Origin of the sequence: Streptomyces phaeochromogenes (genome assembly GCF_001418655.1) — a bacterium.
Classification (GTDB): domain Bacteria; phylum Actinomycetota; class Actinomycetes; order Streptomycetales; family Streptomycetaceae; genus Streptomyces; species Streptomyces phaeochromogenes.
Genome location: NZ_LIQZ01000281.1, coordinates 1 through 42,334 on the forward strand (window position 1 = coordinate 1; position 42,334 = coordinate 42,334).

Below are 42,334 nucleotides of genomic sequence, written 5' to 3' on the forward strand. Positions count from 1 at the left end.
CCGGCCGACTGCTCCCCCTCCGCCCCCAGCAACGCCTGCGGCACAACCAACACGGCCTGTACGCCACCGTAGATATTGGTCTGCAGCCGCACCACGATCCCGTGCCGGCGCGCGAGCTGCGAGACCACGAACAACCCGATGCGGCCGTCCTGCAGCAGACTCGCGACGTTCACCTGATCGGGGTCGGCGAGCAACGCGTTCATCTTGTGCTGCTCGGCGAGCGGCATGCCGAGCCCGCGGTCCTCGACCTCGACGGCGAGCCCGGACGTGACGACGTTGGCCCGCAGCAGCACTTGGGTGTGCGGTGCCGAGAACACCGTTGCGTTCTCGACGAGTTCGGCCAGCAGGTGGATCACGTCGGCGACGGCGTGCCCGCGCACGGTGCCGTCGATCGGCGGGACGAGCTTGACCCGCGAGTACTGCTCGACCTCGGCGATCGCGGAACGCAGCACCTCGGTCATGGAGACCGGGTTGCTCCACTGCCGGCGCGACACGGCCCCGCCGAGCACGGCGAGGTTCTCGGCGTGCCGCCGGATCCGGGTGGCGAGGTGGTCGACGTGGAACAGACCCTTGAGCAGGTCCGGGTCCTCGATCTCGTTCTCCAGCTCGTCGAGGATCGAGATCTCGCGGTGCACCAGGGACTGCAGGCGCCGTGCCAGATTGACGAAGACCTCGACCTTCTGCTCGCTGCCCGCCTGACTGGAGAGCTGGGAGGCCTGGACGACCGCGCTCACGGCGCCGTCGTGGGCGCGCGCCAGGTCGTCCTCCAGCAGGTCGAACTCGTCGGCGTTCGAGGCGGGCCGGCCGACCGGTCGGGGCTCGGGCGGCACCTCGCCCCGGCGCAGCGTCTCGACGAGGGCACGCAGATCGGACTGGCCGCGGGCGCTGGTGCGGCGCAGGGTGCCGACGCGCTCGTGTACGGACCTGGCGGCGCGGTCGGCGGCCACGGCGGCGATCACGATGCCCGCGAGGGCGACCGCGAAGGCTCCGCCGAGCACGATCCACAGGGTGGGGCCGGGCCGTACGGCGGTCGTACGGACGAGGAAGAGCACGGCGGCGCTGGCGCTGAGGGCCACCGCGATGGGCGGCAGGACCGCGAGGCGGAGGAGCTGGGGCCGTATGTGGGTCTCGGGCAGCGTGGGGGCGGTGCGGGCGACCGGTCGCCCGTGCCGCCCGCCCTCGCGGCGGTCTGCGCGTGCGGCCGGTGCGCGAAGGTGAGACATCGACGTCCTCGTACTGGTGTGTCGGGGCCGTGGGGGCTCCCGCGGGTTCTGCGACCGAGGCATGCGCCGACTGGGACACGCGTCATCGCTGCGCCGGTCGAGAGAGTCGAAGAATTCGGCCCTGTGTCGCTCAGCGGCCACTCACAGTAGTCGCCACCGCATCATGTGCGGTGGGCAGTTGACAAAGTCCGGCGGCCTGCGTCCCGCTCTGGTATGAGGGTTCGTACGACAGGCCGATAAACCCCTCGCACGCCCGTTCTCATGTGTCAGTGAACCGATCAGACCTGGTCAGAAGCGGTCAGCGAAAAAAGGGCGAGGGCCGAGGAGCAGGATGCTCCTCGGCCCTCGCCGAATGCCTTCGAATGCCTCCGCGCGCTTCTACGTCACCCCGCGGGGACGGTTTCCGGGTCCCCGGTGTCCTCCTTGGTGTCACGCGGTGTGTCACCGACCGTCTCCTCGGCGGAGGGCCAGCCGCCCTCCGGGACGACGGCCACGCCTCGCCACCAGGGCTCGGACGGGACGGTCTCCGAGGTCGGCTCGAAGGGCTCACCGGGCCGGGGCAGCGCGATCCGGGCGCCGACCGCGCGGGCGGCGGTGACGGTGCCCTCGCCGGGCTCGGCCCAAGGGTGCGCCGCGAGGTTGAACGTCGCCCAGTGGATCGGCATCATCACGCCGCTGGGTCGGCCGCCCTGGAGGTCCAGGTGGGCCCGCATGCCCTCCTCCGGCGTCATGTGGATGTCGGGCCAGAACTCGCTGTACGCGCCGATCTGGATCATCGTGGCGTCGAAGGGGCCGTGCTCGGCGCCGATGTCCGCGAAACCGGCGAAGTAACCCGTGTCCCCGCTGTGGTAGATCCGGTGCTCGTCCCCGGCCACGGCCCAGGAGGCCCACAGGGTGTGCTGCGTGTTGCGCAGACCGCGCCCGCAGAAGTGGCGGGCGGGCGTGGCCGTCAGGGAGATTCCGCCGACCTTCGTCGTCTCGTGCCAGTCGAGCTCGCGCAGCCTGTCCGCCGAGACGCCCCAGCGCTCCAGGTGGGCGCCGACGCCGAGGGGCACCGCGAACACCGTGTCCGTACCGGCCAGGGCCTTGATCGTGGGCAGGTCCAGGTGGTCGTAGTGGTCGTGCGAGATGACGACCACGTCCACCGGGCCGAGCGCCTCCAGCGGGAGGGGCACGGGGTGCAGCCGCTTGGGACCGGCGAAGGCGAACGGGGAGCAGCGCTCACCCCAGACCGGGTCGAAGAGCACCCGGTGCCCGTCGATCTCGGCGAGGACGCTGGAGTGCCCCATCCACGTCAGCCGCAGTCCGTCGGCCGGCGGCCGGGCCAGGTCGGCGAGGGTCGTGGCATGCACCGGCACCGTGCCCACTGGGGCGCGGCGGACACGCTCCTCCTTGCGGAAGAACGACCGCGCGAACTCGAGCATGGCGCCGTCGGGCCGGGGTGCGCCCTCGGGATTCCGGAAGACGCCGTCCGCGTAGTTCGGCGATCTGCGGATGCGCTCCATGCGCTCACCGCTGGGATCCGCGCCGAACGCGGCGGGCCGCAGCGCACGGAGCCCGGAGCTGAGAGAACGGGAACCGGTCACGGCACCTCCAGGTGGAGTCGGTCTGACTTTCCATTATGGTCGCCGCCTCTGACAGCGCCGGGTCGGGCGTATGGCAGGGCGGTTTCCGCGCGGGCCATGGCGGGATCCATCGGGTACGGCATCACGTTCTACTGAAGATCCATTCAGTGTGTTGACAGATACATGCAGCACTTTCGATACTGACCGACCATTCAGTAAAGACAAAGGCGGGCCGGTGCAGCACCGGGGGACGGTGGGCACCCGGCCCCACGCGGGTCAAACGCTCCGAACCTGTCACCTTGTTCCCCTGATTCCCCCTGTTTCCTTCTTTCCCTGCTTGCCAGATCCCCGTTCCCCAGATCCCGTTCCCGAGGAGCCCCATGACCGCCCAGGACAGCAGCCCGTTGATGACGCTCACCTGGACCGACCACGTCACCGGCCGCCAGGGGCACCTGGTCGTGGACCGGCTCGTACGCGGTGTCTCCAGCGGCGGGCTGCGCATGCGGGCGGGCTGCACGCTGGACGAGGTCGCCGGGCTCGCCCGTGGCATGACCATGAAAGAGGCCCTGCACTACAACCCCGAGAGCCGCTACGTGCCGCTGGGCGGCGCCAAGGGCGGCATCGACTGCGATCCCCAGGCCCCGGAGGCGTACGGCCTGCTCGTGCGCTATCTGCGGGCCATGCGCCCGTACATCGAGAGCCTCTGGACCACCGGGGAGGATCTCGGTCTCAGCCAGGACCTCGTCGACCGGGCCGCGGCGGAGGCGGGGCTCGTGTCGTCGATCCAGGCCGTGTATCCGCTGCTCGACGACGAGGCGGCGGCCCGGCGGCGGCTGGCGGACGCGTTCGCGGTCGAGGTGGACGGCATCGGGCTCGACGAGCTGGTCGGCGGCTGCGGGGTGGCCGAGTCGGTCCTCGCCGCCCTGGACCGGGCCGGGGTCCCGTACGAGGGAACCCGGGTCGCCGTGCAGGGGCTGGGCACGATGGGCGGGGCCACCGCCCGCTTCCTCGCGCGCGCGGGGCTCAGAATCGTGGCCGTCGCCGACGTGAAGGGCACGATCGCCAACCCCGGCGGGCTCGACGTCGACGCGCTGCTCGCCGCACGGGACACGTACGGAACGATCGACCGCGCGGCGCTGCGTCCGGGCGACCGCGAACTGCCCGGCGACGCCTGGTTGTCCGCCGACGCCGACGTACTGGTGCCGGCTGCGGTCTCGTACGCGATCGACGCCACCAACCAGGGGCGGATCACGGCCCGTTGGATCGTCGAGGCCGCCAACATGCCCGTCCTGCCGGGCGCTGAGCAGCAGCTCGCCGGCCGCGGTGTCACCGTCCTGCCGGACGTCGTGGTCAACTCCGGGACCAACGCCTGGTGGTGGTGGACGCTGTTCGGCGACATCGGGGCCGACGCGGACGAGGCGTTCGCGTACACGCGGCGTTCGATGCGTGCCCTGATCGACCAGACGCTCGCGCGCGCGGAGGCCGACGGGACGACACCGCGGGCTGCCGCGCACGCGATCGTCGCGGACCGGCTGCCGGTGATCGCGGAGCGGTTCGGCTGGTACCGCTGACACCGTCGGCGGGGCCGGGCGGGAACGGTGACGGCCCGGCCGCGGCCGGTAACCGACCCTCCACCAGCACACTCCGGGGCGACGCAATAGGGTTGCCCGGTGGCAAGAGTGCGGTTGAGCGTGGCGGAGCGGCGTGAGGAACTGCTGCGGGCCGCCATCCAGCAGATCGAGGGGCGGGGTGTGTCCGCGGTGCGGATCGCCGATGTGGCGACCGCGCTCGGGGTGAGCAACGCGCTGGTGCTCTATCACTTCTCGACCAAGGAGAAACTGGTCGCCGCCGCGTTCACGTACGCGGCCGAGGACGACCTCGCCCATCTCCGCAAGCTGCTCGGCCGCCGGACGACCGCGCTGCGGCGGCTGCGCGCGGCGGTCCGCTGGTACGCGCCGACCGGGCAGGCCAAGGGCTGGCGGCTGTGGATCGAGGGCTGGGCGGTGGCTCTGCGCGAGCCCGCGCTGCGGGACGTCACCCGTGACCTGGACCGGCAGTGGAAGGCCGCGATCACCGAGGTCATCGCGGAGGGCGTGGCCGCGGGCGAGTTCCACTGCCCGGACCCCACGAGCACGGCCCTGCGCCTGACCGCCCTGCTGGACGGGCTCGCCGTCCAGATGACGGCGTACCCCGGCGCGGTGTCACGCGCCCGCACCCAGGAGTGGGTGGACGAGGCACTGGCCCGTGAGCTGGGCCTGAACCGCAAGGCGCTGACGACCCCGGGCGCCTGAGACGGCGTACCGACGCACCCCCGATTCACAAACGGGCGGGGCAGCCAGGCCTCGTCGACGTCACCGCCGAGCGACGGCGGGGCTTGCCCGGCATCACCGGTCGCGAGACGGTTCGCGGCCTCACCACAAAGAGTTCGGCCTGACCACAAAGAAGCAGCGGGGCTCCCCGACGTCACCCGTCAGGGAAGCCCCGCTCTGAAGGCCCTCAGGCCCCCGGTCCTTCAAGCCACCGGCTCGATCCGCATCTTGATGTCGTCGGGCGACAGGCTGCCCTTCGCCACCACGCGGTCCCCGGAAGACTCCCCGCGAAGGCGCCGTCCGATCCACGGGACCAGGTACTCGCGCGCCCAGTGGATGTTGTCGCGCCGCATTTCGAGCGTGCCGCGCGGGGGCAGCGGCGGCCACGCCTGGTCGGGGTCCGCGGGCACTTCCAGGCCGAGGACCTGGCCGGCGCGCAGGGCGACCCGCGTGTGCCCCTCGGGCGACAGATGGAGCCGGTCGCCGTCCCAGGCCCGCCGGTCCTGGATGGTCTTGAGGGACCACAGGTCGAGCACGGGACAGCCGTACCGGTCGGCGATGGCCCGGATATGGAGGTTGTACGTGGCGATCTTGCCGCGCATGTGCTTGAGCACGGGTACGCCACGGGTGTCGAAGCCGGTGGTCACGAGGACCGTGCCGACGGCCGAGGTGAGGTCGGCGACGGCACGCTCGAAGCGCTCCGCGACCTCGTCGGGGTCGGTGCCCGGCCGGATGATGTCGTTGCCGCCCGCGCAGAAGGAGACCAGGTCCGGCGCGAGCTCCTTCGCGCGCGTCAACTGGTCCTCGACGATCTGGTCGAGGAGTTTCCCGCGGACGGCGAGGTTGGTGTAGTCGAAGTCGCCCTCGGGCCGGCGGTCCGCGAGAAGCACCGCGAACCGGTCGGCCCAGCCGACGAACGCCCCGTCCGGGCCAAGGTCGCCGACGCCCTCGGTGAAGCTGTCCCCCACCGCCACGTACGACCCGATCACTGATCTGTTGTCATTCTTCGAATCGTCTGCCACATCGGGCCATGATTCACCTTCGGGTGTGAGCTACGCGACCGTAGGAAGGGGTTGACGCGCGGTGAGATAAGCCACTCGTCAAGTGTTGGTCAATCCCGGAATAAGGGGCTCGATCAGGGACGTTGTCGCAGCTCTCGCACCCTGAAGTCCGTGATCCTGAAGTGACTCCAGACCGTCCGGAACGCGAAGTGCCCGCTCGTGTAGGGGTCTTGGTCCACGAAGTCGAAGACGAGCCGCCCGTTGTTCCACCACTGGACCGTCGAGCCGTTCGAGACGATCCGGACGCGGTTGGGTTCGTTCGCCGTGAGCAGGGGCTCGGTGTAGTCGAAGACGAGCGGACGGACGCCCGCCTCACCGACGTAACGGCGCAGTCTGGTCGTGGTGTTGGTGTTGGCTCCGTAACCGGCGTAGTACGTCGTGAGGTGGTCGTACTCGTCGAGCGCGCCGCCCCGGTGCGTGGCGAAGATGTCCTCCGGGGAGCGGACGTCCGTGGCGTTCCAGAAGTTGTTGAGGTCCGAGACCCGGTCGTTGACGCCGCCCTCGGAGACCGGTGTGGCGGTGTACTCCAGGACGTACGGCCCTCGCAGCTTTCGCTTGAACCAGACCGTCGCGCCGCTCGGCACGTCTATCTCCAGGACGCCCCGGGACGCGGTGACGCTGCCGCCGTCCTGCAGCTCCGTCGCCCACTGGCCGAGGCCGTGCCGGAAGTCGTCGCGGGCGATGAGCCGCCCCGGACGGTGCCTTTCCGGACGCTGTCGCGCCGCCGCGCTCGCGGTCTGCGCGGGGACGAGCGCGGCGAGTGCGGCACCTGCGACACCTGTGGCCAGGGCTCCGAACGCTCTGCGTGTGGTCGTCATGAAGACCTCCATGGCATGAAAGGAGCATAGAAAGCGCTTGCGGAGATCACTGTGTCGCGGCTTCCGCACTCCTGTCGACACATCGCCCGGCCATGCCACAGAACCGAAACACCGAAGACCGGACCCCGGGGATCACAGGGTCCGGCCTTCGGAGACGAGCGGAGTGGTACGCCGCGCGGGCGTGCCTGGCGTCGGGTCAGACGGAGACGCCCTTGCCACGCAGGTACGCCAGCGGGTCCACGTCCGAGCCGTAGTCCGGGGTGGTGCGGATCTCGAAGTGCAGGTGCGGGCCGGTGACATTGCCCGTCGCGCCGGAGAGGCCGACCTGCTGGCCCTCGGTCACGGCCTGTCCGGCCGAGACGGAGAGGGAGGAGAGGTGGGCGTACTGGGCGTAGTGGCCGTCGGCGAGCTGGATGACGACCTGGTTGCCGTACGCGCCGCCCCAGCCGGCGGAGACGACCGTGCCCGCGCCGACGGACTTGAGGGACGTGCCGGTCGGAACCACGAAGTCGACACCGGTGTGGTACCCGCTGGACCACATACTGCCCGACATCTTGTACGGGGTGCCGACGCCCGCGCCCGCGACCGGCAGCGTGAAGCCGGCGGCACTGGCCTCGGCGGCGGGCTTGGGAGCGGCGGCGGCCTTCGGGGCCGCGGCCTTCTTCGCGGAGGACTGGGTGGCCTTGGAGGCGCCGGAGTCGGAGCTCGAAGTGGCGGCGGCCTTGCCGATCGACAGCTTCAGGCCCGGGTGGATGAGCGCCGGGTCACCGCCGATCGCCTTGCGGTTGTCCTCGTACAGCTTCTTCCAGCCACCGCTGACGTCCTGCGTGTCGGCGATCTTCGACAGGGAGTCGCCCGCACGCACGGAATAGGTCTTGGCCGCGGCCTTCTTCGCCTCGGCCTTCTTGTCGGCGGCGGCAGGCGCCGATTCGGCGGCCTTGTTCGCGACATTCGAGACGCTCGCCACGGAATCGGCGGCGGACTGCGAAGTCGCGGCGTGCGCTCCGGTCGCACCGAGCAGCGGAAGGGCGAGCGCCGCGCCGCCGGTTCCTGCGACGGCTATGGAGCGGGTGAAACGCTGGGACTTGGGACGGCGGTGCTTACCCTTCGCGGGCATGGCGAATTCCTCTCCGGCGCCTGCGAGGTGAGCTGTCGGGTGCGAGCTGGAGATGCCCGGCCGTGTTTGCGCACGACTTAACCCCTAGCCGTTCCGGAGACCGGAACAGGCGTTCTACCTGTGGGTCCCCCGCTCCTGCCGTGTACGGGTGGGTGAGCGGATTCCGGGCGGCGGCAGGATTGGGCGTCCGTCCGGATTGGTGGCGAACGTAAGCGACATGAAGACGCAGGAACAACCTTTGGGGTTTCCTGTGTGCCCCGTTCTCTTGATCCCTGACCGAAATGACGGTCACGCTGCGTAAATCAGGGATCTTCCCCGTTTGTTAAATCCCTGAAAACGCAACCGAATTACGTGAACATGGCGACAGCGGACCGTCACGAATATGACGCTGCTCACGCAGTGCCGTGCCAGGAGCCTTTATTCCAGAGCGAGTTGGAACCAATGCTCCATTACGGACACAACAGTCACATGCGACGCAGCCGGAAAACTGCCGCATCAAGGTCACCGCGCAGCCCCGTCCGCAACCCGTGGTGCAACAGCACCGCACCTCGGTGGACTTCGCCCGTTTCGAGGCATTCGTATGTCGCTGCCGGGTCGAGTCCGCGCAGTCGCACCGGAGCGACCGGCTCGCCGTAGTGCTGGGCCTGGAGCCAGGCGAGGACGACGATCTCACCGTCACGCGAGTACTGCACGGCACTCAGCCCGCCCTCCGGCGCCCGCAGCCGGTGCAGGTCCCCGCCCTGCACGACGGGCCGGATCTCCTTGTAGAGTTCCACCCACGTCCGCGCCTCGGCCAGCTCCTCGTCGCTCCACCGGGTCAGGTCGCCGCCGACACCGAGCACTCCGGCCATCGAGCTCACGAAGCGGAAGCGCAGCGAGCTGGCGCGACCATTGAGCTGGTTGTTCGGACTGTCGGTGACCCAGGCGGCCATCGCCCGCGCGGGATGCACCTGACTGAAGCCGTGCTGGATCGCGAGCCGGTCGAGCGGGTCGGTGTTGTCCGAGGTCCACACCTGGTCCGTACGCGCCATGATCCCGAGGTCGATACGGCCGCCGCCGCCCGAGCAGGACTCGAAGGCGACGCCCGGATGGGCCGCCCGCAGCCGGTCCAGGAGGCGGTACAGGGCGTGCACATGGTCCACCCAGAGCCGCTGCGGGTAGTCCTCGCCGGGCCACCCCGCGTCGGTGAAGCAGCGGTTGAAGTCCCACTTCACATAGTCGATCGGCGCACTGGAGAGCAGCGTGTCGAGCTGCTCCCACAGGTACTCCTGGACATCCTCGCGGGCGAGGTTCAGTACGAGCTGATTGCGCAGCTCCGTCCTCTTTCGTCCCGGTTGGAACTGCACCCAGTCGGGGTGCGCTCGGTACAGCTCGCTGTCCGGGTTGACCATCTCGGGCTCGACCCAGATCCCGAACTGCATCCCCAGCGCGTGCACCTCGTCCGCGAGGGGCTTGAGGCCGGCCGGGAAGCGGTCGGGGTTGGGCGTCCAGTCGCCGAGCCCGGCCCGGTCGCTGGTGCGCGCCCCGAACCAGCCGTCGTCGACCACGAACAGTTCGACCCCCATGGCGGCGGCCCGCCGCGCGAGCGCCCCCTGCTGCTCCTCGGAGATGTCGAACTCCGTGGCCTCCCAGGAGTTGTAGAGCACCGGCCGGTGCTCGTCCGCGTCCGGGATCACGTACGCGTGCTGGTAGGCGTGCCAGGCACGGCTCGCGCCACCGAATCCGCCGTCGCTCCACAGCCCCGCGAACACGGGTGTGACGAAGCTCTCCCCCGGCTCCAGCCGCAGCAGCCCCGAGTCGTCGTACCCGACGCCGCCGGTGATCTGCACGCGCGCGTCCGGGAGTTGGGCCACGGCGATCCGCCAGGTGCCCGACCAGGCGAGGGCGCATCCGTAGACCTCGCCCCGCTCCTCGGTGGCCGAGCCGTCGGCGTCCAGGGCGACCCAGGGCAGGTGCTGGTGCGAGGTGTGCCCGCGGCGGCTGCCGATGATCTTCTCACCGTAGGTGAGTTCGGAGCGGACGAGCCGGGACTCGGCCGCCCATCGCCCGTGCAGCTGGGACAGCCGCCAGCCGTCGCGGTGCGGCAGCGTCCAGGCCGCGGAGTCGGCGCGCAGCACCTCCAGGGCGGGCCCTTCGTTGGCGAGGGTCACCCACCGCTCGACGACGTCGGTCCCGGCCCGCATCCGGTAGTGCAGCGTGATCCCGAGCCCGGAGTCGGAGAACCGCAGCCGCAGCTCGTCGCCGTCGGCCTCGTACGTCTCGAAACTCCACTCGGTGCCGCGCCGCTCGTCCGTCCGCACGGACAGGGCGGGCCGTACGAACCGGGGGCCGCCCTCCACCGGGTACTCCTCGTGTCCGTCGAGGGTGGCCTCGAAGGCCCAGTACTCCGGTCCCGGGCCGGCGGCGAGTGCCTCGGCGTCGGCGAGCGCGATACGCGGACCCCAGTGCAGATGCAGCAGCGCGTCGTCCTCGCCGAGCCGCAGGGCATAACTGCTCGCCGGGCCCGAAAGAAGCCACGTACGACCGTCTTCGCCGATCTCCAACATCAAACCCTCACAGATCCGAACAGGCACGCTCAATCATCAACATCATTATGGGCCGCGTGCCTCCCCGGCAACGCCTGTGGACAACTCATTGGCCTACGAATCGATGTCGTATCGTCGAGAAACGCACTTCGCCGACGAGCCGCGTCGGCAGCCGAATGGGAGGAGCCCCCGTGACGCAGCAGGTCCCGTCGACCGAGCCCGAGCTGGCCGGCGTGCGCAACTTCCGTGATGTGGGCGGCCTGCCGACGGTGGACGGCCGGCGGGTGGCGTACGGACGGCTGTTCCGCAGCGGCCATCTCGCGCACGCGACGGAGTCGGACGCCGAGTTCCTCGCGTCCCTGGGCCTGCACACGATCTTCGACTTCCGCAACGCCGCCGACCAGAAGCTCGAAGGTCCCGACGTCGAGCTGCCGGGCGTGCGGAACGTGAATCTTCCGCTGACCGACCCGGCGCACGGCGCGGAGTTCTGGACGATGGTCCGCGACGGCGACATCGACCAGTTGCGCTCGATCCTCGGGGACGGCAAGGCGGCGGACCGGATGATCGGTTCCTACCGCGCGATAATCCAGGAGCGCACGGCCGAGCACCGCCAGGTGCTGCACTCGATGGCCGAGGACAGCGTCCCCGCCCTGATGCACTGTGCGGCGGGCAAGGACCGCGCCGGCATCTCCATCGCCATCACCCTGCTCGCCCTCGGCGTCGAGCGCGAGGCCATCGTCGCGGACTACCTGGAGTCGAACGCGACGCACCGCCGCTACAAGGTGCACCGCAGCAAGTCCTCCGCCTCCGCGTACTCACCCGAGGTGATGGACCTGCTCAGCCCCCTCTTCGACGCACGCGCCGAGTACCTGGAGGCGGCGTTCGACACGATCGACGAGAAGTGGGGCGGGGTGGACGCGTATCTGGAGCAGGGCCTGGGCGCGACCCCCGAGATCCGCGAGCGCCTGCGGGAGCGGTTCCTCGACTGACCGGCCTTCCGCCGACCGCACCAGCCTCCAACCGGCCGCCCCGGTCTCCCGCCTCGCCTCCTCGGGGGCGGCTACCGCTACTGCCCCTGAGCTCCGAGCGAGAACAGCAGGTAGATGAAGGCGGCGAAGATGTGCCCGACCGCCACGTAGATGATGAGCCGCACCCACAGAGCGCGCGGGAACTTCTCCTCCATGTCCTTCATGACGTCTCTCCAGGGGTCGTCGGCCCGAGGCACAGGGTGGCCGTGGGGCTCTGCAGCAGGGTGTGTACGAAGAGGAGCTCGGCCCCGTCCCGGTCCGCGGCGGCGATCCGGTGCGGGGTCAGCGAGTCGAAGTGCGCGCTGTCGCCGGGTGCGAGGACGTGCGCGGTGTCCCCGAGGCGCAGTCTCAGCCGCCCCTCCAGGACGTACAGCCACTCCTCGCCTGGGTGGACCCGCACGATGTCGCCCTGGGCCCCGTACGGGACGTGCACGCGCAGGGACTGCATGCCTCGTCCGGCCGCGCCGGCCTGCCAGTACGTCCAGCCGCCGGCCTGGGTCGGCTCCATGTCGGAGGCCCGCACGACGGCGTCCCGCTCGGCGACCGTCTCGCCGAGCAGCTCGGAGACGGTCGTACCGTAGATGCGGGCCAGCGCGAGCAGCATCGGCAGCGAGGGCTGGCGCTGTCCGGTCTCCAGACGGGACAGATGCGCGGGCGAGAGCCCGGCGGTGCGGGCCGCGGACTCCAGGGTGAGTGAGGCGCGGCGCCGCAGTGCACGCAGCTGGGGTGCGACCGCGGGCAGCTCGTCGGCCGCCCCCGGCTCGGAAGGGCTCGTACCCTCGACAGGGTTCATGTCCTCCATTGAGCCGGAGGCTTACCTCTGAGGCAAATTTCTTACCTCAGAGGCAAAAGCGAGGCGGGCCCACGGCACGCAGGCAGGTCCACGACGCCCGGGCCGGCCACGACACCCAGGCCGGACCACGGCTCCCAAGCCCCGACCCCGGCGCCGAAGCCGATCCGCGGCGACAAAGCGGTCCGCGGCAGCGGAACCTACCGGTTGGCGACCGCCTGCTTCACCAGCGTCTTCCCGAAGTCCCACATCAGCCCGCCCCCGCTGTGCGCGTCGTCCATCACGGCGGTGAAGGCATCCACGAACCGGTCGACGTCCCGCTCCCCGACGACCAGCGGCGGGATCAGCTTGATCACCTCCAGATGGTCGCCGGAGACCTGGGTGAGGATCCGATGCCGTTGCAGCAGCGGCACGACCACCATCTGGGCGAACAGCCCCTTCCGCGCGGCCTGCAGCATCGTCCAACGGCTGCGCAGCTTCAGCGACTTGGGCCGCCCGAACTCGATGCCGATCATCAGCCCACGGCCGCGCACATCGCTCAGCAGCTCGTACTTGTCGACGAGCGCCGCGAGCCGGGACTTCAACTGCTCCCCCGTGGCCCGGGCGTTGGCGACGATGTGCTCGTTCTCCATGACCGAAAGGACGGCGAGGCCCGCCGCCATGGCCTGCGCGTTGGCCCCGAAACTCGCGGAGTGCACGAGGACGCGGTCCATGGTCGAGTAGACCTTCTTGAAGATCCAGTCCTTGCCGAGGGTGGCCCCGACCGGCACGTATCCGCCGGACAGCGCCTTGGCCACGCACACCAGGTCCGGCTCCACGCCGTCCTCGTGCTGGTAGGCGTAGAAGTCCCCGGTCCGGCCGAGCCCCGTCTGCACCTCGTCCGCGATCAGGAGCGCCTTGTGCTTGCGCAGCAACTCCTGTGCGCCGCACAGATATCCGGGCGGCGACTCGTGCACGCCCTTGCCCTGGATCGGCTCGACGATCAGCGCGGCGACGTCGCCCTTCTTCAACTCCCTTGCCAGCGCGTCGAGATCGCCGAGCGGGACGGCCGTGTCGGGCAGCAGCGGGGCGAACCCGTCCCGGAAGCCGTCCTCGCCGTTGACGGACAGGGACCCGGTGGTCAGACCGTGGAAGGCGTGGGTGCAGTACAGGACCCTCGGCTTCCCGGTCGCGTACCGGGCGAACTTCAGCGCCGTCTCGACGGCCTCCGTACCGCTGTTGCCGAAGAACACCCGGTCCAGGTGCGGACTGTGCGTGAGCAGCTTCTCCGCCAGCAGCCCGGGCAGCGGCTGGCAGTCGAAGCGGGTGAGGTCGGCGAGCTGGGCGTCGAGGACGTCGTGCAGCGCCTTGCGGACGACGGGGTGATGGCGGCCCAGGCCCATCACCCCGAACCCGGCCAGCATGTCCAGGTACTCGTTGCCGTCCGCGTCCCAGAAGTACGCGCCCTCGGCCCGCTCGTACACCTTGTCGAAGCCGATGGTGTGCAGCATGCGCGGCAGCTGGTGGTTCAGATGCTTCGCGTGCAGCTCGTAGCGCTCGGCTCCGCGCTCGGCAAGCAGACCGGTGAGGTCGAACTCCTGGGACTTGCTGGTCGTCATTCCTGTTTCTCCTTGGACGCGTGCTCCTTGCCCGCCGGCTTCTTGGCGGTCTGCCTCTTCGCGACGCGCTGCCTGGCGGGCTGCGCCCTTGAAGCGTCTGAAGCGCCCTGCCCGGCGGACCGCGCCTTCGAGCCGCCCGACGCGGGGGCCTTCCCCTCAGCGGCCTTGCCGTTCACAGCCCGCCGCGCCTCGGAGGCCTGTCCCTTGGGGACCTGTCCCTCGACCGCGGGTTCGGCCTCCACGACCGTCGAGCGCACCTCCTGAGTGGCCAGGCTCGCGCTGATCCGCCCCGCGATCTCGACGGGCGTGAGACCGATGTCGGCGAGCACCTCACCCCGTTTGGCGTGCGCGAGGAACTGCTCGGGGATCCCGAACCGCCGTACGGGCACGTCGACCTCGGCATCCCCGAGAGCGAGCGCGACCGCCGAACCCACGCCGGCCGCCCGGCTGTTGTCCTCGACGACGGCGACCAGCCGGTGCTCGGCGGCGAGTCCGGGCAGCGCGGGATCGACGGGCTTGACCCAACGCGGGTCCACGACCGTGCAGTTGACGCCCCGAGCCTCCAGCAGTTCGGCCGCCTGGAGGCACACCGGCGCCATCACACCGACGGCCACGAGGAGCACCTCGGGCCGCTCGCCGCGATGCAGGACGTCTAGGCCGCCCACCCGGTCGACCGCCGGAACGACGGGCCCCACCGACTCCTTGGGGAACCGGATCAGGGTCGGGGCGTCGTCCACCGCGACCGCCTCGCGCAGCTGGGCGCACAGTTGGTCGGCGTCGCGCGGCGCGGCGATCCTGAGCCCCGGCACGACCTGGAGGATGGACATGTCCCACATGCCGTTGTGTGACGCCCCGTCAACTCCCGTGACCCCGGCCCGGTCCAGCACGAAGGTCACGCCGCAGCGATGCAGTGCGACATCCATCAGCAGCTGGTCGAAGGCACGGTTCAGGAAGGTGGCGTACACCGCGACGACCGGATGCAGTCCGCCCGTCGCGAGCCCGGCCGCGGACACCGCCGCGTGCTGCTCGGCGATGCCGACGTCCCACACCCGGTCGGGGAACCTCGCCGCGAACTTCGCGAGTCCCACCGGATGCAGCATGGCCGCCGTGATCGCGACGACGTCCTCGCGCGCCTCCCCGATCCGTACGATCTCGTCGCCGAACACCGAGGTCCAGGAAGGGCCGTTGGACGGCGCGAGGGGCTCGCAGGTGAGCGGGTCCATCACACCGACCGTGTGGAAGTGGTCCTCCTCGTTGGCGATCGCGGGCTCGTAGCCGCGCCCCTTCTCCGTCAGACAGTGGATGAGCACGGGCCCGTGGAATCGTTTCGCGCGCCGCAGCGCCGACTCCACCGCGCCCACGTCGTGCCCGTCGATCGGGCCGACGTACTTCAGCCCCAGGTCCTCGAACATGCCCTGCGGCGCGAACGCGTCCTTGAACCCCTTCTTCGCGCCGTGCAGCGACTCGTAGAGGGTGCCTCCGACGACGGGCATGCCCAGCAGTACGTCCTTGCCCCAGGCCAGGACCTTCTCGTAGCTGTCGGTGGTCCGCAGGGTCGCCAGATGGTTCGCGAGGCCGCCGATGGTCGGCGAGTACGAGCGTTCGTTGTCGTTGACGACGATGATGAGCGGCCGGTCCTTGGCCGCCGCGATGTTGTTCAGCGCCTCCCACGCCATTCCGCCGGTGAGGGCGCCGTCGCCGATGACCGCGACGACGTGCCCCTTCTCCCCCTGCACCTGGCGGGCCTTGGCGAGCCCGTCGGCCCATCCGAGCGCGGTGGACGCGTGGCTGTTCTCGATGATGTCGTGCTCGGACTCCTCGCGCGACGGGTAGCCGGACAGGCCGCCCTTGCCACGCAGCTTGGAGAAGTCCTGACGTCCCGTCAGCAGCTTGTGTACGTAGCTCTGATGGCCGGTGTCCCACAGAATGCGGTCGACCGGCGACTCGAAGACCCGGTGGAGCGCGATGGAGAGTTCCACCACCCCCAGGTTGGGTCCCAGATGACCGCCGGTCCTGGCGACCGCGTGCACCAGGAACTCCCGGATCTCGTCGCCCAGTTGACCTATCTCCGCCTCGGACAGCGCTTTCAGGTCGCGTGGTCCCCGGATGCTCTCCAGAATCGTCACGCTCGGCCCCCTCTCGGTACGTGCTGCAGCTAACTCGCGGTGACGGTGGGTTGCCCCGGCACCGTGACCTCCGGCTCGCCTGACGCGACGCCGTCCGCCTCCATCTGCTCGGCGATCTTCATCGCCTCGTCGATGAGGGTCTCCACGATCTTCGACTCGGGCACGGTCTTGATGACCTCGCCCTTGACGAAGATCTGGCCCTTGCCATTGCCGGAGGCGACCCCCAGGTCCGCCTCCCTGGCCTCTCCCGGTCCGTTGACGACGCAGCCCATGACCGCGACGCGCAGCGGCACTTCCATGCCCTCCAGGCCGGCCGTGACCTCGTCGGCCAGTTTGTAGACGTCGACCTGGGCCCGCCCGCAGGAGGGACAGGAGACGATCTCCAGCCGCCGCTGCCTGAGATTCAGCGACTCCAGGATCTGGATGCCGACCTTGCACTCCTCGGCGGGCGGCGCGCTCAGGGAGACCCGGATGGTGTCCCCGATGCCCTCGGCGAGCAGCGCTCCGAAGGCCACCGCGGACTTGATGGTCCCCTGGAAGGCAGGGCCCGCCTCGGTGACGCCGAGGTGCAGCGGGTAGTCGCACTGGGCCGCCAGCTGCCGGTAGGCGTTGACCATCACGACCGGGTCGTTGTGCTTGACCGAGATCTTGATGTCCCGGAAACCGTGCTCCTCGAAGAGCGACGCCTCCCACAGCGCCGACTCCACGAGCGCCTCGGGCGTGGCCTTCCCGTACTTCTGGAGCAGCCGTCGGTCCAGCGAACCGGCGTTGACCCCGATCCGGATCGGCGTGCCGTGGTCCTTCGCGGCGCGCGCGATCTCCTTCACCTTGTCGTCGAACTGCTTGATGTTGCCCGGGTTCACGCGGACCGCCGCGCAGCCCGCCTCGATCGCGGCGAACACGTACTTCGGCTGGAAGTGGATGTCCGCGATCACCGGGATCTGAGACTTGCGCGCGATGGTGGCCAGCGCGTCCGCGTCGTCCTGTGTGGGACAGGCGACGCGGACGATCTGGCAGCCGGACGCGGTGAGTTCGGCGATCTGCTGCAGAGTGGCGCCGATGTCCGACGTACGCGTCGTCGTCATCGACTGGACGGACACGGGTGCCCCGCCCCCGACCGCCACCGGTCCGACCTGGATCTGCCGCGACACACGGCGCTCCGCGATCGGCCGGACCGGCACCTCGGGGAGGCCCAAGGAGATGGCGGTCATGACGTCACCCGCGGTTTCCGGAGACGGTGTCGCGGGCGGCCCGCAGGGATTCCTTGAGGGAGCCCATGGTGGCCAGGACCGCGGTCGGCTCGTAGCCGCAGTGCGCCATGCAGTTGGCGCAGCGCGGATCCTTGCCGCGGCCGTACGAATCCCAGTCGGTGTCCTCGATGAGTTCTCGGTACGTCGTGACGTACCCGTCGCTCATCAGGTAGCAGGGCTTCTGCCAGCCGAAGAGCGAGTAGTTGGGGATCGCCCACGCCGTGCACGGGAAGTCGACCTTGCCCTCCAGGAAGTCCAGGAAGAGCGGGGAGTGGTTGAGCCGCCAGCGCCGCCGGTTGCCGCCCGCGAAGGCCTTCTTGAACAGTTCGCGGGTCTGCTCCACGCCCAGGAAGTGCTCCTGGTCGGGCGCCTTCTCGTAGGCGTACGCGGGCGAGATCATCATCTCGTCCACCTTCAGGTCGTCATTGAGGAAGTTGAGGACCTCGATGATCGTCTGCGGGGTGTCGGTGTTGAAGAAGGTCGAGTTGGTGGTGACCCTGAAGCCCCGCTTCTTGGCCTCCTTGATGGCCTCCACGGCCTCGTCGAACACACCCTCCTTCGCCACGGACTCGTCGTGCCGCTCCTTCAGGCCGTCGATGTGCACGGCGAACGCGAAGTACGGCGAGGGCGTGAACTTGTCCATCTTCTTGCGCATCAGCATGGCGTTGGTGCACAGGAAGACGTACTTCTTCCTGGCCACCAGCTGCCGCACGATCTCGTCGATCTTCGGGTGCATCAGGGGCTCGCCGCCGGCGATGGACACCATCGGCGCCCCGGACTCCAGCACCGCCCCGACGGCCTGGGCCACCGGCATGCGCTGCTTGAGCACTCCGGCCGGGTGCTGGATCTTGCCGCAGCCCTCGCATGCCAGATTGCAGGCGTAGAGCGGTTCAAGCTCGACGATCAGCGGAAACTTGTCCCGCTTGCGCAGTTTCTGTTCAAAGAGATACGTCGCGACCTTGATGGTCTGGCGGAGCGGCATGGCCATCTGGCTCACCTCCTGGGGAGCAGCAAAGAACGGTGCCATTCGAAGAAAGCTGGAAGAACGGCACGAAGAACGCGGAAGGCTGATATTCCACCGCGCACCGTGCCGATCCGGACGAGTTCATGTTCTGGAGCGTCCACGACCACCCGGACGGCCGCAACCGGGCGCATGCCCGCGCGGACGGCGCTGTGGAGCGTGGCCGCCGACTCCATGTCGACCGCGATCGCGCCGGTCGCGAGCAGTTCCGACCGTTCCTGACCGCGGACGACGTGATCGGAGCCGGTGAGCGGCCCCGTGTGGACGGTGCGCCCGGGCAGGGCGCGTGCCAGTTCCTTGACGAGCAGATCGGTGCCCACGCAGGGCGTGGTGCCGCGCGGGTCCCGGGTCTCGTCGGCGACGACCAGGTCCCCCGGGTGCATGCCGGGGGCGAGCCCGGCACAGAAGCCCGTGGCGAGGACGGCCGCCCCGCTCAGCGCCGGGCGGGCCAGGGCCCGGGTGACCGCCCGTTCGGCGGCACCCGGCCCCATGCCCGTACGCAGCACGGTGACCGGGCCGTCGGCCCTGCCCCGGTCGCCGCCGGTGCGCAGGGCCAGCTGCTCGATGCCGAGCGCGCAGGCGATCAGCAGCGGGGCGGCGCCCGGTGTCGTGCTCATCAGCTCGCCCTGCCGAAGGAGCCCTGCCGGTCGGCGAACGGTTCGCCGTTGACGTACCGGCCGAGCGCGGTGAGCGGGAAGACCTGCCGGTAGAGGTTGTAGTTGATCGAGAAGTCCCACGGGAACCCCGTACCGGTGAAGTACGGCTCGTCCCAGGAGCCGTCCGCCAGCTGGGTCTCCGCGAGCCACGCGACTCCGCGCTCGGCGGCCTTTGAGTCGCGCTCCCCGGCCGCGAGCAGCGCCAGCAGCGCCCACCCGGTCTGGGAGGCGGTCGAGGCGCCGCGCCCGCTCCACTCGGCGACGTCGTGGTAGGAGCGCAGATCCTCGCCCCAGCCGCCGTCGTCGTTCTGCACGGTCTCCAGCCACGCCACGGCCCGGCGGATCGCGGGATGCGACCCGGGCAGTCCGGCGGCGACCAGCGCGGGCACCACCGACCCGGTTCCGTATACGTAGTTGACGCCCCAGCGGCCGAACCAGGCGCCGTTCGCCTCCTGTTCGGCGAGCAGCCACTCGATGCCGCGGCGGGTGCGCGGGTCGTGGGAGAGTCCCTCGACCGCGAGCATCTCCACGACGTGCGCGGTGACGTCGGCGGACGGCGGGTCGATGACCTCGCCGAAGTCGCAGAACGGCAGCCGGTTGGGGAAGGGGCTGGTGTTGTCGACGTCGAACGCGCCCCACGCGCCGTTCCTCGACTGCATGCCGAGGTTCCAGCGCACCCCGCGCCCGATGGCCTTCTCCATGCGCTCCGGGTCGTGGTGCTTGACGCGGCGCAGCGCGAGGACGACCTCGGCGGTGTCGTCGATGTCGGGGTAGTTGTCGTTGTGGAACTCGAACGCCCAGCCGCCCGGCGGCAGATGGGGCCGCTTGACCGCCCAGTCCCCCGGGCGGACGATCTCCTCTCCGAGCATCCAGTCCGCGGCCTTCACCAGCTGCGGATGGTCGGCGGGCACGCCCGCGTCGGCGAGCGCGATGGTCGCGAGGCAGGTGTCCCACACCGGCGACTGGCAGGCCTCGATCATCCGGGCCCCGTCCTCGCGCCAGACGGTGAACCGGTCGAGGGACGCCAACCCCTCGCGCATCACCGGGTGTTGGAGGTCGTAGCCCAGCAGGTGCAGCGCGATGATCGAGTACACGGCGGGCGGCTGGATGCCTCCCCAGCAGCCGTCGTTCTCCTGCCGCTCGATGATCCAGCGGGCGGCGGTGTTCATCGCGGCCCTGCGGAGTCTGCGCGGCGCGACCTTGCGGTAGGTGTGCAGAACCTTGTCGAGCCGCTGGAAGACCCCGTCCCAACTCCCCACGGGAGCAAGGGGCTTGACCGGGTTCGGGTTGCCCGCGTCGGTGTGCAGCTCGTCGAGCGGGAACGGCGCGGGCCGCACCGGACGCTTCGCCGAGACGACGGTGAGCGGCACGATGGTCTGCCGCGCCCAGCAGCCGAAGTCGTAGATGTTGAGCGGCACCCACTTGGGGAAGTAGATGAGCTCCGGCGGGAGTTCGGGCAGGTCGTCCCACTTCCACCAGCCGAACAGCGCGAGCCAGATCCGGGTGAAGACCCGGGCCGAGGCGATGCCGCCCCGCTCGCGGATCCACGCGGACGCCCTCGCCATGTGCGGCTCGTCCGGCGCGTCACCGGCCAGCCGCAGGGCGACGTACGCCTCGATGGTGGTGGAGAGTTCGCCAGGTCCGCCGTAGAAGGTGGCCCAGGTGCCGTCCTCGCGCTGCTCGCCGCGGATGAAGAGGCCGGCGGCGCGGGTGGTCGCCTCGTCACGGATACCCAGGAACTGGCGCAGCAGCAGGTCTTCGGCGTCCATCGTGACGTTGGTCTCGAGGTCGCCCTTCCACCAGCCCTGGGCGTCCTGCGTGGAGAGCAGGAAGTCGGTGGCGCGCAGTATCGCGCGCTCGGCGGCGTCTCGGGGATCGACTGTCCCGGCCGCCTCGGGAGTCGTGGCTTGTGTGGTTTCGCTGGCCGCGGCTGCCCGGGGCGGCAGGGCCCCGGTGCTTCCGTCGGTCGTCGCTGTCATGGCTTCCCCTTCGTGCAGTGGCATGTCTCTGCTGTGGGTCCGCCGTCGGCCGGTGCTCGTTCTCCCGCGGCACCGGCCGGCGACTACGCGAGGCTTATTCGACCGATAGTGATCATCTCTTTCGTACGACGACGAAGTCGGCGAGCTCCACGAACTGGGCCCGTACGTGGTCCGGCATGAGGATCGTGTCGAGCGCCTCGATGGCGATGGTGTGCTGGCGGCGCGCCTCCTGGGCGGTCCACTCGCGGCCTCCCGCCTCCTCGATGAGCGCGGCACGTACGGCGAACTCCTCCTCGGAGAAGTTCTCGAAGTCGCTGCTCTTGGCGTCCTCGGCGAGCAGTTCACCGAGACGGTCGGAGGCCGGGCCGCCCGCCGCGAGCGCGGCCACGACCGGCAGGGACTTCTTGCGCTGGCGCAGATCGCTCCAGGTCTGCTTGCCGGTGGCCACCGGGTCGCCCCAGATGCCGAGCAGGTCGTCGACGGCCTGGAAGGCGAGGCCGAGGTGGTAGCCGTACTTCTCCAGCGTGTCGGCGGTGACGTCGTCGGCGCCGCCGAGAACGGCGCCGATGGAGCAGGCGCAGGCGAGCAGGGCGCCCGTCTTGTTGCCCTCCATCTCCAGGCACTCCTCGACGCTGACCCGGTCGCGGTGCTCGTAGGAGATGTCCTGTGCCTGACCGTCGATCAGGGCGCGGGTGGCGGTGGTCAGGCGGCGCGTGGCACGGCCCGCCTCGACCGTGCCGAGCTCCAGAAGCAGCTCGTTGGCCAGCGCGAACAGGGCGTCACCGACGAGGATGGCCTGGGCGGGGCCGTGCACCTTCCAGACGGTGTCACGGTGGCGGCGCTGCTCGTCGCCGTCCATCAGGTCGTCGTGCAGGAGCGAGAAGTTGTGCACCAGTTCAACGGCGACCGCGCCCGGCACACCCACCTCGGGGGCCGCACCGGCGGCCTCGGCGGACATGACGGCGAGGGCGGGACGTACGGCCTTGCCGCCGTCTCCCTCCGCGGGGTTGCCTTCGGCGTCGATCCAGCCGAAGTGGTAGGCGGCGACGGTGTCCATGGGAGGGGCGAGGCGGTTGATGGCCGCCCTCAGTACCGGAGTGGCCAGGGTCCGGCCGCGCTCCAGGAGCGCGGTCACGTCCACCGCGTCGGCAGCCGTCGATGCCGGGGGCACAGTGGGCACAGTCTCTCCTCTTGTGGTGATACGGGGGGTGCGGGGGCCCGCCGCGCTCAGTTCGAGCGTCACGCCGCCTCCTCGAAGAGCTCGAAGAGGTGGTCGCGGGGCCGGCCCAGGGCGCTCAGCGCGGCGTCCGCCGCACTCACGCCACTGCGGACCGCACTCTCCATGGTCGCGGGCCACCCTGTGGCGGTCCACGCGCCGGCCAGGTAGAGGCCGGGTGCCTTGGTGCGGGCGCCGGGCCGCAGCCGCCCGACGCCGGGGGTCGGAGCGAACGTCGCCGTACGCTCCCTGGTCACGAAGAAGTCCCGGACCTCGGCGCCGCGGGTGCCGGGCAGCAGCCGCTCCAGCTCCGGCAGGTACCGCTCGCGCAGTGCTGAGACGGGTTCGTCGATCTCGTCCTGCGCGGCCGACTGCGACAGCGCGAGGTACTGGCCGTCCGAGAGCCCGGACGCCTCGGTCCGGTCGAAGACCCACTGCACCGGCGAGCCGAGCGCGGCGAAGAACGGCCGACTGAGCACCTTGCGGTCGTACACGACGTGGATGTTGAGGATCGGCGCCGTACCGATGTCGAGGAGCTGTTCAGGGGCGTCGAGGGCGCCGTCGGGCAGCAGATCGTGGGCCTCGCGCTGCGGTACGGCGAGCACGACCGCGTCGGCGTCGAGCGTCTCGCCGGGAACCTGAACGCCCCAACGCCCGTTCTCGTTGAGGGAGATGGAGGTGACCCGTGTCCGGAGTTCGGTACGGACGCCCGCGGAGTCGAGCGCCTTGCGGGCCAGCCGGTCGTGCAGTTCACCCAGCGGGACGCGAGCCCAGCCGATGTCGGCCGCGCCCGGATCGGACAGCAGACCGGTCTTGAACACCATCGCGGCGAGGGCGAGCGACGAGTCGCCGGCCACCGCGTTGAGGGTGGCGACCCCCACCAGGTCCCACAGTGCCTCGATGGCACGCTCCGACTGACCGTGCGCGGCCAGCCAGGTGCCGAAGTTCTGCGCGTCGAGCGCCGGATCCGCGAGGTCGAGGCCCTTGAGGGCCAGCGCGGCACGTCCTACTTTGGCGCGCTCGGCGAGCGACAGATGGGGATAGGTCGCGAGGCTTTTCGCCAGATGCAGCGGTACGGGCAGAGCCGTGCGGCCGATTCTGCCGAGTCTGCGTCCGGGTTTCGCCTCCGCGTCGAGAACGGGCACGTCGAGACGATCCTGCAGGGGAGCAAGCTCTGCTCCGTCGACGCGGTCGAGGAACCAGCGGTACGCGGTGCAGCAGCGCAGATACACATGCTGGCCGTTGTCCACGGTGAGGGCGCCGCGCTGGAAGGAGAAGGCCAGCCCGCCGAGGCGCGGCCTGCCCTCCACCAGCGTCACGCGCACCCCGGAGTCGGCGAGCGCGAGCGCGGTGGTGATTCCGGCGAGCCCCCCGCCGACCACCACGGCCGTCGCCGGGCGGCTCCGCCGATCCGCGTCGAGCCCCTCGTCCTGCGTCGTGTCGTTCATCGTGCACCTTCCCCCGAAGCCGGGCCGTGCTGATCGAGCAGTGCACGGTCGGCCGTTGAAGTCAGGGACGCGGTCCCCGACCGGAGGGTTGCGCGCCGTTTCCCGGGACTTGCGTCATCTTGGCCCAAAGTGTCCATCAAGCGCGCCTCCTGATGGTTCGGCGCGAGACGTGCCGGGCGTCGAGACCGGAAAGGCCCCGCACGGCGACGTACGCCTTCTCGCGGCCGGGCAGCGAGACACGGCCGCGCAGGACGGCCTCCGGCTCGCGCTCGATGCGGTCGAGGAGGCGGCGGTAGATGCCGGCCATGGCGGCGACGCAGGCGCCGCTGCGGCGGTCCAGCATGGGCAGCAGCCGGTAGCCCTCCGCGAAAAGCGCGCGGGCCCGTCGCACTTCGAAGTGGACGAGGCCCGCGAAGTCGGAGCCGGCCGGTGGATGCGCTCCGTCGAAGCCGGCCGAGCAGCCGAATTTCGCCAGGTCGTCCGCGGGCAGATAGGTCCGCCCGTCCTCGGCGTCCTCGCGAACGTCCCTGAGGATGTTGGTGAGTTGCAGCGCGAGCCCGAGCGTGTCGGCATACTCGGGCGCCCGCTCGGCGCCGCGCGCCCCCGGTTCCGTACCGAAGACGCCGAGCGAAAGGCGGCCGATGGCCCCTGCCACGCAACGGCAGTAGACCTTGAGGTCGTCCCAGGTCTCGTAGGTCTCGCCGCGGACATCCATGAGGACGCCGTCGATCAGTTCGTCGAGGCCGTCGAGCGGGACCGGGAAGTGGTCCGCCGTGTGGCTGAGGGCGACCGCGACCGGGTCGGTGTCGTCCTCAGCCACGGAGCGGTCGCGGACCCGGGCGAGCAGCGCCCGGGTGTCTTCGAGGCGCGCGGCCTTGACGTCGGGAGCGAGCGTGCCGTCCCCGATGTCGTCGACGCGGCGCGAGAACGCGTACAGCGCCGACATGGCGCGACGCTTGGGCGTCGGCAGCAGTCTGATGCCGTACGCGAAATTGCGGGCCTGCTGCCCGGTGATCGCCTCGCAGTAGCTGTATGCGGCGAGTACCGGTGCGGACATGTGCGGCGGAGCCTCCACGGTCCGGATCACCCCTCTCCTCGCAGAGTCACTCCCACCTCGCGCAGCAACTGGATCTTGCCGGGCTTGGGCGGGCCGGAAAGTACGTCGTATTCGGCGGCGGCAATCGCACGGATTGCCGCCCTTCCTCCTGCAACGAAGCCCGCGAGCAGCAGCCTCAGCCTGCCGTGGACGCTACCCACGAGGGGGGTGCCTTCATTCAGGAGGTTCAGGGCGCGTTCTGCTTCGTATGCAACCAGTGCGCGCACCGATGCGCCTGCCGTGGCCGCGGCCAGATCCGCCTCTTGGACATGAAAGCGCTTCATGTCCTCGGCGGGCAGATAGATACGGTCGCGGTCCAGATCCTCGGCCACGTCCTGGAGGTGCTCGACGATCTGCAGTGCCGTGCAGACGGCGTCCGAGCGACGGACCCGCTCGGGGGTCGAGGTGCCGGTGACCGAGAGGACCAGACGGCCGACCGGGTTCGCGGACAGTTCGCAGTAGGCGACGAGGTCGTCGTAGGTCTCGTACCGCTTGACGAGCTGGTCCTGACGGTTCGCCGCGATCAGGCCGAGGAAGGGCTCGGGGGTGAGCCCGGCGCGGCGGACCGTCGGCTGGAGGCGGCGCAGGAGCGGGTGGCGCGGCGTCGCGTCGAAGACCCTGTGGAGGTCGGTCTCGAAGGCGTCGAGGAGGAGCAGCCGGTCCTCGGCCTCCTCGGGGGACACTCCCAGGAGGCGGGCGTCGGCACCGCCGGGGGCCAGGTCTCCGTCACCGATGTCGTCGACCAGACGGGCGAAGCCGTAGACGGCCATGAGGTCGGCGCGCCAGGCCCTGGGCAGGAAGAACGGTGCCACGGGGAAGTTCTCGTCCGTGGCCTTGTCCAGGGTGCTGCGCTCCGGGTCACCGGCGCGCGCCGTCCCGGCTGGCGTCACCACTCACTGCCCGGGCCGGGAACGGCACAAGCGAAGACGGCACGCGCACAGCTGAGCTGGAGAGTTTCCGTAGCCATTGCCGTCACATCTCCCGTTCTACACTGCCGACCCAATACAGACTATTTCGGACACGCCGCCCGGTCGTCCGCGCAGCAGACCCTATGCCGGGTGTCGCGCATTATCGCCCTACTTGCCGCGAATCAGCACCGGTACAGTTTACGTTGTACAACCCGGCATGCCTCGTCGGGGTGTCCTGCACATCACAACAAGACACCGATTGGCGTCAAGATTCCCAAGGACGCCCAGAGTTGGCGTTTCCTTTGCAGACGCAGGGCCCCGCCGGAACGTTCCGACGGGGCCCTGAGCGATTCGGGCTACTTGCCCGTGAACTTCTCGTACTCCTTGATGACCTCGTCGGTCGGGCCGTCCAGGCGCAGCTCGCCGCGCTCCAGCCACAGGACGCGGTCGCACGTGTCACGGATGGACTTGTTGTTGTGGCTGACGAGGAAGACCGTGCCCGCGCTCTTGCGCAGCTCGCGGATGCGGGCCTCGGAGCGCTTCTGGAAGGAGCGGTCGCCGGTCGCCAGGGCCTCGTCGATCATCAGGACGTCGTGGTCCTTGGCCGCCGCGATGGAGAAACGCAGCCGGGCGGCCATGCCGGAGGAGTAGGTGCGCATGGGCAGGGTGATGAAGTCGCCCTTCTCGTTGATGCCGGAGAAGTCGACGATGTCCTGGTAGCGCTCCCGGACCTGTTCGCGGGACATCCCCATGGCGAGCCCGCCGAGGATGACGTTCCGCTCGCCCGTGAGGTCGTTCATCAGGGCCGCGTTGACGCCGAGGAGCGAGGGCTGGCCGTCGGTGTAGACGTGCCCCTTCTCGGCGGGGAGCAGCCCCGCGATGGCCCGCAGCAGGGTGGACTTGCCGGAGCCGTTGGAGCCGATCAGGCCGATGGCCTCGCCCCGGTAGGCCTTGAAGGAGACACCGCGGACGGCGTGCACCTTGCGGACGCCACGGTCCTCGCCGCGCTTGATTATGCGGCTGAGTGCCGCGGTGGCGCTGCCCTTGCCGGTCTTGGCGCCGTTGACCCGGTAGACGATGTGCAACTCGTCCGCGATGACGGTGGGGATCTGGCCCACGGTGTTTTCCTCAGCCACGGCCGTAGCGCTCCTCAGCCTTCCAGAAGTACACGAATCCGCCGACGGCGACGAGGAGGGCCCAGCCGGCCGAGACCGCCCACACGTGCGGGGGCAGGTTCTCGGAACCGTAACCGTCGATCAGCGCGAAGCGCATCAGGTCCATGTAGATGGCGGCCGGGTTCCACTGGAGGATGTCGGCGATCCAGGCGGGGTGCTTCTCCAGCATCACGGGGATCGAGAACATCACGCCGGACGCGTACATCCACGTACGCATCACGAACGGCATGAGCTGCGCGAGGTCCGGGGTCTTGGCGCCCATCCGGGCCATGATCATCGCGAGGCCGGTGTTGAAGAGGAACTGCAGGGCGAGCACCGGGACGATCAGGAGCCAGGACAGGCCCGGGTAGCTGCCGAAGCCGACCGCCACGACGAACAGCACGATCATCGAGAAGAGCAGCTGCTGGAGCTGCTGCAGCGAGAACGAGATCGGCAGCGCGGCGCGCGGGAAGTGCAGCGCCCTGACCAGACCGAGGTTCCCGGAGATCGCGCGGACGCCCGCCATCACCGAGCTCTGGGTGAAGGTGAAGACGAACACACCCGTCACCAGGAACGGGATGTAGACCTCCTGGGGCATGCCGCGGTCGGCACCCAGGATCAGTCCGAAGATCAGGAAGTACACGGCTGCGTTCAGCAGCGGTGTGGCCACCTGCCAGAGCTGGCCGAGCTTGGCCTGGCTGTACTGGGCGGTCAGCTTCGCCTGCGAGAAGGCAAGGATGAAGTGACGCCGTCCCCAGAGCTGGCGGACGTACTCGACGAGTCCGGGCCGGGCGCCGCTGACGGCAAGCCCGTACTTGGCGGCGAGGTCCGCCGCGGAGAGCCCTTCATCGGGCGACGGAGGGGCGCTCACCGCGACACCGCCGTCATGCGTTGTCTCACTCACAAGTGGAAACTTTCGTCCTCAAGATAAGCAGCCTGGTCGGGCGTAGGCCAAAGCCAGGGACCGGGGTACGGCCCGAATGCTCTCAGATTTCGAGCTTGTCAGATGACGGGTGGCCGGCCCAGTCTGGTCAGGCGCCATACCGTACGCCACTTCATGGGGCGCCGGGGCCCGCACGGACTGGTCCAGCCCTCCTTGAAACCACCGAACCAGGCTCTCAGCGCGGGGCGGGAGGGGCGTCGGGCGAGGGTCAGCAGCATCCACACGCCCAGGTACACCGGAACCAAAGGCGCGGGCAGATTGCGACGGGCCAGCCAGACACGGTTGCGGGCGACCATCCGGTGGTAGATCGCGTGCCGCGAGGGGGCGGTCGTGGGGTGGTACAGCACCATGTCCGAGCGGTAGTCGATCATCCAGCCCGCGTCGAGGGCACGCCAGGCGAGGTCGGTCTCCTCGTGGGCGTAGAAGAACTCGTCGGGCAGTCCGCCGACCTGGCCGAGCACCTTCGTACGGACGGCGTTGGCGCCGCCGAGGAAGGTGGTGACGCGTGAGTTGCGCATCGGGTCGGAGGCGCGCAGCCGGGGCACGTGGCGGCGCTGGGTGACCCCGGTCTCGGGGTCGGCGATGCGGAAGCTGATGATGCCGAGCTCCGGGTCGGCACCGAAGGCCTGCCTGCAGAGCTCCGCGGTGTCGTGGTTCGCCAGGAGGCCGTCGTCGTCCAGGAAGAGAAGGACGTCCACGTCGGTGCCGCCGGGGCCGAACTCCTCGATGCCGACGTTGCGTCCGCCGGGGATGCCGAGGTTCTCGGGCAGCTCGACCGTCCGTACGCCCGCGGGGACGTCCGGGACGGGCGAGCCGTTGCCGACCACGACCACCTCGACCGGGTCGCCGTCCTGCTTGGCGACCGAGTCGAGGAGGGCACGGAGTTCGTCGGGGCGGTTGCCCATGGTGATGATCACCGCGCCGACCTTCATGGCCGTACTCACTTCAGCCTGCTCGAAGCGAGGATGGACACCAGGTGCAGCACGGTCTGCAGCATCGCGATGCCGGCCAGGACCGCGACGCCGAGCCGCGAGAAGAACAGGTCGTCCCTGACCGTGTCCAGGACCGCGAGGACCAGGATCAGCAGGGAGGCCTCGATGCCGAGGACGAGCCGGTGGAACTTGAGCGCCCCGGCGGCCCGGCGGGCCAGCGCCATGCCGGAGGAGCGCGGCTCGGACGCCGACTCCTGGACCGGCTCCTTGCCGGTCTGGTGCCGGGCGACACCGACGAGGTCGGTCTCGGACTTGATCAGGACGGCGCCGAGGGCGGCCAGGGTGCCGAGGAACGCCCACAGCCAGTCGATCCGTCCGGTGCCCCAGGGGTCCGCGGCACGCAGGCCGAAGCCGACCAGGACCGCGGCGTCGCACAGGTAGGCGGCGACACGGTCGACGTACACCCCGGTCATCGAGTACTGCTTGCGCCAGCGGGCGATCTCGCCGTCGACGCAGTCGAACAGCAGGTACAGCTGGACCATCAGTACGCCCAGCAGGGCGCCCGGGATGCCCGGCACCAGCAGGGCCGGGGCGGCGAGCACGCCGAAGACGGTCATCACGTAGGTCAGCTGGTTGGGCGTGACCCGGGTGTTCACCAGGTGCCGGTCGATGCGCAGCGAGATCTCGCGCATGTAGAGCCGGCCTCCCCAGTGCTCGCCGCTCCGCCGGTCCTTCACACCCGGAGGGTGAACGACCGGGCGGAGCTCAGCTACCGATGGCTTTTGCATAGTCGGCGTATGCGTCCCTGATCTGGTCGGTGGACAGGTCGAGGTGTTCGAGGATCGTGTAGCGGCCCGGCCGGGTCGACGGAGCGAACTCCACGACCTGGACGAACTCCTCCACGGTGAAGCCGATCTCCTCCGGGAGCACGGGGAGGCCGTGACGGTGGAGAACCTCCGTCATGTGCCCGGCCGTCTCGTGGTCGCCGCGCAGGAACGTGGCGAACGCTCCGCCGAGGCCGCACTGCTCGCCGTGGAGGGCGCTGCGCTTGGGGAAACTGAGATCGAAGGCGTGGCTGATCTCGTGGCAGGCGCCGGATGCCGGGCGGCTGTCACCGGCCACCGACATCGAGATGCCGCACAGGACCAGCGCCTCGGAGAGCGTCGTCAGGAATGCGTCGTCGCCGACACCTCCCGGGTGGCGCAGCACCGCTTCCGCGGCCTGACGGGCCATGGCGGCGGCCAGGCCGTCGACCTGCTCGCCGTTCTCCCGGTGCGACAGCTCCCAGTCGGCAACGGCGGAGATCTTGCAGATCACATCGCCGATACCGGCCCGTACGAATCGCACCGGAGCCTCGCGGATGACATCGAGGTCGATGACGATGGCGATCGGGTTGGGCACACCGTACGAGCCGCGGCCCGCGTCGTTGTCGAGCGTGGCGACCGGGGAGCAAAGACCGTCGTTCGCGAGGTTCGTGGCCACCGCGACGAGCGGCAGGCCAACGCGTGCGGCGGCGTACTTCGCGCAGTCGATGACCTTGCCGCCACCGAGGCCGACGACGGCGTCGTAACGGCCGGCCTTCTTGATCGAGTCGGCGAGACGGACCGCTCCGTCGATGGTGCCGTCGGCGTCGCAGAACCAGTCCGCCTCGGGGAACGCCGGGGCGAACCGCTCACGCAGGACCTTGCCGGAGCCGCCGCTGATGGCGAAGGCCAAGCGGCCGGAGGGCGCGATGCGCTGGTCGGACAGGATCGTCGCCAGATCGTCGAGCGCCCCCGGCCGAATGTCGACGACGACCGGCGAGGGGATGAGCCTCGTCAGTACTGGCACGCGATCACGCGTCCCTTGGCGAGGTCTTCGTGGTTGTCGATCTCGACCCACTTGACGTCGCCGATGGGGGCCACGTCGATACGGAAGCCGCGGTTCACGAGCTCCTGGTAGCCGTGCTCGTAGAACTGCTGCGGGTCGGTCTCGAAGACCGTCTTCAGCGCGTCGGCCAGCTCGTCGGCCGCGTCGCCCTCGATGAGGGTGACGCCGATGTACTCACCGGTCGCCTCGGCCGGGTCCATCAGCTTGGTGATCTTGGTCATGCCGCCCTCGGGGCCGACGACGACCTTCATCTCCTCGTCGGCGAGGGACTTCACCGTGTCGAGGGCGAGGATGATCTTCTTGCCGTCGCCGCGGGCGGCGAGCAGGGTCTTCTCGACGGAGACCGGGTGCACGGTGTCGCCGTTGGCGAGGATCACCGAGTGCTTGATGGCGTCACGGCCGCACCACAGGGAGTAGGCGTTGTTCCACTCCTCGGCCTTGTCGTTGTCGATCAGAGTGATCTTGACGCCGTACTTCTGCTCCAGCGCCTCGCGACGCTCGTAGACGGCTTCCTTGCGGTAACCGACGATGATCGCGACCTCGGTCAGGCCGATCTCGGCGAAGTTGCCGAGCGTGAGGTCGAGCACGGTGATGCTGTCCTCGTTGCCCTCGGGTCCCACCGGCACCAGTGCCTTGGGCAGGGTGTCGGTGTAGGGGCGCAGACGCCGTCCGGCGCCGGCAGCCAGCACGAGGCCGATCATGCGGGTTCTCCTTCATCGTGTACGGCGGGTGCGCCGACTTTGTGGGCGGTCACCCAGAAGCGGATGCTCTCGACGAGCACCACGAGCGCCACGGCCACGGCGAGAGCCGTGAGCGCGACCTTGAAATCTGTGGCGGTGAGCAGCGCGGCCAGGACGGTGACCAGCAGCGTCCTGCCTTCGTGCCCGCCGATCGCCCGCACCAGCCAGTGCGGCGGCGCGCCGGCGTTGCCGCGGATGCGGTACACCGTGTCGTAGTGATGGTAGGCGACGGCCGCCACCAGCCCGAAAGCCGCGGGAAGGGCTCCGTTCACATCGGCTTTGGCCGCCAGTACCAGAACGGTCCCGTATTCGGCCGCCCGGTAGAACGGCGGAACCAGCCAGTCCAGGGCGCCCTTCAGGGGCCGCTGGAGGGCCACGGGCGACAGCAGGACGTACACACCGGCCCCCAGGACGGGCCACCAACTCCCGTACGGGGAAAGCCAGGAGGCGCCCACGACGAGTGCACCGGCGACCAGGGCGACGGCGGCCGGGCCGCTGAGGCGCACACCGCGCGTCAGGCGGGCCAGGAACTCGGCGAGCGGACCGGAGTCGGTGAGGTCGGCCAGTGCCTGGGCGGCGCGGTCGGTGCGCTGCGCCTTGCGGGTCAGGGACCTGAGCACCCGGCCCGCGGTCGTGTAGGTCGCGGCGAAGGCGCAGCCGATCAGCAGCACGTAGAAGGTGATGCGGGGCGTCGTGACCGCCGTGAGGACGGCGATCATCGCCCAGCGCTCGCCGATGGGCAGCACGATCATGCGGCGCAGCCAGACCGTCCAGCCGACGCTGTCGAGCCTGCCCGAAAGGGCCGCGGTGGGGCTGGTGTTGGCGGTGGCGTCGTGGTTCGCCTCGTTGAAGGAGAAGTCGACGACGTGCCGGCAGGTCTGCAGGACCATCGCGCCGAGGGCGAGGGCCCATACATCGTCACTGCCGCCGCGGGCCGCACCGAGGGCGAGGCCCGCGTAGTAGGCGTACTCCTTGGCGCGGTCGAAGGTCGCGTCGAGCCAGGCGCCGAGCGTGGAGTACTGCAGGGAGTAGCGGGCGAGCTGGCCGTCCGTGCAGTCGAGGACGAAGGAGAAGAGGAGCAGCAGTCCGGCGGCGACGTAGCCGGCGCGGGTGCCGGTCGCCGCGCAGCCCGCCGCGATCAGCGCGGTGATCAGCGAGGCCGTGGTGACCTGGTTCGGCGTGAAGCCGCGGCGGGCGCACCAGCGGGCGAGGTAGCGGGAGTACGGGCTGATGCAGTACGTCGTGAAGAAGCCGTCGCGGGACTTCACGGCCGTACGCAGCCGGATCGCCTCGTCGTCCACGACGGTGACGGCCTGCCGGGCCTCGTTGCGGGACTGCGGGTCCCTCGGCACCTCGGCGACGAGTTCGCCCAGCTCGGGGCGGTGCAGGTCGGTGTCGAGGACCTCCGCGATCCGCTCGGCGAGGATGCCGACCACCACCGAGCCGTTCGAGGCGTCGTCGGAGGCGGTGCGCAGCGCGCGGGTCAGCGCCGGACGGGCCGCGGGCCGGGCGGTGACGGCACCGGGGATCGCGGCGGCGTCGAAGCGCGGGTCGGTCAGGCCGAGCCGCAGCGCGTGGACGTGCCCCACGAAGCGGGCGTCGACGACGGCGACCCGCTGGTCGGCGGGGACGGCGGCGAGGAGTGTCTCGGCGTCGGCCGCGTCAGTGGCGACCCGTACGTCGAAGCCGAGCGACCGCAGATCGCTGTCGAGCGACGACCCGGGGACCGGCTGACCGGTGAGGATGGCGGTCGACAGACGAACTCACTCCTCTGGGTTCCGGCGTACGCCGACGCCGGGCATGTGCGTGGTGGGGGGCGCCCCAGGCCAGGAACGGCCGGGCAGCGTGTCGGCAGAGGCTATCGGATGATGGGAACGGACCGTTCACCGGCCGTTCACGGCCCGATCAACAGGGTCTGCTGTGCCGCGTCCGCCGCGATCATCATCGGGGATCCGGGCCCCGGCCCACAAACCACGGCTGATTCCACCGCAATTCACGGCATAGCTCCCGTCACGGTTCTTGTGGCCCCTTGCCCCTCCTCATGCCCACTCACCGATCCGGGCGCGCGGGACCGGCATAGGGTTGGCGTCCATGACATGGCTGATCACAGGCGGAGCTGGATACATCGGGGCACACGTGGTGCGTGCCATGACCGGGGCCGGGGAGCGCGTGATCGCGCTGGACGACCTCTCGGCCGGCGTCCCCGCGCGGCTGCCCGACGACATTCCTCTGGTCCAGGGCTCCTCCCTGGACGGGGAACTGCTGAAGCGGGTGTTCGCCGAGCACGCGGTGACGGGTGTGGTGCACCTGGCCGCGCGCAAGCAGGTCGGCGAATCGGTGGCCCAGCCCACGCGCTACTACCAGGAGAACGTCGGAGGACTCGCCACGCTCCTGGAGGCGGTCGCCGGGGCGGGCGTCGAGCGCTTCCTCTTCTCCTCCTCCGCCGCCGTCTACGGCAACCCGGATGTGGATCTCATCACGGAGGACACCCCCTGCGTCCCGGTGAACCCCTACGGCGAGACGAAGCTCGCCGGTGAGTGGCTGGTCCGGGCGGCGGGCCGCGCGCACGGCATCGCGACGGTCTGCCTGCGCTACTTCAACGTGGCGGGCGCGGCCACGCCCGAGCTCGCGGACACCGGCGTCTTCAACGTGGTCCCGATGGTCTTCGACCGACTCACCCGCGACGAGGCCCCGCGGATCTTCGGCGACGACTATCCGACGCCGGACGGCACCTGCGTACGCGACTACATCCACGTCGCCGACCTCGCCGAGGCACATCTCGCGGCGGCCCGGCGGCTGACCTCGGCGGGCGCCGGGAGCGAGACGGGCGACCTGACGGTCAACATCGGCCGCGGCGAGGGGGTTTCGGTGCGCGAGCTCGTGACGCTCATCGGCGAGGTCACCGGTGACGGCCGTCCGGCACTCGTCGAGCCGCGCCGGGCGGGCGACGCCCCGCGCGCTGTCGCCTCGGCCGCGCTGGCCGCCGAGAAGCTGGAATGGACCGCGCGCCGCGGGGTGCGCGAGATGGTCGAGTCGGCCTGGGAGGGCTGGCAGCTGCACCACGCGGGATGACCCGCGGAGGCCCACGGGACCACCCGGCGCCCGCTCTGACCTGCGGACCGTTTCCGCAGGTCAGAGCATATGACAACGGTGTTCAGTACCGCGTTGCGTATACCCCCCACCCGTAGTTCACTGGAGATCGCCGACAGGGCGTCGGGGCGATTTCGGAGGGTGGTTTTCATGGGGGCCGGTCACAGTCACGGGCATGCGCACGGCGCCGACGGCGGGGGTGGGGGCACGGCGGCAGCGGCATACCGCGGGAGGCTGCGTGTCGCGCTGTGGATCACGCTCACCGTCATGGTGGTCGAGATCGTGGGCGGGATCGTCGCGAACTCGCTCGCGCTCGTCGCGGACGCGGCGCACATGGCGACGGACGCGCTCGGCCTCGCCATGGCGCTGCTCGCGATCCACTTCGCGAACCGCCCGCCGAGCGGGAACCGCACCTTCGGCTACGCCCGCGCCGAGATCCTCGCCGCGCTCGCGAACTGTCTGCTGCTGCTCGGGGTGGGCGGGTACGTCCTGTACGAGGCGATACAGCGCTTCGTGACCCCGACGGAGACCGAGGGCGGGCTGACCGCGGTGTTCGGCCTGATCGGTCTGGTCGCGAACATGATCTCGCTGTCGCTGCTCATGCGCGGGCAGAAAGAGAGCCTGAACGTACGCGGTGCGTTCCTGGAGGTCGCCGCGGACGCGCTGGGCTCGCTGGCGGTGCTGGTCTCCGCCGTCCTGGTCCTGACCACGGGCTGGCAGGCCGCCGACCCGGTCGCCTCGATCGTCATCGGCCTGATGATCGTTCCTCGTACGTGGAAGCTGCTGCGGGAGACGCTGAACGTGCTCCTGGAGGCAGCGCCCGAGGACGTCGACATGGCCGCGGTGCGCTCGCACATCCGTGCGCTGCCGGGTGTGGAGGACGTCCACGATCTGCATGCCTGGACGATCACCTCGGGGCTGCCGGTGCTCTCCGCTCACGTGGTCGTCGGAGCCGAGGCCCTCGACACCATCGGCCACGAGAAGATGCTGCACGAGCTGCGGACGTGCCTCGGCGAGCACTTCGACGTGGAGCACTGCACCTTCCAGCTGGAGCCCGACGGGCACGCGGCTCACGAGCTGCGCGTCTGCCACTGAGCTGCGGATACGGATGGGGCGTACGTCCGGTGACGGAGGCGACACGCGTGTGTGAGGGTGGTCGGGGTGCACGGCGTACCGACTTCGGGTTACGGCATCCGGCCCGGATTCCGGGTGCCGGAGGCAGCGGTCGCGGCACGTGACCGGACGGTTCCGCCCCGGTGGCGGCGGGCACGATCAGGTGTCCGGCCGCTTTCGGCGTCCGACCGGCGCCGGCCGCGATGCCCGGTTCGGCCGAGGGGCGGAACCGGACATGCGGGACTCCGCGTGATGCCGGGAGTGCCGGTTTCGTACGGCAGACTTGGGGCTTGAAGACCGATGCGAAGGATGGGTATGCCGATCACACCTGCCACCGCGACGCACAGTTCGTCGAACGGCACCGCCGAAGCCATCTTGCTCGAACTGGTAGACGAGGACGGCACCACGATCGGCACGGCGGAGAAGCTCACGGCCCATCAGCCGCCCGGGCAGCTGCACCGGGCGTTCTCCGTCTTCCTCTTCGACGAACGGGGCCGGCTGCTGCTCCAGCAGCGGGCTCTCGGCAAGTACCACTCCCCCGGTGTCTGGTCCAACACGTGCTGCGGTCACCCGTATCCCGGCGAGGCGCCCTTCGCGGCTGCCGCGCGGCGGACGTACGAGGAGCTGGGGGTCTCGCCGTCGCTGCTCGCCGAGGCGGGGACCGTGCGGTACAACCACCCCGATCCGGAGTCCGGGCTGGTGGAGCAGGAGTTCAATCACCTTTTCGTGGGGATGGTGCAGTCCGCTGTGCGGCCGGATCCGGAGGAGGTGGGTTCCACGGCGTTCGTGACCGCGGGGGAGCTTGTGGAGCGGCATGCGGCGGATCCGTTCTCCGCGTGGTTCATGACTGTGCTGGATTCGGCTCGGCCGGCGATTCGGGAGTTGACCGGCGCCGCTGCGGGTTGGTGACCGTCCGTATCTGAAGTGGCTGCGGCACCGTTGCGGCTGGTTGCGCCCACGCGGCGGAGTCGCAGGATGACACAGCCCCGCGCCCCTATAAAGGGGGCGCGGCAGGCCGTCCCCCGTGCCCTCTCACATGGCTCGTACAGGTGTGAGTGGGAGCGCTGACCAGATCACCTTGCCCCCCGTCGCCGTGTGTTCCACGTCGCAGACGCCTCCCGCCTCCCTTGTGACCTCGCGGACCAGGAGGAGGCCTCGGCCGCCGGTCTGGCCGTGGTCGGCCTCCAGGGCGGTCGGGCGGTAGGGGTGGTTGTCCTCGACGGAGACGCGCACCCACTCGGCGCCTACGGCGATCTCCACGGCGAGCACCGGGGAGAGCAGTGCCGCGTGCCGGACCGCGTTGGTGACCAGCTCCGAGACGATCAGCAGGAGCCCCTGGATCAGATCGTCCGAGACGGGTACGCCCTGGCGGGCCAGCAGGTCACGGACGGCGTGCCGCGCCTGCGGTACCGAGGAGTCGACGGCCGGAGCGGTGAAGCGCCAGACCCCCTCGTACGGCAGCGGGCCCGGCGGTCTGACGTCGGGAGGCAACTCCCCGCCGCCTTCGGGGCGTGGGCCGGACCCCCGCCCCTGGTCGTCCATCGTCCGGTCGCCACCCTTGCGCTCGATTGTCACCACACGTCGAGTGTTGGTAACGCGCTGGTCCGTACCGGATAACTGAACAGAAGTCAGCGAGTATCGGCGATTTCTGATCACCGATGCGTGACACCGTCACCTGTGGGACCGGTCCTGTCCGCCTTGTGCCGAATCCGGAACTCTTCGGGTTGTACGGGTTTGCTCCGCGACCACATCACGATGCGCCGCCCGCCGTATCCGCCCCCCGTATCCGCCCGCCATATCCGGTCGTCACGAGCCCGAGGTCCGCTTGATCGAGCGTTCGACGAGGGCGGATAGCATCCCGCGTATGGAGCCGCAGCTGCTGCACAGCGTCGCCGACGGGGTCGCCACCGTCGTCATCCACCATCCGGCGAAGCGCAATGCCATGACGGCGGACATGTGGCGGGTGCTGCCGCCCCTGCTCGACACTCTGGCCGCCGACCCCGCCGTACGCGTGCTCGTGCTGACCGGTGAGGGCGGGACGTTCTGTGCCGGGGCCGACATCTCCTCGCTGCGGGGTTCGTCGGGCGAGGCACAGGGGCTGGCCGTACGGGCCGAAGAGGCGCTCGCCGCGTTCGCCAAGCCGACGCTCGCCGCCGTACGCGGCTACTGCGTGGGCGGTGGGTGTCAGCTCGCGGCGGCGTGCGATCTACGGTTCGCGGACGAGGAGGCGTCGTTCGGGATCACTCCGGCGAAGCTGGGAATCGTCTACGCGGCCTCCTCCACCCGGCGGTTGGTGTCCCTCGTGGGGCCCGCCACCGCCAAGTACCTGTTGTTCTCGGGTGAGTTGATCGACGCGGAGCGTGCGCTGCGCACCGGGCTGGTGGACGAGGTCTTGCCGGGCGGCGAACTCGACAAGCGGGTCGCGGAGTTCAGCCGGATCCTCGTCTCGCGTTCGCAGTTGACGCAGGCCGCGGCGAAGGAGTTCGCCGACGGGCGGACGGACCGGGACGACTACTGGGCGCGGCAGGCGCGCGACGGCGGCGACACCGCGGAGGGGGTCGCCGCCTTCCTGGAGCGCCGGCCGCCCGACTTCACCTGGACCACGCCCGCGTCCGGGCCCACCTCTACGCCACGTTGAAGCGGCTGTCCGAACGGAACCGCTCGACCAGGTGGGCCGGGGCCTTCTGCGGTGAGCCCGCGTCGTAGGGCGGCTGCGGGTCGTACTCCGTCAACAGCTGCACCGCCTGGGCCTGTTCGTCGCCCGCGATCCTGCCGAGCAGCGTGAGCCCCATGTCGATGCCGGACGAGACTCCGGCCGCCGTGACGTACTTGCCGTCGGTCACGACCCGCTCCCCGGTCGGCTCCGCGCCGAAGTTCTTCAGGTGGTCGAGGGCCAGCCAGTGCGAGGTCGCGCGGCGGCCCTCCAGGAGCCCCGCCGCCGCGAGCAGCAGTGACCCCGTGCACACGGAGGTCGTCCAGGTGCTCGTGGCGTCCGCCGCGCGCAGCCAGTCGAGCAGCACCTCGTTGTCCATCTGCGGGGTCTGGCCGGGGCCGCCGGGGACCACGACGATGTCCGGGGTCGGGACCTCGGCGAGGGTCTTGTCCGCGGTGACGGCCAGGTTGCCGGTGTCCGTGCGGACGGGGCCCGTTTGCTCGGCGACGAAGACCGTTTCTGAGCCCGGAAGGCGGCCCAGGGTTTCGTAGGGGCCCACTGCGTCGAGGGCTGTGAAGCGGTCGAAGAGGACGATGGCGATTTGCATGGGTGCCTTTCCGTTGAGGGGCGGGGCGGTCGTGGGCCGGCGCCTGATCACGAGGTCCGTGTCGTGTGAAAACGGCGGCGGTACTCCGCCGGAGGTGCGCCCAGGGTCCTGATGAAGGCCCGTCGCATCGCCTCCGGAGTGCCGTAGCCGCTTGCCCGGGCGATCTGTTCGATGCCGTCCGTGGTGTCCTCCAGGAGACGGCGGGCGTGTTCGAGGCGGACGGTGTCGACGTAGCGGCCGGGGGTCATGCCCGTCTCGGACTGGAAGGCGCGGGCGAAGTGGCGGGGCGACAGGCGGGCGCGGGCCGCGAGCGACTCGACGCACAGGTCGTCGCCGGGGTGCTCGGTGATCCAGTGCTGGACCTCGCGGAGCGGTTCGCGGCGGGCCGTCTGCGCGGAGAGCTGGGCGCTGAACTGGGCCTGGTTCCCCGGTCGCCGGAGGAAGACGACGAGGTACCGGGCGACGCTCAGCGCGGCGTCCCGGCCGAGGTCCTCCTCGACCAGCGCGAGGGCGAGGTCGATCCCGGCGGTGACACCGGCAGAGGTGGCCACATGGCCGTCGCGTACGTAGATGGGGTCCGGGTCGACCTCGATGGCCGGGTGGTCACGGGCGAGCCGGTCGCAGTACGCCCAGTGGGTCGTCACGCGGCGGCCGTCGAGGAGGCCCGCCTCGGCGAGCAGGATCGCGCCGGTGCAGACGGAGACCAGGCGGTCGGCGCGCGGGCCGTGCTCGCGCAGCCAGTCGATCACGCGCGGATCGGGGCCGCGCGTGCCCCGGCCTCCCGGTACGAGCAGGGTGTGCGGCGCCGGGGCCTCGGCCAGGGCGTGGTCCGGGACGAGGGTCAGGCCGCTGGAGGTGCGTACGGGGGCGCCGTCCAGGGAGGCGGTCCGGATGCGGTACGTCTCTCCGGGCTCGCCGGCGTGGGTGTCGGCGCCGGTGAAGACCTCGACGGGGCCCGTGACGTCCAGGCTCTGGACGCCGTCGAAGAGGACGACGAGGACGGTTCGGTACGCCATGGAGTCGATTCTTCGCGGGCGACGGGATGGCCGCAATGACGAACATCCCACCTTTCCTGCCATCGAGGTCCAGGTGGAGGGCCGGCCGCCCGAGCCGATCGTCGCCCCGCCATTCCGCACGTACCAACCAGTCGGTAACGTGCGAGGCATGACCACAGCCCTGCCGGAGCGTGCCGGACGCCGATGTCACAACGTCCTCAATCCCCTGCACTCGACCCACTACTTCTCGCCAGATCTCGCGGAGCAGCTGGCCGGGGTCGGTGTCACGGACCCCAGGGCCGCGTACTTCGCGGTGCGGGCCGCGGCCATGGGGCCGGTGGGCGCGGGCACGGTGACGGCGACGTTCTACAACTTCCGCCACGACCTGGTCGCGCGGCATGTGCCCGAGGTGTGGCAGACCGCCTCTCCGGAGGTGGTGCTCGCGGCACGCGCGCGTGCCGTGGACGCGACGCTGCGACGGCTGCTCGGGGACGAGATGCTCGCCTCCAAGGAGGTCGCCGAGGCGGCGGAGCTCGCGCTGCGCGCGGCCGAGGCGTGCACCCGTACCGCCCGCCCGCTGTACGCCGCGCACGCCGATCTGCCGGTCCCCGGTGAGCCGCACCTCGCCCTGTGGCACGCGGCCACGCTGCTGCGCGAGCACCGTGGCGACGGGCATCTCTCGGCGCTGCTCGACGCGGAACTCGACCCCCTGGAAGCGCTGGTGAGCCACACCGCGACCGGCAAGGGGATGGCCCCGAGGTGGGTCCTCGCCACGCGCGGCTGGGCCCGCGAGGACTGGGACGCGGCAGTGGACCGGCTCAAGGAGCGCGGACTGCTGAACGCCGAGGGCGAGTTGACGGACGCGGGCGTCGACCTGCGCAAGGAGATCGAGTCGCGGACGGACCGCCTCGACGCGGCTCCGTACGAGCATCTGGGCGCCCCGGGCGTCGAACGCCTCACCGAGCTGGCCACGGGGCTGCTCATGGCGGCGATGGCCGCGGGGGCGTTCCCGGAGGGCATGATCGGCAAGAACTGAGCACGGCGGGGCCGCGGCGGAGGGGCCGTCGTCGGCCACGCGCGCGTGGCTCGCGGGGGGCCGTACGGGCGGCGTGCGGGCGGCCATGATTCGGACTCCCGGTTCGAGGTACTCGTTCGTCCTCCGGCCGTACCGGCCGGGAGACGAAAGGGGAAACACGTGTTCCGTGCCATCGCAGATGTGCTGCGACAGATCGGTGGGGCCATCGCCACGGTTGTGACACTGCCGTTCCGGGCCGTGGCCCGGCTGTTCGGCGGCGCCTCACAGTCGACGCGGCGCGGCGGGCGGGCCCGCAGGGCCTGACCGCGGACCGCCACCGGAGCCGGACACGCCACAGGCGTGTCCGGCTCCCCGCGTGTTCTGTCGCCGCGTCGAGACCCTGTTCGCCGCCCTGATCCCCCGTTGTCGGTGTCACCTGCCACAATTGCCGCGCAACCTCAGTCAAGAAGGCGGTACGGGATCGTGACGACACCCCTCGTAGGGTCCATCGAAGGCAGGATCGCCGAGGAACTCGGCGTACGGGAGCGGCAGGTCAAGGCCGCCGTCGACTTGCTCGACGGCGGATCGACGGTGCCCTTCATCGCCCGCTACCGCAAGGAAGCGACCGAGATGCTCGACGACGCGCAGCTGCGCACGCTCGAGGAGCGGCTGCGCTATCTGCGGGAGCTGGAGGAGCGGTGCACGGCGATCCTCGACTCGGTGCGCGAGCAGGGCAAGCTCACCGACGAGCTGGAGGCGCAGATCCGTGGCGCCGAGACCAAGGCTCGGCTGGAGGACATCTACCTGCCGTTCAAGCCGAAGCGGCGCACGAAGGCTCAGATCGCCCGTGAGGCGGGCCTGGAGCCGCTGGCCGAGGGGCTGCTCGGCGACCCGTCCGTCGACCCGATCGCCGCGGCCACGGCCTTCGTGGACGCCGACAAGGGCGTGGCCGACCCGCAGGCCGCCCTGGACGGCGCCCGCGCGATCCTCACCGAGCGGTTCTCGGAGGACGCCGACCTGATCGGCGAGCTGCGCGAGCGCATGTGGGGACGGGGCCGGCTGGCTGCCAAGGTGAAGGACGGCAAGGAGGAGGCGGGCGCCAAGTTCGCCGACTACTTCGACTTCGNNATCGTCGCCCACCGTTTCGGGATCGCCGAGCGTGGCCGTCCCGCCGACAAGTGGCTGACGGACACGGTCCGTTGGGCCTGGCGCACCCGGCTGCTCGTGCACCTCGGCATCGACATGCGGATGCGGCTGCGGACGGCCGCCGAGGACGAGGCGGTCAACGTCTTCGCGGCGAACCTCCGCGACCTGCTGCTCGCCGCCCCGGCGGGCACGCGCGCGACGCTGGGCCTCGACCCGGGTTTCCGTACGGGTGTGAAGGTGGCCGTGGTCGACGCGACCGGCAAGGTCGTGGCGACGGACGTCATCTACCCGCACGTCCCGGCGAACAAGTGGGACGAGGCCATCGCCAAGCTCGCCCGCCTCG

38 protein-coding genes, 2 pseudogenes and 1 riboswitch are annotated in these 42,334 nt (G+C 70.3%); of the genes and pseudogenes, 11 read left to right on the plus strand and 29 right to left on the minus strand.

The features are described from left to right. Positions 1-1,223 (minus strand): sensor histidine kinase (locus AOK17_RS32415; RefSeq protein ID WP_169801965.1); only part of this gene is annotated, 1,223 nt, incomplete at its 3' end. Between the two features lie 383 nt (positions 1,224-1,606). After that, positions 1,607-2,809 carry an MBL fold metallo-hydrolase gene (locus tag AOK17_RS32420; protein WP_055616145.1) on the minus strand — a complete coding sequence of 401 codons (1,203 nt, stop codon included), beginning with the start codon at positions 2,807-2,809 and terminating at the stop codon, positions 1,607-1,609. Positions 2,810-3,168: 359 nt separating this feature from the next. On the opposite strand from AOK17_RS32420, the gene AOK17_RS32425 reads away from it, so the two are divergent. Beyond that, positions 3,169-4,359, plus strand: coding sequence for a glutamate dehydrogenase (locus AOK17_RS32425; RefSeq protein ID WP_055616146.1), 1,191 nt, complete (start codon positions 3,169-3,171; stop codon positions 4,357-4,359). A gap of 99 nt (positions 4,360-4,458) precedes the next feature. Beyond that, positions 4,459-5,079 carry a TetR/AcrR family transcriptional regulator gene (locus AOK17_RS32430; RefSeq protein ID WP_245697523.1) on the plus strand — a complete coding sequence of 207 codons (621 nt, stop codon included), beginning with the start codon at positions 4,459-4,461 and terminating at the stop codon, positions 5,077-5,079. A 221-nt stretch (positions 5,080-5,300) separates the two neighbouring features. Here the strand turns inward: AOK17_RS32430 and AOK17_RS32435 are convergent, their stop codons facing one another. From AOK17_RS32435 to AOK17_RS32450, 4 genes are all read right to left on the minus strand, one after another. Beyond that, on the minus strand, positions 5,301-6,086 hold the full coding sequence (locus AOK17_RS32435) for an SGNH/GDSL hydrolase family protein (RefSeq protein WP_055616148.1): 786 nt from the start codon (positions 6,084-6,086) through the stop codon (positions 5,301-5,303). A 146-nt stretch (positions 6,087-6,232) separates the two neighbouring features. Continuing rightward, positions 6,233-6,976 carry a DUF6250 domain-containing protein gene (locus AOK17_RS32440; RefSeq protein ID WP_055616176.1) on the minus strand — a complete coding sequence of 248 codons (744 nt, stop codon included), beginning with the start codon at positions 6,974-6,976 and terminating at the stop codon, positions 6,233-6,235. Positions 6,977-7,172: 196 nt separating this feature from the next. After that, complete coding sequence (locus tag AOK17_RS32445) at positions 7,173-8,093, minus strand: LysM peptidoglycan-binding domain-containing M23 family metallopeptidase (RefSeq protein WP_055616149.1); 921 nt, start codon at positions 8,091-8,093, stop codon at positions 7,173-7,175. A 2-nt stretch (positions 8,094-8,095) separates the two neighbouring features. Then, positions 8,096-8,262, minus strand: a riboswitch (cyclic di-AMP (ydaO/yuaA leader). A 295-nt stretch (positions 8,263-8,557) separates the two neighbouring features. Continuing rightward, positions 8,558-10,639 (minus strand): alpha-galactosidase, encoded by a 2,082-nt coding sequence (locus AOK17_RS32450; RefSeq protein ID WP_055616150.1) that lies wholly within the window; start codon positions 10,637-10,639, stop codon positions 8,558-8,560. A 170-nt stretch (positions 10,640-10,809) separates the two neighbouring features. On the opposite strand from AOK17_RS32450, the gene AOK17_RS32455 reads away from it, so the two are divergent. Further along, positions 10,810-11,607, plus strand: coding sequence for a tyrosine-protein phosphatase (locus AOK17_RS32455; protein ID WP_055616151.1), 798 nt, complete (start codon positions 10,810-10,812; stop codon positions 11,605-11,607). Positions 11,608-11,684: 77 nt separating this feature from the next. On the opposite strand, the gene AOK17_RS32460 is transcribed toward AOK17_RS32455, so the two are convergent. The 20 genes and pseudogenes from AOK17_RS32460 to AOK17_RS32550 all read right to left on the minus strand — a co-directional run bounded on the left by AOK17_RS32460 (position 11,685) and on the right by AOK17_RS32550 (position 33,129). After that, on the minus strand, positions 11,685-11,810 hold the full coding sequence (locus tag AOK17_RS32460; RefSeq protein WP_055616152.1) for a DUF6126 family protein: 126 nt from the start codon (positions 11,808-11,810) through the stop codon (positions 11,685-11,687). After that, a complete protein-coding gene (locus AOK17_RS32465; RefSeq protein WP_055616177.1) occupies positions 11,807-12,439 on the minus strand; it encodes a helix-turn-helix domain-containing protein in 633 nt (210 codons plus the stop codon). The genes AOK17_RS32460 and AOK17_RS32465 overlap by 4 nt, the downstream gene beginning before the upstream one ends. Before the next feature lie 197 nt (positions 12,440-12,636). Beyond that, positions 12,637-14,034, minus strand: a complete 1,398-nt coding sequence (locus tag AOK17_RS32470) for an aspartate aminotransferase family protein (protein WP_055616153.1) — start codon at positions 14,032-14,034, stop codon at positions 12,637-12,639. A gap of 257 nt (positions 14,035-14,291) precedes the next feature. Further along, positions 14,292-16,160, minus strand: a pseudogene (gene dxs, locus AOK17_RS32475) (1-deoxy-D-xylulose-5-phosphate synthase); the annotation flags it as partial. 29 nt (positions 16,161-16,189) lie between these two features. After that, positions 16,190-17,371, minus strand: coding sequence for a flavodoxin-dependent (E)-4-hydroxy-3-methylbut-2-enyl-diphosphate synthase (gene ispG, locus AOK17_RS32480; protein ID WP_055616154.1), 1,182 nt, complete (start codon positions 17,369-17,371; stop codon positions 16,190-16,192). A gap of 4 nt (positions 17,372-17,375) precedes the next feature. Continuing rightward, a complete protein-coding gene (gene hpnH / locus AOK17_RS32485) occupies positions 17,376-18,398 on the minus strand; it encodes an adenosyl-hopene transferase HpnH (RefSeq protein WP_055616155.1) in 1,023 nt (340 codons plus the stop codon). 5 nt (positions 18,399-18,403) lie between these two features. Further along, positions 18,404-19,048, minus strand: a complete 645-nt coding sequence (locus AOK17_RS32490; RefSeq protein ID WP_055616156.1) for a phosphorylase family protein — start codon at positions 19,046-19,048, stop codon at positions 18,404-18,406. Further along, positions 19,048-21,066, minus strand: a complete 2,019-nt coding sequence (gene shc / locus AOK17_RS32495; protein ID WP_055616157.1) for a squalene--hopene cyclase — start codon at positions 21,064-21,066, stop codon at positions 19,048-19,050. Before shc ends, AOK17_RS32490 begins: the two co-directional genes overlap by 1 nt. 112 nt (positions 21,067-21,178) lie before the next feature. Next, entirely contained in the window at positions 21,179-22,309 is a 1,131-nt protein-coding gene (locus AOK17_RS32500) for a polyprenyl synthetase family protein (protein WP_079053408.1), read from the minus strand. Continuing rightward, on the minus strand, positions 22,306-23,730 hold the full coding sequence (gene hpnE / locus AOK17_RS32505; RefSeq protein ID WP_055616159.1) for a hydroxysqualene dehydroxylase HpnE: 1,425 nt from the start codon (positions 23,728-23,730) through the stop codon (positions 22,306-22,308). The genes AOK17_RS32500 and hpnE overlap by 4 nt, the downstream gene beginning before the upstream one ends. Beyond that, the gene (locus tag AOK17_RS54085; protein ID WP_220451502.1) at positions 23,727-23,867 is read right to left on the minus strand and encodes a DUF6380 family protein; all 141 of its coding nucleotides are present in this window, start codon (positions 23,865-23,867) and stop codon (positions 23,727-23,729) included. Before AOK17_RS54085 ends, hpnE begins: the two co-directional genes overlap by 4 nt. Next, complete coding sequence (gene hpnD, locus AOK17_RS32510) at positions 23,867-24,787, minus strand: presqualene diphosphate synthase HpnD (protein ID WP_107102559.1); 921 nt, start codon at positions 24,785-24,787, stop codon at positions 23,867-23,869. The genes AOK17_RS54085 and hpnD overlap by 1 nt, the downstream gene beginning before the upstream one ends. A 26-nt stretch (positions 24,788-24,813) precedes the next feature. After that, positions 24,814-25,716: a squalene synthase HpnC gene (gene hpnC / locus AOK17_RS32515; RefSeq protein ID WP_055616161.1), complete on the minus strand. Its 903-nt coding sequence runs from the start codon at positions 25,714-25,716 to the stop codon at positions 24,814-24,816. Between the two features lie 374 nt (positions 25,717-26,090). Then, positions 26,091-26,870 (minus strand): ABC transporter ATP-binding protein, encoded by a 780-nt coding sequence (locus tag AOK17_RS32520; protein ID WP_055616162.1) that lies wholly within the window; start codon positions 26,868-26,870, stop codon positions 26,091-26,093. Next, entirely contained in the window at positions 26,863-27,792 is a 930-nt protein-coding gene (locus AOK17_RS32525) for an ABC transporter permease (protein WP_055616163.1), read from the minus strand. The genes AOK17_RS32520 and AOK17_RS32525 overlap by 8 nt, the downstream gene beginning before the upstream one ends. A gap of 98 nt (positions 27,793-27,890) precedes the next feature. Next, a complete protein-coding gene (locus AOK17_RS32530; RefSeq protein WP_055616164.1) occupies positions 27,891-28,775 on the minus strand; it encodes a glycosyltransferase family 2 protein in 885 nt (294 codons plus the stop codon). After that, positions 28,772-29,551, minus strand: coding sequence for a CDP-alcohol phosphatidyltransferase family protein (locus AOK17_RS32535; RefSeq protein ID WP_206190872.1), 780 nt, complete (start codon positions 29,549-29,551; stop codon positions 28,772-28,774). Before AOK17_RS32535 ends, AOK17_RS32530 begins: the two co-directional genes overlap by 4 nt. After that, entirely contained in the window at positions 29,529-30,593 is a 1,065-nt protein-coding gene (locus AOK17_RS32540) for an iron-containing alcohol dehydrogenase family protein (protein ID WP_055616166.1), read from the minus strand. Before AOK17_RS32540 ends, AOK17_RS32535 begins: the two co-directional genes overlap by 23 nt. After that, entirely contained in the window at positions 30,581-31,333 is a 753-nt protein-coding gene (locus tag AOK17_RS32545; protein ID WP_055616167.1) for a phosphocholine cytidylyltransferase family protein, read from the minus strand. Before AOK17_RS32545 ends, AOK17_RS32540 begins: the two co-directional genes overlap by 13 nt. Continuing rightward, complete coding sequence (locus tag AOK17_RS32550) at positions 31,330-33,129, minus strand: DUF5941 domain-containing protein (RefSeq protein ID WP_055616168.1); 1,800 nt, start codon at positions 33,127-33,129, stop codon at positions 31,330-31,332. The genes AOK17_RS32545 and AOK17_RS32550 overlap by 4 nt, the downstream gene beginning before the upstream one ends. 334 nt (positions 33,130-33,463) lie before the next feature. Between AOK17_RS32550 and galE the strand changes: the two genes are divergently transcribed. From galE to idi, 3 genes are all read left to right on the plus strand, one after another. Continuing rightward, positions 33,464-34,444 carry a UDP-glucose 4-epimerase GalE gene (galE, locus tag AOK17_RS32555; protein WP_055616169.1) on the plus strand — a complete coding sequence of 327 codons (981 nt, stop codon included), beginning with the start codon at positions 33,464-33,466 and terminating at the stop codon, positions 34,442-34,444. A 168-nt stretch (positions 34,445-34,612) separates the two neighbouring features. After that, positions 34,613-35,557 carry a cation diffusion facilitator family transporter gene (locus AOK17_RS32560; protein WP_055616170.1) on the plus strand — a complete coding sequence of 315 codons (945 nt, stop codon included), beginning with the start codon at positions 34,613-34,615 and terminating at the stop codon, positions 35,555-35,557. 333 nt (positions 35,558-35,890) lie between these two features. Beyond that, positions 35,891-36,484, plus strand: coding sequence for an isopentenyl-diphosphate Delta-isomerase (gene idi, locus AOK17_RS32565; RefSeq protein ID WP_055616171.1), 594 nt, complete (start codon positions 35,891-35,893; stop codon positions 36,482-36,484). A gap of 123 nt (positions 36,485-36,607) precedes the next feature. Here idi and AOK17_RS32570 read toward each other — a convergent pair whose 3' ends face one another. Beyond that, entirely contained in the window at positions 36,608-37,117 is a 510-nt protein-coding gene (locus AOK17_RS32570) for an ATP-binding protein (RefSeq protein WP_055616178.1), read from the minus strand. Between the two features lie 322 nt (positions 37,118-37,439). Between AOK17_RS32570 and AOK17_RS32575 the strand changes: the two genes are divergently transcribed. After that, complete coding sequence (locus AOK17_RS32575; RefSeq protein WP_055616172.1) at positions 37,440-38,213, plus strand: enoyl-CoA hydratase/isomerase family protein; 774 nt, start codon at positions 37,440-37,442, stop codon at positions 38,211-38,213. Here the strand turns inward: AOK17_RS32575 and AOK17_RS32580 are convergent. Continuing rightward, positions 38,200-38,835: a DJ-1/PfpI family protein gene (locus AOK17_RS32580; protein WP_055616173.1), complete on the minus strand. Its 636-nt coding sequence runs from the start codon at positions 38,833-38,835 to the stop codon at positions 38,200-38,202. The two genes, AOK17_RS32575 and AOK17_RS32580, sit on opposite strands and share 14 nt — an antisense overlap. Positions 38,836-38,882: 47 nt before the next feature. Then, the gene (locus AOK17_RS32585; protein WP_055616174.1) at positions 38,883-39,851 is read right to left on the minus strand and encodes a GlxA family transcriptional regulator; all 969 of its coding nucleotides are present in this window, start codon (positions 39,849-39,851) and stop codon (positions 38,883-38,885) included. Between the two features lie 148 nt (positions 39,852-39,999). Between AOK17_RS32585 and AOK17_RS32590 the strand changes: the two genes are divergently transcribed. The 4 genes and pseudogenes from AOK17_RS32590 to AOK17_RS52680 form a co-directional block, all read left to right on the plus strand. Then, positions 40,000-40,866: an SCO6745 family protein gene (locus tag AOK17_RS32590; RefSeq protein ID WP_055616175.1), complete on the plus strand. Its 867-nt coding sequence runs from the start codon at positions 40,000-40,002 to the stop codon at positions 40,864-40,866. A 159-nt stretch (positions 40,867-41,025) separates the two neighbouring features. Next, positions 41,026-41,169, plus strand: coding sequence for an LPFR motif small protein (locus AOK17_RS51375; RefSeq protein WP_169801966.1), 144 nt, complete (start codon positions 41,026-41,028; stop codon positions 41,167-41,169). Positions 41,170-41,328: 159 nt separating this feature from the next. Further along, positions 41,329-41,971: Tex-like N-terminal domain-containing protein (locus AOK17_RS52675; protein WP_281198656.1), on the plus strand; the 643-nt coding region annotated here is incomplete at its 3' end. 2 nt (positions 41,972-41,973) lie between these two features. Further along, positions 41,974-42,334, plus strand: a pseudogene (locus AOK17_RS52680) (RNA-binding transcriptional accessory protein); the annotation flags it as partial.

Excerpts from the sequence above, each read along its gene's own strand:
- AOK17_RS32425 (WP_055616146.1), top strand. The coding sequence starts at position 3,169 with ATGACCGCCCAGGACAGCAGCCCGTTGATGACGCTCACCTGGACCGAC.
- AOK17_RS32440 (WP_055616176.1), bottom strand. The coding sequence starts at position 6,976 with ATGACGACCACACGCAGAGCGTTCGGAGCCCTGGCCACAGGTGTCGCA.
- AOK17_RS32445 (WP_055616149.1), bottom strand. The coding sequence starts at position 8,093 with ATGCCCGCGAAGGGTAAGCACCGCCGTCCCAAGTCCCAGCGTTTCACC.
- AOK17_RS32450 (WP_055616150.1), bottom strand. The coding sequence starts at position 10,639 with ATGTTGGAGATCGGCGAAGACGGTCGTACGTGGCTTCTTTCGGGCCCG.
- AOK17_RS32460 (WP_055616152.1), bottom strand. The coding sequence starts at position 11,810 with ATGAAGGACATGGAGGAGAAGTTCCCGCGCGCTCTGTGGGTGCGGCTC.
- AOK17_RS32465 (WP_055616177.1), bottom strand. The coding sequence starts at position 12,439 with ATGAACCCTGTCGAGGGTACGAGCCCTTCCGAGCCGGGGGCGGCCGAC.
- AOK17_RS32470 (WP_055616153.1), bottom strand. The coding sequence starts at position 14,034 with ATGACGACCAGCAAGTCCCAGGAGTTCGACCTCACCGGTCTGCTTGCC.
- ispG (WP_055616154.1), bottom strand. The coding sequence starts at position 17,371 with ATGACCGCCATCTCCTTGGGCCTCCCCGAGGTGCCGGTCCGGCCGATC.
- hpnH (WP_055616155.1), bottom strand. The coding sequence starts at position 18,398 with ATGGCCATGCCGCTCCGCCAGACCATCAAGGTCGCGACGTATCTCTTT.
- AOK17_RS32490 (WP_055616156.1), bottom strand. The coding sequence starts at position 19,048 with ATGAGCACGACACCGGGCGCCGCCCCGCTGCTGATCGCCTGCGCGCTC.
- shc (WP_055616157.1), bottom strand. The coding sequence starts at position 21,066 with ATGACAGCGACGACCGACGGAAGCACCGGGGCCCTGCCGCCCCGGGCA.
- hpnE (WP_055616159.1), bottom strand. The coding sequence starts at position 23,730 with ATGAACGACACGACGCAGGACGAGGGGCTCGACGCGGATCGGCGGAGC.
- AOK17_RS54085 (WP_220451502.1), bottom strand. The coding sequence starts at position 23,867 with ATGGACACTTTGGGCCAAGATGACGCAAGTCCCGGGAAACGGCGCGCA.
- hpnD (WP_107102559.1), bottom strand. The coding sequence starts at position 24,787 with ATGTCCGCACCGGTACTCGCCGCATACAGCTACTGCGAGGCGATCACC.
- AOK17_RS32535 (WP_206190872.1), bottom strand. The coding sequence starts at position 29,551 with ATGCAAAAGCCATCGGTAGCTGAGCTCCGCCCGGTCGTTCACCCTCCG.
- AOK17_RS32545 (WP_055616167.1), bottom strand. The coding sequence starts at position 31,333 with ATGATCGGCCTCGTGCTGGCTGCCGGCGCCGGACGGCGTCTGCGCCCC.
- galE (WP_055616169.1), top strand. The coding sequence starts at position 33,464 with ATGACATGGCTGATCACAGGCGGAGCTGGATACATCGGGGCACACGTG.
- AOK17_RS32560 (WP_055616170.1), top strand. The coding sequence starts at position 34,613 with ATGGGGGCCGGTCACAGTCACGGGCATGCGCACGGCGCCGACGGCGGG.
- idi (WP_055616171.1), top strand. The coding sequence starts at position 35,891 with ATGCCGATCACACCTGCCACCGCGACGCACAGTTCGTCGAACGGCACC.
- AOK17_RS32570 (WP_055616178.1), bottom strand. The coding sequence starts at position 37,117 with ATGGACGACCAGGGGCGGGGGTCCGGCCCACGCCCCGAAGGCGGCGGG.
- AOK17_RS32575 (WP_055616172.1), top strand. The coding sequence starts at position 37,440 with ATGGAGCCGCAGCTGCTGCACAGCGTCGCCGACGGGGTCGCCACCGTC.
- AOK17_RS32580 (WP_055616173.1), bottom strand. The coding sequence starts at position 38,835 with ATGCAAATCGCCATCGTCCTCTTCGACCGCTTCACAGCCCTCGACGCA.
- AOK17_RS32585 (WP_055616174.1), bottom strand. The coding sequence starts at position 39,851 with ATGGCGTACCGAACCGTCCTCGTCGTCCTCTTCGACGGCGTCCAGAGC.
- AOK17_RS32590 (WP_055616175.1), top strand. The coding sequence starts at position 40,000 with ATGACCACAGCCCTGCCGGAGCGTGCCGGACGCCGATGTCACAACGTC.